General features: G+C 49.4%; 50 protein-coding genes, 9 pseudogenes and 1 riboswitch. Of the genes and pseudogenes, 35 read left to right on the forward strand and 24 right to left on the reverse strand.

The features are described from left to right. Positions 1-351: 351 nt before the first annotated feature. The gene (locus FOV68_RS22380) at positions 352-960 is read right to left on the reverse strand and encodes a DUF2913 family protein (protein WP_143991586.1); all 609 of its coding nucleotides are present in this window, start codon (positions 958-960) and stop codon (positions 352-354) included. Positions 961-1,336: 376 nt separating this feature from the next. Here FOV68_RS22380 and FOV68_RS22385 point away from each other — a divergent pair, with 376 nt between their 5' ends. After that, complete coding sequence (locus FOV68_RS22385; protein ID WP_052118498.1) at positions 1,337-1,708, forward strand: hypothetical protein; 372 nt, start codon at positions 1,337-1,339, stop codon at positions 1,706-1,708. Between the two features lie 56 nt (positions 1,709-1,764). Here FOV68_RS22385 and FOV68_RS22390 read toward each other — a convergent pair whose 3' ends face one another. The 5 genes and pseudogenes from FOV68_RS22390 to FOV68_RS22405 all read right to left on the reverse strand — a co-directional run bounded on the left by FOV68_RS22390 (position 1,765) and on the right by FOV68_RS22405 (position 5,452). Then, on the reverse strand, positions 1,765-1,986 hold the full coding sequence (locus tag FOV68_RS22390) for a hypothetical protein (RefSeq protein ID WP_031590789.1): 222 nt from the start codon (positions 1,984-1,986) through the stop codon (positions 1,765-1,767). A gap of 939 nt (positions 1,987-2,925) precedes the next feature. After that, complete coding sequence (gene repA, locus FOV68_RS22395) at positions 2,926-3,858, reverse strand: plasmid replication initiator RepA (RefSeq protein WP_143991587.1); 933 nt, start codon at positions 3,856-3,858, stop codon at positions 2,926-2,928. A gap of 288 nt (positions 3,859-4,146) precedes the next feature. Further along, the gene (gene repA / locus FOV68_RS22400; RefSeq protein ID WP_143991588.1) at positions 4,147-4,401 is read right to left on the reverse strand and encodes a replication regulatory protein RepA; all 255 of its coding nucleotides are present in this window, start codon (positions 4,399-4,401) and stop codon (positions 4,147-4,149) included. A 134-nt stretch (positions 4,402-4,535) separates the two neighbouring features. Continuing rightward, positions 4,536-4,691: pseudogene (locus FOV68_RS24085) on the reverse strand (phospholipase D family protein); the annotation flags it as partial. A gap of 212 nt (positions 4,692-4,903) precedes the next feature. After that, on the reverse strand, positions 4,904-5,452 hold the full coding sequence (locus FOV68_RS22405; protein ID WP_143991589.1) for a single-stranded DNA-binding protein: 549 nt from the start codon (positions 5,450-5,452) through the stop codon (positions 4,904-4,906). A 1,048-nt stretch (positions 5,453-6,500) separates the two neighbouring features. On the opposite strand from FOV68_RS22405, the gene umuD (FOV68_RS22415) reads away from it, so the two are divergent. From umuD (FOV68_RS22415) to FOV68_RS22445, 6 genes and pseudogenes are all read left to right on the forward strand, one after another. Further along, positions 6,501-6,941: a translesion error-prone DNA polymerase V autoproteolytic subunit gene (gene umuD / locus FOV68_RS22415; RefSeq protein ID WP_071199882.1), complete on the forward strand. Its 441-nt coding sequence runs from the start codon at positions 6,501-6,503 to the stop codon at positions 6,939-6,941. 1 nt (position 6,942) lies between these two features. After that, a pseudogene (locus FOV68_RS22420) lies at positions 6,943-7,167 on the forward strand (DNA polymerase V subunit UmuC); the annotation flags it as partial. A 73-nt stretch (positions 7,168-7,240) separates the two neighbouring features. Beyond that, a pseudogene (locus tag FOV68_RS24620) lies at positions 7,241-8,051 on the forward strand (tyrosine-type recombinase/integrase); the annotation flags it as partial. Positions 8,052-8,263: 212 nt separating this feature from the next. Beyond that, entirely contained in the window at positions 8,264-8,632 is a 369-nt protein-coding gene (locus FOV68_RS24625) for a hypothetical protein (protein ID WP_370513300.1), read from the forward strand. A 34-nt stretch (positions 8,633-8,666) separates the two neighbouring features. Beyond that, entirely contained in the window at positions 8,667-8,951 is a 285-nt protein-coding gene (locus tag FOV68_RS22440; protein WP_143991592.1) for a hypothetical protein, read from the forward strand. A gap of 59 nt (positions 8,952-9,010) precedes the next feature. Beyond that, positions 9,011-10,783, forward strand: coding sequence for a bifunctional diguanylate cyclase/phosphodiesterase (locus FOV68_RS22445; protein ID WP_143991593.1), 1,773 nt, complete (start codon positions 9,011-9,013; stop codon positions 10,781-10,783). Positions 10,784-10,864: 81 nt separating this feature from the next. Here FOV68_RS22445 and FOV68_RS22450 read toward each other — a convergent pair whose 3' ends face one another. Continuing rightward, complete coding sequence (locus FOV68_RS22450) at positions 10,865-11,320, reverse strand: hypothetical protein (protein ID WP_143991594.1); 456 nt, start codon at positions 11,318-11,320, stop codon at positions 10,865-10,867. 831 nt (positions 11,321-12,151) lie between these two features. Here FOV68_RS22450 and FOV68_RS24630 point away from each other — a divergent pair. Together FOV68_RS24630 and umuC (FOV68_RS22465) are read left to right on the forward strand one after the other, a co-directional pair. Beyond that, positions 12,152-12,238, forward strand: a complete 87-nt coding sequence (locus FOV68_RS24630; RefSeq protein WP_370513303.1) for a DUF4113 domain-containing protein — start codon at positions 12,152-12,154, stop codon at positions 12,236-12,238. A 36-nt stretch (positions 12,239-12,274) separates the two neighbouring features. Then, positions 12,275-13,342 (forward strand): annotated as a pseudogene (umuC, locus tag FOV68_RS22465) (translesion error-prone DNA polymerase V subunit UmuC); the annotation flags it as partial. A gap of 606 nt (positions 13,343-13,948) precedes the next feature. Here the strand turns inward: umuC (FOV68_RS22465) and FOV68_RS22475 are convergent. Continuing rightward, the gene (locus FOV68_RS22475; protein ID WP_143991597.1) at positions 13,949-14,290 is read right to left on the reverse strand and encodes a molecular chaperone; all 342 of its coding nucleotides are present in this window, start codon (positions 14,288-14,290) and stop codon (positions 13,949-13,951) included. A 56-nt stretch (positions 14,291-14,346) separates the two neighbouring features. Then, on the reverse strand, positions 14,347-15,030 hold the full coding sequence (locus FOV68_RS22480; RefSeq protein WP_009093278.1) for a ParA family protein: 684 nt from the start codon (positions 15,028-15,030) through the stop codon (positions 14,347-14,349). Between the two features lie 268 nt (positions 15,031-15,298). Here FOV68_RS22480 and FOV68_RS22485 point away from each other — a divergent pair, with 268 nt between their 5' ends. Beyond that, on the forward strand, positions 15,299-15,883 hold the full coding sequence (locus tag FOV68_RS22485; RefSeq protein ID WP_143991598.1) for a DUF2726 domain-containing protein: 585 nt from the start codon (positions 15,299-15,301) through the stop codon (positions 15,881-15,883). Between the two features lie 441 nt (positions 15,884-16,324). Then, positions 16,325-16,864 (forward strand): hypothetical protein, encoded by a 540-nt coding sequence (locus FOV68_RS22490; protein WP_143991599.1) that lies wholly within the window; start codon positions 16,325-16,327, stop codon positions 16,862-16,864. Between the two features lie 103 nt (positions 16,865-16,967). On the opposite strand, the gene FOV68_RS22495 is transcribed toward FOV68_RS22490, so the two are convergent. Together FOV68_RS22495 and FOV68_RS22500 are read right to left on the reverse strand one after the other, a co-directional pair. Beyond that, positions 16,968-18,044: a protein kinase gene (locus FOV68_RS22495; RefSeq protein ID WP_143991600.1), complete on the reverse strand. Its 1,077-nt coding sequence runs from the start codon at positions 18,042-18,044 to the stop codon at positions 16,968-16,970. Continuing rightward, positions 18,045-18,497: a hypothetical protein gene (locus FOV68_RS22500; RefSeq protein WP_143991601.1), complete on the reverse strand. Its 453-nt coding sequence runs from the start codon at positions 18,495-18,497 to the stop codon at positions 18,045-18,047. 229 nt (positions 18,498-18,726) lie between these two features. On the opposite strand from FOV68_RS22500, the gene FOV68_RS22505 reads away from it, so the two are divergent. Both FOV68_RS22505 and FOV68_RS24635 read left to right on the forward strand, forming a co-directional pair. After that, complete coding sequence (locus tag FOV68_RS22505) at positions 18,727-19,320, forward strand: recombinase family protein (RefSeq protein ID WP_143991602.1); 594 nt, start codon at positions 18,727-18,729, stop codon at positions 19,318-19,320. Positions 19,321-19,402: 82 nt separating this feature from the next. Further along, positions 19,403-19,882 (forward strand): annotated as a pseudogene (locus FOV68_RS24635) (DUF1173 family protein); the annotation flags it as partial. Here FOV68_RS24635 and umuC (FOV68_RS22515) read toward each other — a convergent pair. Next, the gene (gene umuC, locus FOV68_RS22515; RefSeq protein WP_186289772.1) at positions 19,823-20,887 is read right to left on the reverse strand and encodes a translesion error-prone DNA polymerase V subunit UmuC; all 1,065 of its coding nucleotides are present in this window, start codon (positions 20,885-20,887) and stop codon (positions 19,823-19,825) included. The pseudogene FOV68_RS24635 and the gene umuC (FOV68_RS22515) sit on opposite strands and share 60 nt — an antisense overlap. A 249-nt stretch (positions 20,888-21,136) precedes the next feature. Here umuC (FOV68_RS22515) and FOV68_RS22520 point away from each other — a divergent pair, with 249 nt between their 5' ends. From FOV68_RS22520 to FOV68_RS22535, 4 genes and pseudogenes are all read left to right on the forward strand, one after another. Further along, entirely contained in the window at positions 21,137-22,135 is a 999-nt protein-coding gene (locus FOV68_RS22520) for a YncE family protein (RefSeq protein ID WP_143991603.1), read from the forward strand. Positions 22,136-22,285: 150 nt separating this feature from the next. Then, complete coding sequence (locus tag FOV68_RS22525; RefSeq protein ID WP_010260819.1) at positions 22,286-23,446, forward strand: TDT family transporter; 1,161 nt, start codon at positions 22,286-22,288, stop codon at positions 23,444-23,446. Continuing rightward, positions 23,443-24,042, forward strand: coding sequence for a uracil-DNA glycosylase family protein (locus FOV68_RS22530; RefSeq protein WP_143991604.1), 600 nt, complete (start codon positions 23,443-23,445; stop codon positions 24,040-24,042). The genes FOV68_RS22525 and FOV68_RS22530 overlap by 4 nt, the downstream gene beginning before the upstream one ends. A 49-nt stretch (positions 24,043-24,091) precedes the next feature. Continuing rightward, positions 24,092-24,161, forward strand: a riboswitch (Fluoride riboswitch). Positions 24,162-24,239: 78 nt separating this feature from the next. Then, a pseudogene (locus FOV68_RS22535) lies at positions 24,240-24,545 on the forward strand (DHH family phosphoesterase); the annotation flags it as partial. Here FOV68_RS22535 and FOV68_RS22540 read toward each other — a convergent pair. Further along, positions 24,536-24,652 (reverse strand): annotated as a pseudogene (locus FOV68_RS22540) (hypothetical protein); the annotation flags it as partial. The pseudogenes FOV68_RS22535 and FOV68_RS22540 overlap by 10 nt on opposite strands. Beyond that, the gene (locus tag FOV68_RS22545; protein ID WP_143991605.1) at positions 24,652-25,032 is read right to left on the reverse strand and encodes a peptidase; all 381 of its coding nucleotides are present in this window, start codon (positions 25,030-25,032) and stop codon (positions 24,652-24,654) included. The pseudogene FOV68_RS22540 and the gene FOV68_RS22545, both read right to left, overlap by 1 nt. Before the next feature lie 137 nt (positions 25,033-25,169). Between FOV68_RS22545 and FOV68_RS22550 the strand changes: the two genes are divergently transcribed. The 3 genes from FOV68_RS22550 (at position 25,170) to umuC (FOV68_RS22560) (ending at position 28,045) form a co-directional block, all read left to right on the forward strand. Next, positions 25,170-25,850: an SOS response-associated peptidase family protein gene (locus tag FOV68_RS22550; protein WP_143991606.1), complete on the forward strand. Its 681-nt coding sequence runs from the start codon at positions 25,170-25,172 to the stop codon at positions 25,848-25,850. A 456-nt stretch (positions 25,851-26,306) separates the two neighbouring features. Beyond that, positions 26,307-26,756, forward strand: a complete 450-nt coding sequence (gene umuD / locus FOV68_RS22555) for a translesion error-prone DNA polymerase V autoproteolytic subunit (RefSeq protein WP_080717709.1) — start codon at positions 26,307-26,309, stop codon at positions 26,754-26,756. A gap of 14 nt (positions 26,757-26,770) precedes the next feature. Then, complete coding sequence (gene umuC / locus FOV68_RS22560; RefSeq protein WP_143991628.1) at positions 26,771-28,045, forward strand: translesion error-prone DNA polymerase V subunit UmuC; 1,275 nt, start codon at positions 26,771-26,773, stop codon at positions 28,043-28,045. 262 nt (positions 28,046-28,307) lie between these two features. Here the strand turns inward: umuC (FOV68_RS22560) and FOV68_RS22565 are convergent, their stop codons facing one another. The 6 genes and pseudogenes from FOV68_RS22565 to FOV68_RS22590 all read right to left on the reverse strand — a co-directional run bounded on the left by FOV68_RS22565 (position 28,308) and on the right by FOV68_RS22590 (position 31,820). Next, positions 28,308-28,616 carry a hypothetical protein gene (locus FOV68_RS22565; RefSeq protein ID WP_370513301.1) on the reverse strand — a complete coding sequence of 103 codons (309 nt, stop codon included), beginning with the start codon at positions 28,614-28,616 and terminating at the stop codon, positions 28,308-28,310. 75 nt (positions 28,617-28,691) lie between these two features. Continuing rightward, on the reverse strand, positions 28,692-28,994 hold the full coding sequence (locus FOV68_RS22570; protein ID WP_143991607.1) for a molecular chaperone GroEL: 303 nt from the start codon (positions 28,992-28,994) through the stop codon (positions 28,692-28,694). Positions 28,995-29,077: 83 nt separating this feature from the next. Continuing rightward, positions 29,078-29,722: a ParA family protein gene (locus tag FOV68_RS22575; protein ID WP_033774174.1), complete on the reverse strand. Its 645-nt coding sequence runs from the start codon at positions 29,720-29,722 to the stop codon at positions 29,078-29,080. Between the two features lie 246 nt (positions 29,723-29,968). Then, positions 29,969-30,737 (reverse strand): annotated as a pseudogene (locus FOV68_RS22580) (tyrosine-type recombinase/integrase). After that, entirely contained in the window at positions 30,734-31,489 is a 756-nt protein-coding gene (locus FOV68_RS22585) for a hypothetical protein (protein WP_050499155.1), read from the reverse strand. The pseudogene FOV68_RS22580 and the gene FOV68_RS22585 overlap by 4 nt, the downstream one beginning before the upstream one ends. 1 nt (position 31,490) lies before the next feature. Then, positions 31,491-31,820 (reverse strand): hypothetical protein, encoded by a 330-nt coding sequence (locus FOV68_RS22590; RefSeq protein ID WP_255473742.1) that lies wholly within the window; start codon positions 31,818-31,820, stop codon positions 31,491-31,493. 517 nt (positions 31,821-32,337) lie between these two features. Here FOV68_RS22590 and FOV68_RS22595 point away from each other — a divergent pair. The 7 genes from FOV68_RS22595 (at position 32,338) to FOV68_RS22625 (ending at position 42,358) form a co-directional block, all read left to right on the forward strand. Beyond that, complete coding sequence (locus FOV68_RS22595; RefSeq protein ID WP_143991609.1) at positions 32,338-33,423, forward strand: hypothetical protein; 1,086 nt, start codon at positions 32,338-32,340, stop codon at positions 33,421-33,423. Positions 33,424-33,505: 82 nt separating this feature from the next. After that, complete coding sequence (locus tag FOV68_RS24465) at positions 33,506-34,633, forward strand: hypothetical protein (protein ID WP_255473743.1); 1,128 nt, start codon at positions 33,506-33,508, stop codon at positions 34,631-34,633. Positions 34,634-35,550: 917 nt separating this feature from the next. After that, positions 35,551-37,032 carry a tetratricopeptide repeat protein gene (locus FOV68_RS22605; protein ID WP_143991610.1) on the forward strand — a complete coding sequence of 494 codons (1,482 nt, stop codon included), beginning with the start codon at positions 35,551-35,553 and terminating at the stop codon, positions 37,030-37,032. Beyond that, positions 37,032-38,213, forward strand: coding sequence for an MFS transporter (locus FOV68_RS22610; protein ID WP_143991611.1), 1,182 nt, complete (start codon positions 37,032-37,034; stop codon positions 38,211-38,213). Before FOV68_RS22605 ends, FOV68_RS22610 begins: the two co-directional genes overlap by 1 nt. Continuing rightward, complete coding sequence (locus FOV68_RS22615; protein ID WP_143991612.1) at positions 38,189-39,802, forward strand: alpha/beta hydrolase; 1,614 nt, start codon at positions 38,189-38,191, stop codon at positions 39,800-39,802. The genes FOV68_RS22610 and FOV68_RS22615 overlap by 25 nt, the downstream gene beginning before the upstream one ends. 731 nt (positions 39,803-40,533) lie before the next feature. Further along, positions 40,534-41,157 carry a hypothetical protein gene (locus FOV68_RS22620; protein ID WP_370513302.1) on the forward strand — a complete coding sequence of 208 codons (624 nt, stop codon included), beginning with the start codon at positions 40,534-40,536 and terminating at the stop codon, positions 41,155-41,157. A 160-nt stretch (positions 41,158-41,317) separates the two neighbouring features. Then, entirely contained in the window at positions 41,318-42,358 is a 1,041-nt protein-coding gene (locus tag FOV68_RS22625) for an Abi family protein (protein ID WP_143991613.1), read from the forward strand. Between the two features lie 27 nt (positions 42,359-42,385). On the opposite strand, the gene FOV68_RS24090 is transcribed toward FOV68_RS22625, so the two are convergent. The 3 genes from FOV68_RS24090 to FOV68_RS22640 all read right to left on the reverse strand — a co-directional run bounded on the left by FOV68_RS24090 (position 42,386) and on the right by FOV68_RS22640 (position 50,452). Continuing rightward, entirely contained in the window at positions 42,386-43,147 is a 762-nt protein-coding gene (locus FOV68_RS24090; protein WP_255473744.1) for a hypothetical protein, read from the reverse strand. A 72-nt stretch (positions 43,148-43,219) separates the two neighbouring features. Beyond that, positions 43,220-46,024, reverse strand: coding sequence for a TrlF family AAA-like ATPase (locus tag FOV68_RS22635; protein WP_143991614.1), 2,805 nt, complete (start codon positions 46,022-46,024; stop codon positions 43,220-43,222). Positions 46,025-46,405: 381 nt separating this feature from the next. Continuing rightward, entirely contained in the window at positions 46,406-50,452 is a 4,047-nt protein-coding gene (locus FOV68_RS22640) for a hypothetical protein (protein WP_143991615.1), read from the reverse strand. A gap of 358 nt (positions 50,453-50,810) precedes the next feature. On the opposite strand from FOV68_RS22640, the pseudogene FOV68_RS22645 reads away from it, so the two are divergent. Further along, positions 50,811-51,362: pseudogene (locus FOV68_RS22645) on the forward strand (tyrosine-type recombinase/integrase). Between the two features lie 24 nt (positions 51,363-51,386). Continuing rightward, entirely contained in the window at positions 51,387-52,022 is a 636-nt protein-coding gene (locus FOV68_RS22650; RefSeq protein WP_143991616.1) for a hypothetical protein, read from the forward strand. A 13-nt stretch (positions 52,023-52,035) separates the two neighbouring features. On the opposite strand, the gene FOV68_RS22655 is transcribed toward FOV68_RS22650, so the two are convergent. Then, positions 52,036-52,725: a DUF6710 family protein gene (locus FOV68_RS22655; RefSeq protein WP_143991617.1), complete on the reverse strand. Its 690-nt coding sequence runs from the start codon at positions 52,723-52,725 to the stop codon at positions 52,036-52,038. A gap of 412 nt (positions 52,726-53,137) precedes the next feature. On the opposite strand from FOV68_RS22655, the gene FOV68_RS22660 reads away from it, so the two are divergent. The 6 genes from FOV68_RS22660 to FOV68_RS22685 all read left to right on the forward strand — a co-directional run bounded on the left by FOV68_RS22660 (position 53,138) and on the right by FOV68_RS22685 (position 57,601). Next, positions 53,138-53,359: a microcin B17 family TOMM gene (locus tag FOV68_RS22660; protein ID WP_143991633.1), complete on the forward strand. Its 222-nt coding sequence runs from the start codon at positions 53,138-53,140 to the stop codon at positions 53,357-53,359. Between the two features lie 58 nt (positions 53,360-53,417). Beyond that, positions 53,418-54,269 (forward strand): McbB family protein, encoded by an 852-nt coding sequence (locus FOV68_RS22665; RefSeq protein WP_143991618.1) that lies wholly within the window; start codon positions 53,418-53,420, stop codon positions 54,267-54,269. Beyond that, positions 54,270-55,076 carry a SagB/ThcOx family dehydrogenase gene (locus FOV68_RS22670; protein ID WP_143991619.1) on the forward strand — a complete coding sequence of 269 codons (807 nt, stop codon included), beginning with the start codon at positions 54,270-54,272 and terminating at the stop codon, positions 55,074-55,076. Further along, positions 55,069-55,821 carry a YcaO-like family protein gene (locus FOV68_RS24470; RefSeq protein WP_255473745.1) on the forward strand — a complete coding sequence of 251 codons (753 nt, stop codon included), beginning with the start codon at positions 55,069-55,071 and terminating at the stop codon, positions 55,819-55,821. The genes FOV68_RS22670 and FOV68_RS24470 overlap by 8 nt, the downstream gene beginning before the upstream one ends. 443 nt (positions 55,822-56,264) lie before the next feature. Further along, positions 56,265-56,990, forward strand: coding sequence for a protein mcbE (locus tag FOV68_RS22680; RefSeq protein WP_143991620.1), 726 nt, complete (start codon positions 56,265-56,267; stop codon positions 56,988-56,990). After that, entirely contained in the window at positions 56,987-57,601 is a 615-nt protein-coding gene (locus FOV68_RS22685; RefSeq protein WP_255473746.1) for an ATP-binding cassette domain-containing protein, read from the forward strand. Before FOV68_RS22680 ends, FOV68_RS22685 begins: the two co-directional genes overlap by 4 nt. The last annotated feature ends 70 nt before the right edge of the window (positions 57,602-57,671 follow it).

Here is a 57,671-nt window from a genome sequence, read left to right on the forward strand (position 1 = left end):
ACAAATCAGCCACTGATGAATTCGGTAGTCTTTCCGGCCGTGCTGCTAAGCCTTTAGGCTCATCCCCATCCCACTGCCCCGTCATTCGGTTATATTCCAGTCCATTTTGTACCTTCAGTAATATCCTGGGCTTCTAAAGTGTTTAATCGCGAATGAGGCCGCCATAATGTCCTTTATCAGCAGCCCCCGTGCACACGGAGCAGCCCTGCACACGCAGTGAAAGGCCGCGATGCACTCTGAGCACAGGCAGAATCGCTTCAAGTTTCGTATTTAGCTTTTGCTTGCGACAGACATCCACTGTAGTTAGTGAACGTTGTTTTTACTGTCAACTTAAGAGAATATTTGCTGCGCTCATTTTTCCTTTGTAACTGTTTCTTCACCTTTTTCTGCAGTCAGCTCATAAAGCCCGGAAGGCCCATCAACGGACATCTGCCATCCACAGCGGTTAAGAAGCGTTTCCAGCCCCTGCACGCGCCCGGTCAGTCGCGCCATCACCGGTGTGACCTGCTGGCCGTCGTTGTCAAACGCAGCATCCAGGCTGGTCCGTGACAGATAAACTCCGTTTACGCCAGCGTTCAGAGCAGCGGAGTGCCTTCCCGACCACTCCCGGTCACTAAGCAGCCGATAAGCCCAGCACATATCTTTCGCCATCTCCAGGGCATATGTCAGCCGGAACAGATCATTCTGCTGGGATAATTTGCCGGTACAGGAGCGCCAGAGATAGTCAAGCTTGCCGGCAAGCTTTGCGGCAACGCCATACTGGCGCCCCTGCTTCAGCAGCCACTCAATATCGGGTGCCACCTCACGCGAAAAGCGGCGTTGCTTCAGGGCGGTTGCCAGCCAGCGTGTTAGAAAGAGATTTTCCTGAGCAGCAGAACTAACGGTACCGTCCTGACGTGCAAGTGCAAGGGCTGCCAGAGCACACCAGGCCAGATGACCGGATTTTTGTGTCAGCGTCACTGCAGTCTATCCTTCTTATGAATCATATTCGCTATTCTAACCGTGATTCTCTAACCAATAAATCGTGTATGGGTAAATCTTCAGTCGCATTAATTCTTGCAGACGTAGCCGTGCTATAAATGCCACTCATGCGGCATAGAGGCGCCAGAAACTAAATAGGCGGCTGTCGGAGGACAGGTGGTCAGATTCATGTTTACAAGCTGGAAAACAGAGGAAACGAGCTTACTGCAAGAGACTCCATGTTTGTAAACAGGATAACGGGCAGCGCAGCGTAAGACAGATAACTATACACTTAACCAGTTTACAAACATGTCCGCCTGAATGTTTCCCATAAACAAACATGGCAGTTACGCGATACAAACAGAGTTAATGTTAAGTGAATACAGCTCACATCTATGTAATAGGCAGCGGTAACCCGCATACCCGAAAAGGTTTCGCACGTGTCCTGATAGAACAGGACAGTCTGAAAACGCCAGTTATCTTTAATTATGAAGACACTACTTATAAGCGCAGCCAGATCCAGGGCATGATCGATGCTGTACTGCAGCTCGATTGCCCTCACCATGTGGTATTCATCAGCGCCTCACCGCTGGCGCTGGAAAAAGCTGAAATTGGTGAAGGACCTAACCGGGATCTGATCTACGAGCTGTATCGCGTTCTGTCTGCTAAGGGCTGTACGTACGCATTCGATTTTCGAGCAGGAAAGGGAAAAGAGATAAACAAACTGCTGGCAGATCACAACGTCTGATTTTGACGCTCCCAGCGTCTTCCAGCTCTATGCCCACTGTAGTGCTTCTTGCCATATTAAGCTGGCGGTTCCATCAGCTGCTCGATAGCAAAGATGAGCGCCGGTTCAGCTTCCTCTGTTCTATTAACTTGGTCCTTAAGCAATAGCACGAGCTCGCGTTTAATCATCTCTCGGCTGACTTCCAGGCCATCCGCAGCTCTGCTCAGACAGATCATGCCGGTGAGTCTGCATGCTCTCCAGTAAGTCGATTCGATTTCGTCATCTTCAGCGTTCTGCATCAGCAACTCTTCCATTCGGATTAAGGGATTATGCGCGAAGAGCATGAAGGCGCAAGTCATCATAAACGGGTAGTTCACTGTATCTTGCGCAAAGCAGATCTGTTGGCCATTCCAGGTTGCCCCAGACATTTAAGGCTGGCGAGCTGTGCAGAGCCTGTCCTTTAAATGCCGCGTCAGAGGCATGGAGGCGCCAGAAACTGTAGAGGACGGCTCAGATGCCATCGGGCGCCGTAAGCCCGGCAGAGCCGGTTACAGGGCTGATAGTGGCGAAAGCCCAACCCCTTCCTGCCAGACGCCGTTTACGCAGCGGCCTGTCAGCAGCTTATCAGCCAGACGGTCGGAGACGAAAGGAAGAATCCGCGGTACCTCTCACAGCTACTCCAGTTTTATAGTTACAACACCCATTAATCAGCCACTGCAGTTCCGGCCCAAAGGGCCGGGCGGCGGCGGCTGTTCAGTGGGGGCAACCGGGTTTCAGGTCCGGCTCAGGTCTGGCCGGAGAGGGGCACGGGTTATACGGTTCTGCTCGGAACGGTGTTAATAGTGTTACTATTGGGTGTTGTAACTAATATGTTTTGCCCGCCGTCTGTCGGCGAGAGCTACCTCAGTCTTTTGATTCTGAGCGGCGCGGTCGCTTGCGGCCGCTGCAAGCGAAGGCATTAAACTTATCCACGCAAAATGCCGGTTTGAAAACCTTATTAGTTATTTTGATTATTTCTTTCTGAACGTAAGTCAGGACTATTTTGCGAGTAGCGCTGATTCTGATTGCCTGTAACCTGCTGATATTAATTGCGTGTAACTGTGGTTAAAAAAAGCGGCACGCTGTTTTGCGGCCACGATTCGTGAATTTCCGAGGAAATGCCGGCGCAGAAAAGGGCGTTCAGTGCCCGGCACAAACGACTTTACCGCCAGTCAAGGCGGTTAAAAAGGTAGGTCGTGTCAGTGGACTATATCGGGTATTTCAGGGAGTACGGGCTCATAGTCGAGCCCCAGCTCCAGCTGTCGCAGACACTTCCAGACCAGGCGGTCAAAGTCTTCAGTCGGAAGATTGCGCCAGACGTGAGCCGGACGCGTGCGCAGCAGCTTGGCCATCGCGTTACGCCTGTCATCGAGCGGCAGTTTACTCAGGCGCTTGCGGCGCTTCTGCTTTGACGCTTTTTCGCGACGGCTTATCAGCGTGGCCATGCGCATATTTTCATACCAGCGGCGGCGGGCGGCGCGTACTGAGGCGTGCGTGCCTGGATCAATGATGCCATCAGCCTCAGCAGCGAGACGCTCATTGCGCTCCGCGAGAAACTTATTCATATCGATGCCGCACAGCTGCCAGAACTGATCGGTCAGCACGATATGTCGCGGCATGCAGTAACCCGTCACCGGGTCCATTTCCAGATCTGGACGCTCTATCAGGCCGTAGCGCTCCCATTCTTCAAACAGGCGGGATATCCGGCTGGGTTCAACGCGAGTTTCCGGAATGACGTCGCCATTTTCATCTTTCGGGCTCAGCTCATCAGCCAGTTTGCTGCCGTTAAAGGTGACCACTGACGTGGCCAAATCTGCGCGCTGCACGCAGAGCGGCCACATTGCGTCATACAGCGCCTGCTTTTCCGGCCGGAAATCACGTTTCCGGCCTGCAGCATCACGAAGGTGGACAAAATAGGGATGCCGGGACATGCGCTGGCGCAGCGTCATTTTGCCTGTGCGCTTGTCTTTGGCTACAAGCCGGCTCATGGCGTGCCCCATCTGACCGGGAAGACGTCTGTAATTTTTCGGTGCAAACCACTCCGGATTAGAGCATTTGCAGGCAGTGGAATGATCGCCACGGTGGCGTTTGTCAGGTCGTGATGATGTAGTGAAGGGTATCTGCTTATACATGCCTGCCACCACCTGTAATACGCAGGCGGAGTAAGCATAGATCGCGTTGTCTTTTTCCGGACATGAAACTATACTCCCCGCATGGGATGGTTATTCCCGTGCAGTTTTGTAGTGGAACCCCGCTAATCTTCATCCGGTCGCCAAACTGAAGAGATTAGCGGGGTTTTTTCTTTTCTGATTTGGTCTTACCGCCTCAGCTCCCTGCCACCTTACGGCGTGGCCAGCCATAAATTCTTAACTGTCCGTAATCTATCACCACGCACTGCGCTGGGCAATAACGTAATCCCCTTACGAAAAACCTTTCCGCTTTGTTTCTGTTTCAATCAGATACTCAAGCATTTCTGCCTGAGTTTTACCTGTTTCATCGCATAACCTGATTAGAGCCTGCTTATGCTCAGCACTAATGAACACTTTGATTTCTTTATGTGTCTCACGCTTGCGAGCCTGATAAGCGCGTACGCGTTCTTTATCAGGAATTGGCTGATCTCTGTTGCGGGTGCGTTTTTTTTCGGGAGCTGATGTTACTGAATCACGGGGGCTCATGCTCGTACCCTGCTGCAAAATAAGACTTTCCGCAGAATACCATAAGCCAAATCAGTAATGCCCTTTCTTTGTGATACCTGAGCAGCAGCTGGCGAACTGACTGCTCCGGCGTTACGGACGATAAGCTGCGGCTGTCAGTACGGCAGTCGGTAGTCTGTTCCGGCGTCCCAGCGGGATTGCCAGTGCTGAAGATAACGATCGGCAAGTTCCGGCATACCTTCGATGACCAGCGCGTTTTCGCTGTTGTACCGGGCGGCCGCGCGGGTGTAGTTGACGCTGGCCACCACGACGGCGACCGTAATATGTGGAAGACTTGCTGTTACAGATTTTTTCTTTAGACTGATTCGCTGACATATCGGATTCCTCATAATTTGATTGTCATGCCCTGCGCGGAGTTACAGCTCCGCCAGGGCAACCATTCCGGCCGTTCCGGCCGCCTCCCTGCTTTGTTACCTTCTGTTTTCACCTCTGTGACAGCCTTGCATGAGCAAAGCCGCGTCATTCAGAATGGGATGTCGTCGTCAAAATCTGTCGGCGGATAATTACCCTGCTGCTGCGCGTGGGGTTCCGGCTGCGGCTGAGCCGCGCTGCGACCGCCCTTGCCGCCATTGCCACTGTTACCTGACGCTGCAGGCGTCTGCTGAGGCTGACTGCTCTGCTGGCCGCTGAACTGCTGACCGGTCTGGTCGCCACTGTTGCCCCCACGTCCGCCCAGCATCTGCATGGTGCCGCCGACGTTGACCACCACTTCTGTGGTATAGCGATCCTGACCGCCCTGGTCCTGCCACTTGCGCGTGCGCAGCTGGCCCTCGATGTAGACCTGCGAACCTTTCCGCAGGTACTCACCCGCTACCTCGGCAAGTTTTCCGAACAGCACAACCCGGTGCCACTCCGTGTTCTCTTTGTTTTCGCCCGTCTGCTTGTCCCGCCACGTTTCTGACGTGGCCAGCGTGATGTTTGCGACCGCACCACCGTTTGGCATGTAGCGCACCTCGGGGTCCTGCCCCAGATTGCCGACTAGGATGACCTTGTTGACGCCTCGTGAAGCCATATTCGTTCTCCTCATGCAGTTGAGTTTTAACCACGTCACCCGTTGAGTTTCTGGAGCCGCGGTGTTGACGTTTTGTGGAAATCGGCTGGTTTTTTCCTCCGGTATTCACTTCACCCGTTTGAGATCCTTCGCCGCGAGGGCGTAAACCAGCGCGGGTGACGGCAGGCGTCCGGGGCGACGGGGACATTTATTTCCGGTCTAACGCAGTGGCCGGAAAAAAATTTTCCCGGCGTTCACTTCACCCTGGACGACCACGGCGCCTGTGCTTGTCTCAGCCCCGGCGAAAGGACTTAAACCGGTGAAGCCCGGCGGAAAAGCACAGCACGGTGCAGCAGCAACGGCGGCTGAGCGGCAGCGAAACGGCGTTGCGCCTCAGAGCGGCGGCGATTTCTGGCCGTCGCGGTTCGCGCCAGCCACGGGCTGGCTGCAGGTCCTTTAAGGTCCCGCTGTCTGATTCTGTTTTAGGGTGTTTGTCTGCGGCAGAATGCCGCTATCTGAATGCGTCAGTGCAGGCCCGTGCGCCGCAAGCGGCAGGCAGTACCGGGCTGGTGTGAGGAAATAATGGTTTTCATAACAAGCTCCCTGTTTATGTAGTCCCTTAAGTGAGCGCTAATCATACACATCAGGTCCATGATAAAAAGACTGCTGACAGGTTTTCAGATGAGCGCCAGCACGCAATGCGCTGTTTTTGCAGACATCAGACCCTAGCCGTCAGGCCCGGGACGCCTGCGGTCCGGCGAAGCTTTCCGGCTTTGCCGGGTAGCTGAGTAGGGCTGACGACCCCGCCAGGGGAAGCCAAAGGTGGCCCTTATCCACATCTTTTCTGCACATCCGGCGCATAAAGCTGTTGATAAACTTCGGCAGGCCGCGTCAGCAGAAGCCTGAAGGGAACAGGCTAAATATTGCACTATCGCTTCGCTGTAACTCTATATAAATCAATGGTCCCGAATAGCCAGTACGACAGTGCTGCATCTGCCATCTTGCACCTTGCGGTAAGCCAGCCAATACCACTGTAAATACATACAGCATTTTGACAGGGACTTTTGCTATGTTTAACGCCTTTGAGTTGATGCACCCGGCGGACAATCCGCCGCCCAGCTTCAGGCCTCTTTTCCTGGAACGTGTGCCCTGCGGGTTTCCCTCACCCTGTCAGGACTATGCGGAGCAGGAGCTCGATCTCAACGAATATCTTATAGCCCACAGGGCAAGCACCTTTTTCCTGCGCGCGCAGGGCAACAGCATGCAGGACATTGGCCTGTATGACGGCGACCTGCTTATTGTCGATCGCTCCCTGACGCCGGAGCACAACGACGTGGTTATCGCCGAGCTTTACGGCGAATTTACGGTAAAGCGCCTTTTGCTTACACCGAAGGGACCCGTTCTGCAGCCCATGAATCCCGCCTATCCCGTTATTATTCCGGACCCGGACACGCTTGAGATCTTCGGCGTAGTGGTGCACTTCGTGCATACCCCTCGCAAAAGGAACTGACATGTTTGGCCTGATTGACGTGAACAGCTTTTACGCCAGCGCGGAGAAGGTATTCCGGCCCGACCTGAAAAATGCGCCGGTGGCCATCCTGTCGAACAACGACGGCTGCATTATCGCGCGCAGCAAGGAAGCCAAAAAATACGTGAAAATGGGCGATCCGTGGTTCAAGATAAAGAATCAGCAGTTTCCTGAGAAAATACACATATTTTCAAGCAACTATGCGCTTTAGTAAGTTAAGTGGAATGCAACATTGACGGCGTAAAATTTGAACAGCAAAGCTGTTGTCAGAGGAGAATGCAATGCTGATTCCACCGAATGAACACGTTCTATTGCTGGCAGAGCGCTGGCTGAAAATTTTATCCGATCTGGGGCGGGCGCAGGCCACACTCACCGCCTACCGCAATGCCCTCCGCCATTATTTTGCGTTCTGCAGCCAGCACAATATTGAACCTGAAAAAGCCCGGTTTGAAGACCTGGCTGCCTATATCAGTCCTCAGTTACCCGGCATGCCCTTTCCCGCGGCCAGCGCCACGCTCCAGCTTCGCCTGTCGGCGATCCGCCTCTGGTATGACTTTCTCATGCACCTGGATCTTTGCACGGTCAATCCGCTGCCCCGATCCGGCACGCCCGGCATGCTGAGTTCCGGCCGGGGACTGGTTCCCCGCGTTGTAAAGCTGCCACGCATTCCTGACGATGCGCAGTGGCAGTGTTTTCTATATCATGCCGCCGCTTCCCCACTGCGTGACCGCCTGATGCTGGCATTAACCTATTACGGCGCGCTGCGGCGGTCTGAAATTACCTCGCTCAGTATTGACTGACTTCGATTTTGCACACCGGCTCATCCGCATCCGGGCAGAAACCACCAAGAGCCGGCGTGAACGCATTGTCTGTTACAGCCCGGCAGTAGTGCCCGTGCTGGCCGCCCACCTTATGCAGATGAAGCGGACCGGAATCGTAAGAGGTGCCCTGTTCCGTTCTGAGTCCGATCGTAATCAGGGCGCGCCGCTTTCATTCTGGACCTGGAGCAAAACGGTGCGGAAATGGACGCTTGAGTCCGGGATGCCTGACATCTCAACCCATACCTTCCGGCACCTGCGGCTGCCGCCACTACCGCATCCGGCTTTACCACCAGTACCGAATTGAAAAAACCGGACTGCAGGCGCAGGCGATCTGCCTCCTGACGTAGCTGCTGCACGTTGCTGAAGTCTTTGATAAGGCCGGCGCTGAAAGCCAGCTCGCGCTGCGCGGTGAAAAGGTAGCGATCGGTGGTGTCAGAAAGCTTGCGGGCATATGCGATGTTACTGTCCAGCAGGCGGTCTTCGATGTTGGCTTTCTGGAAGAACCACAGGCTGCCCAGGAGAAGGACGGACGTCATGAGGATCCCCCCCAGCGACAGGATAACAAGCAGCGTGCGCAGGGTTATCGTATTTTTGTTCATCAGTGGCGTCCGTGATTCTGGTCAGTCCGGGCAGAATGCCCCCCCTGAACGGCGTGAGAAGGCTCCGGAAGAAGCGCTCAGGAATGGCGTGCTTACAAGGAAAGGCAGGGAAATAATTTTACCGGTCGGGTGTCTGAGCGCTGCGGGTTATCTTCCTGTCACCAGCATGGTATACAGGAACGGGTATACCGTCCTGATTTTTTATAAGCTTATTATGATTTTCATTGTAATGAAGTCAGCTTCAGGGAAATGACTCATATACCCATGTGGGTGATGAAGAGGTAAGTATGGAAAAGTATGTAGCGATGCACCGTACGCTGGCAGCACGCTTTGAGAGCATCATGCCGATGCTGACGCAGGTGATGAGTGCGGAGTACCATGACCCGGACGTATTCGTGAATAATTACGGCCTGTTGTTCGCCCTGCAGCAGGAGGGAGCCCGCAGCCTGAAAGACGACGAGTTTGACGCCTGGCTGCGTATTAACGATCCTGACCTGCGTATGAATATTGTGGCCACAGGCATTGGCATCCGTATTTTTGAAAACCTGCTGAACAACTATGCCCGAAAGTAAGCGGGCCTGACTGTACCCGGCCAACCGGACCCTGACTCCCGTATTGCCAGGAGGAAAAAATGCTTGTGAACCTGAGCGGCGACGAAGCGCGACGGCTTGATGCCATTGCGGCGCTGCGCACGCCGGACGAAAATCGTGATGAAGTCCTCGGTAAGTTCGTCATGCTGGCCGCCCAAGCCCTGGGCATGTCGGGAAGTTTCATTTCAGTGCTGGATGAACGTTATCAGTACATTACAGCATCCCGGAATATCCCCGTGCGCCGGGTACCCAGAAAAGATGCGTTCTGTCGCTTTGTCATGGAACGCGGAGAAACCGTGGTTATTCCTGACATGCTGACCGATGCGCGTTCTTCAGGACATCCGCTTGTGCAGGGCGAGCCTTACGCCCGTTTTTATGCCGGTGCCCCGCTGCGTAACGCCGGAGGGGTGCTGCTGGGCACATTCTGCGTCACGGATACGCGTCCACACGCTTTCTCACCCGCTCAGCGAGACATTCTTGAGCAGATGGCCGGGCTGGTGATGGCGTTTCTGGAAACCTGGCACTCTGCAGCCTTCACCGACCCGACAACGGGGCTGCCTAACCACCAGGGGCTGATGCGGGAGTTGCAGCACAGGGCCACGACAGCGGACAGCCTGCGGCTGACCGTCATAGAGTGTATTGACGTGCCCAAAGCTTATGACCTGGCACGTTCGCTGGGTATGCCGCCGGTGGAAGCTCTGCTGAAGGAAACAGGGGACCTGCTTCGCCTGCGGCTCGCGCTGCAGCCGGAGGAACGGCTGTACGCAATTGCTCCGGGACGTTATGCCATTCTGACAGGGGAACAGAGCCCGTTAACCCTGTCCTCCTTGTGCACCCGACTGCAGAACGTCACGGCGCTTATTGAAGAGGGTATTGCTGTTGACCTGACGATAAATGTCGGACAGGTAAGTTTCAGTCCTGCCGAAGTCTCCGGGCAGGAAGGCCTGCGCCGGGCCGTCAGCGCGCTGCACGAAGCCATTTCCTCCGGCAACCGGGCTGAGCGTTTTGACCCATGCACTGACGAACGCCGTAACAACGAGTTCAGGCTGATGCATGACCTTGCGTCAGCACTGCACGGTGGTACGGGCCTTTATCTGGTTTATCAGCCCAAAATATCCCTTGCGACGCGCAGTCTGACCGGCCTTGAGGCCCTGATCCGCTGGCGGCACCCGACAAGAGGCAACCTCGCGCCAGACGCGTTCCTGCCAGCCGCCGCACGTACCCGGCTTCACGCTGAACTGGCAGACTGGGTCATCCGGAGCGTCACGGCACAGCTCGTACGCTGGCAGGACGCCGGCCGTGCCGTACCGGTATCCGTTAACCTCAGTGAAAGCGATTTATCGCGACGTGACTTTGCCGAAACGCTTTATGAGCGTCTGATGCAGGCGGATCTGGCTCCTGAAATGCTGGAAATTGAATGTCTTGAGACAGAAAAAATTGTGGAAAAAGAAGGCGCGGTTGAAGCACTTTCGGCACTGCGCGCGCGTGGATTCCGGATCGCACTTGATGACTTTGGCGCGGGCTACAGTAACGTCAGCTACCTGCACCGGATGCCACTGGACGTTATCAAACTTGACCGCGTGCTGGTCAGGGATATCGTCACGGACGGCCGCAGCCGCATTATCGCCACGAATATTATCCGTATGCTGAAGGAACTCAGTTATACGGTGGTGGCGGAAGGTGTTGAGGACCGGGCAACGGCAGAGGCGCTGACAGTGGCCGGGTGTGACCAGGCTCAGGGGTATTATTTTTCACGGCCGCTTGCGGTTGCAGACATCACGCGTCTGCTGACGCGGACATTCCCCCGTGACTGAAGGGTTCAGGTGTTTTGTACAGAAGTTATCCACCATTTTTGTGGGTAACTTAAGCATGTCTGGATATTTCAGCCGTACTGGTCACCTGCACGCCGCCGGCACGCTATCATACCAGGCTGCCAGTGCACGGGCATCAAAATCAGTTCCTTCGCGGCTGAACGTCAGTTTCCCCGTGTGATCTGCCAGCATGCGTCTCAGCAGCGCACGCGGCGCGGCGGCATAAGCAATATTAACCGCCTGCCCCGCCGGCCCGCCGGTTATCCAGCGCGTACCGGCAGCACCTGATACGGTCAGGATGTCAGGACTGATGCTCCCGGCCGGTACGGCAAGAGAAATGAACAGCGAATTCCCGTCCATGCAGTTTATTCTCAACAAGGCCCGTGCGTCTGAAGAAACAAGCGCGATCCCTGCAGGCTGCGGGTCCTGCACGTCTGCCCTGACCTGGTACAACAGGGTAAACAGTATCATCCCGCTGAGTGCGGGGGAGTATCTGATTACCCGGGATAATGCCCGGCGCGCGTTAACATGAAGTTTCATAAGCCGCACACCTCACGAGCCTGCATCATCAGTGCCTTAACAGTGGCCCGGGCGGGGGCGGGGAACGTTCTCCCTGAGGACTGACGGCGCAGGCAACCACGCCATCAAACCGTATGCCAAGCACCGGTCCCCCTGACGCTCCAAGCAAAACGAAATCAACGCGGCCAAGCCGGGTTACCTGCTGACGAAAGCACGTGCTGAGCCGGACGCTGCCCCCCGTAACGCGAGTAAATGCATGCATGACGCGGTTGTTATTCAGTATCCGGTGCAGTTCTGATGAGTCCGTATTTACCGGTCTGACCGGCTCGTTCTCAGCGTCAAGAAAGGCTTCAAGCAGACAGTACAGGTCATCATTGTCGTGGCCGGTATCAAACGCCTCGTTAAGCAGCAGGGTATAGGAACGTAGATTGAACATGTGGCTCCGTACTGAATGGGTGGCCCGTAAGTAACCTGTGGACTTACAAGCCCGGCAATAAGTCTGAAACATTATTCAGTCAGGCCGGTTAAAGCGCTCAGCCAGAGCCGCAGTATGTCACATATGAGGAACAGGAGTGAGATGGACGTACCATTTCAGTGCCGTTCTTTATCACAAAGGCTAAGCGTCTTCAGGCGGGGCCCCCGTATACCAGACCAGAATGTCAGAGAACCCTGATTGAAGATAGCTTTGTTACAGAGGTGTGGTTGGTAATTTTGAATTTTTTTGCCACATGATGCCGCTGCAAAAGGAGGAATGTGATGTCCTGGTACTCATAAAAGGAAAAAGTTCGATTTATTAGCAATAACTCTTTTTATCTTGAGAACGACTACAAATCCAAAAAAAACAGAAAAATAATTGATACCAAATGGAAAATGAAGCAGCAAATGCTCAGCACTGCATGGATCACATGCTGGTCAGACATTCCTGTTGCTCGCGTATAATAACCGACAGGGTAAGCGCAATGGATGTCTCCAGGGTTTGAATTTGTATTCCACATAAATCACTCGATGAGCACGCGGGTAATGTCCTGCATCGAGGAGATGGTGCCTCGGCTGGAGGTGTATTCGGTTGACGAAGGGTTCTGTGACTGCACGGGTATGGAAATGGCTATGCCATATGAGGACTTTGGCCGCATGATCCGGGCGCACGTCAGGACCTGCACAGGCCTGACGGTCGGCGTCGGGCTTTGACCAACGAAGACCTTGGCGAAGTCAGCACAGTGGGCCGGTAAGGAATGGCCCCAGTTTGGCGGGGTGTTAGCGCTCACGCCAGGCAATCCGGGGCGGACCGAAAAGCTGCTATCTCGTCAGCCCGTGGGTGAACTCTGGGGCGTGGGTTCCAGGCTTGAAAAACGCCTGCAGCTGCTCGGCGTGACAACGGCGCTCGATCTGGCACGCGCCTCACCTTCCTTCATCCGCAAGAATTTCGGTGTGGTACTGGAGCGCACGGTACGCGAGCTTAACGGCGAATCCTGCATCCCGATGGAGGATGCGCCCCCGCCTAAACAGCAGATAGTCGTAAGCCGCAGCTTCGGCGAACGCATCACGGAATATGACGCAATGCGACAATCCGTCTGCGCGTATGCAGAACGCGTGGCGGAAAAGCTTCGCGAAGACAGGCAGTTCTGCCACCACATCTCTGTGTTTATCCGCACCTCCCCTTTCGACACCTGGCAGCCTGGATACGGCAACACGGCATTCGTTAAGCTTCGCGTGGGCACACAGGACACGCGGAACATCATCGAGGCAGCAGTGAAATCGCTGGATACCATCTGGCGCCCGGGCTATCGCTATGCAAAAGCCGGCATCATGCTGAGCGAGCTGCGACCGAACGGCGTGGCGCAGCTCAACCTGTTTGATGACGAGACGCCGCGTGCCGGCAGTGAAGCACTAATGAGCCTGATGGATTCGATGAACCGCTCCGGGCGTTTTAGCATAGGTTTTGCGGGTAAAGGTTTCGACCCTAACTGGAAGATGAAACGGGAAATGCTGAGTAAAGCATGGACGACGAACTGGAAAGAGCTACCAGTTGCAAAGGTATGTTAAAAGCACACATTAGGTATTTAAAAATGTACATATTAAATACATAATAGACATTTATTATGTCTGACTAATAAAACTAATAGTGCTTAGTTTGGCACACTCAGCGCCTGTGCCCGTCCTCTTGGCCGAACTCAACTGCAGGCCGGGAGTTTTACCACGCATCCGTTTCACAGGTGTGAGTTTGCCTGGTGAAACTCATCAAGTAGGCGAATAAAAGGTCCTAGTTTTTTCCCGACGAAATAGCGGCTACACGGCAATTTGTCACCATAGTTAAGACGCTGCTGGCACTTATCGAACGCGGGCCGTTTTCTGCGGACATGACATATGAACATATCCGCGCGCTGGGTAATCAAAATTTCCGAGGCGCCGCTCCAGGATAACCTGTACATCTCGATTAACAGCTGATTAATACATCCTCTTTATCCGGCGTTCGCAGGGCCCTGAGCGTCTCTGTAAGCGTTCAGACTGATGCCAGCCACGAGCTTAAGTGCAAGCACCAACACAATACATTTAAAGCACACAAAGAGTATTCTAAATGTACATTTTAAGTATGTAAAAAACATTCAATTAAACAGGAAGCCTCTCAGTAAGTGGCTTCCTTATTAAGCCTTATTTACTATCGAAAGCGCCATCGCGTGCAAGCTTCTCGCGAAAAGCCTCAAGTATATAAGGCGTCATCAGCAGGGATGTGACGTTACGTTCTTTGAGTGAGTCGTACGCGTCCCACAAGTCCTCCGGGATCTGAACGTTTTTAGCCCTACGCACAGCTTTTGCTTTCCGGCGTGGACCAGAGGATTCGTTTTCAACCTGCTTCTCTGGTTCTGCAGGCCTGACGGCCTCGGCCGCGACAGGCTGTTGTTCAGCTGGTGCAGAACTCCCTGCTTCATGCAAAGGTGCGTTTTTTGAGAGCTGTGAAATTCGTTCGAACATTGCTGATTTAGGATTAGCCATCAGATACACCATTCATATTTAAATAGTACATTTTCAATACTCATTGAATATCTTAATCATACCTTTTCAATTGCATTGCGCATATCTAAAAAGAGCGAGCGCATAGCGTTACCAACATTGCTGTAGCGTGTTGTCATATGCTCAACAACCCCCATGCCCTGACCAAACTGCTGCGGAGCAGCTTTATCCATTGGAATAGCCGTCTCCATCCGAACCAGATTGTCGAACTGGGCAATGTAGTTATCGATGTCGCTGTAATTGCGTCGATTTGGCGGGACCTTATTCATTACGACATGAGCGATTTTTTTCTCGCCCAGCTCAGCTGAGATTTCATCCAGTACCTTACTGAATTCGTGAAGACCCAGAATATCGGACGGGTCATCCTTCAGCGGAGAAATAATGAGATCAGCAAGCGCTACTGCAGCACGCGTGATCGAGGAGTCAAAACCACCACAGTCAACCAGTACGGTTTGCCCCTTCTCTTTAGCTTCCAGAACATCGGCGATAAAGCGGTCCACAACATTCTCCATGTCGTCGGTGAGGCGGACTACATTCCACCGAATATTCTCATCGCGGAAGCCATTGAACGTTGTCACGGCCGGAGTAGGGTCAGTGTCATAAAAAGTATCAGGCTTAAGCTCGGGCGCTATGTTCAGACTGATAAGCGATTTGCCCGTGCCGCCCTTTTTGATTGCTACCGCTACAACTTTTCCCGCGTATGGATTTGATGCGTTATTCATACCTTACCCATCCCTAAAATGTACATTTTCAGTATCTTTTTAGCACCTTATCAGTACATTCACTGAAGCGCAATAAAGAATACCTTACGAATATCAAAAATGTACATTTTAAGTATTTAAAAGGTGTGCTAGATATACACAAAAATAACAAGCATATTCATTAGCATTACTCTTCGAACCGGGGCAGAGGAGGGGTACAATCGAGTTTTACAGGCGGGGGCTATCTCAGCAAGATACCAGCGCTCCTTTCAGTTTTTGGAGAAGTTATATGGATATGTTTTTCTGGTTTTTGATCGCTATCGCGGTGGTCGCTTACCTGATTTCGGGTGGAAAACGTAAAAGGAAGGGGGATGTATACAGACGCAAAACAGATTATCAGCCACCGAAGCATGAAAGTTATGACCGTGCACCGGAGGTTGTCAGGGAGCAGTCTGTAGCAGAACGACAGCTGGTTACGGTCAGGAGCAATGAATTTTATAAACGCCCGCTGATGAATAAAAGTGAGTACGGCGTATTCTGCAGGCTTGAAAAGTTGCTTTCAGCATCACATCGTGGGTATCGCGTATTCTCCCAGGTATCACTCGGTGAGATTCTTGGCTCAAATGACCAGCAGGCTTACCTGGCAATTAACAGCAAGCGGGCAGACTTCGTGATCATAGACTGGTCAGGGCAGCCGATAGCCGTCGTTGAGTATCATGGCAGTGGCCACTTTAAGGACGACGCCATAGTACGTGACGCGGTCAAACGCGAGGCATGCCGCAGTGCGTGTATAGCCTTTATAGAATTATCTTCAAGCTACACAGATGCTGATATTCAAGCCATAAGCGACCATTTACATGAAAGAGCCGCCTAACGTCAGTCACACCACCAGTAAAGTCGTCTCTTCTTTTCCTCAAGTACGCGCCGCAGCTCCCTGCGGTGCCGTCTCAGTTCCTGATGCAGCATACGCTGCTTAATCCGCTGGTAAATTTTATTTTCCACAACCTCAAGTGAATAGTTATCAGCTTCTGATTCACAACGGCTCATTTCTTCTAATAGCCAGTCCATATATAAGTTAAGATTTTCATCTAAAATGTCTGTAAGCTGTGATTTAAAAAACGTATGTGAATCACTCAGTTAGATATATTTCACAAAAAATTCAAAAAGTAGGATAAGCTTTATCGGCAATCTTTAGGTTTTTTTTAGCTTTATACACTTGTGCTAGGCTAAAGCTCGGCCGGTTATGGTTTTTTTAAGCCCATAATTCTGAGCACTCTGGAAACGCCAAATTACCATCGATTTTTAAGGAAGAAAAATGACTGCTGCTTTTCATTGTACAGATGCTTATAGTGCCATTGCTATTTTTGAAAAAGGGTTGTACAAAACTGAAATGATGATGGGGGATAGATGCCTCAATCTATATGACCCAGCCAAACCTAAAAACTTATCTTTACTCGCTCAACGTCATGGATGCTTTATAGATTTCGAGTGGAAATCTAAGGCGATAGCCAGCGGAGCAAATGATATTACAAAATGCGCTTTTAATGAATTGTATCAAGAACAAACAAACTCTTATTCTCCTGTAAACATTTGGCGTTGGCGCATAAGGGCCCCATACACAGGTAATGATCTATTAATGACTGCAATAACTTTCTCTCCTAATGACATTAGAAATACGATTATTAATTCAGAGGACCATAACGAATCTGGAATACTTCCTAGAATATTAAAAATATTAAAAATCAAAGGTAAGTCAGAACGGGAGGCTGACCGAGTCATAGCAAGGCTTTCACAAATCAATAATGAGCTAAAAAAATCCGGAGGAAAACGCATCAGGATTGAGATTGGGGATTAATTTTCAGGCCCATTAACATTCAGTATTAGATTGCCAAATAAAAACTAACTACTTAATTTTCATGCAAAGTAGTTAGTTAAACTAGTAGGTTTCTAGTAACGCATTAGTAGTCATGCCTTGCCTCAAGATCAAAACCATCGTCTCTAATAATCCTTTGCGCATACCCATTCTTATTATCACAAAAATCATCGTCATCAAGAATACAATTAAACAGTCTCACAATTGCATCTGTCCCGGGCCTTTTGTTACCATCTGAATTGAGAAGGCTTTGGAAAACAAGTCTTATCCCGGGCTTAAGCGTGAGGAGGTTGTTCATAACATCTGTTTTAATAAATGGAAGCTCCTTAATGTTGTAAACGTCCTTTATACTATTTATGAGGAATGGTTTTACTCCAAAGATAAGCTCATAGCTATATATCCCTATTGCCCACGCATCATAATTTCTAGTATTCTCACCGTGTGTTAAAAAATCGGGAGGCATAGATGTGAATGATGAAAGGAGTCTTTTGTTATTATCATTAAAAACAGCTTCTTCATCTAAATCTCTATCTAATCTATAAGGCAATTTCTCATAGTGATGTTCAGTGTTCCTCTGGCAATTCCCTAAATCCAAAATCATAACTCTCGGCTGAACGAGGTCGTCGAACATTCTAGGATTATCCATGAGAAGAATATTTCCCGGGTGTAAATCTCGATGGATATATCCGCACATATTGAAGTAATTCAAAGCAGATGCTATTCTTGTAATTAATAAAAGCTTCTCATCCAATGATAAATGTGTGGTGTCATAATCAGAAAGCAAAACACCCTCTTCATATTTATACCCAAAATAGTTTATATGATTATCATGCGAATGGAATATTGGTACTTTAATCTTAGGTAATGGATCTGTTATGTTGTCATCATCATTTTCATAATCCCAAAGCTCACTTTTATGTACATATCCGTTATGCGTCCAGAACGAATTAATATAGTTGCATTTTAAAACAGAATACTCAAGCTTAAACCTTTCAAGTTCAACCTTATTTCTTGGGTTTATCAAAAATTTGATAACTATTTTTTCCTCTCCGTTTGAGTATATTGCACTCAGAGCACTCCCATTGTTAAGTCCTTTAACAAAAGCATGACCATTAATGCTTAGTAAATCTAACTTCTTTAAAAAATAGTAAGTAGAATTCATTTAAACCTCATAAGCATAAAAATCTTTTATATACAGCATAATTTCACCTATAAATTCCGAAGAAATAGTTTTTATATCATCAGTAATTTCATATTTCATGCTCTTGAGAAGCTCATCTACCTCATCTTTACAAAATGGTTCTTTTAAGTGTCTTGTTTCATTATATAAGTCATTGACCATATAGCTAAAGATTAATTTGTATGGTACGTCGGGAGGTAAATTTATGTTTATAATTTTCCCACCCGTTATTAAATGGTTCGCTGCCTCTTTTCTGGACTGAGTACAAAAAACAGTCTGCGATCTGGCTCTCACTCTAAACTCGGCGAAGAACCAGTCATCAAGCATTTTATGTAAGTCGGGTTCGATATTTTTAGGATTGCGCGGCTCTTCAAGATAATGATTTCGTTGGTGCTCAAGACCATCGAAGTTTGAAACGGCTCTGTACAAAGTCAAATTTATTCCTAGTCATTTTGTAGTGCATACAAATTTTTATTTTACATATTCCTTTTGAGAAAACTAGAGCGCCCCTTAAATGTAACTCATGTAACTATAAGCACCTTTATTATAGGTACTAATACGGTGTACTAATTATAACGTATGTACTAAACCAAAAACACTTACTTTCGTACAGTCGTCGCAGCATGTGTCCGAAACCGACCCTTTTAGTACATGTAGTAACGCCATGTCACGAGTTTTTGCCTACTGCAGGGTTTCAACCCTGGAACAGAATACAGAAAACCAGCGCCGCGAAATCGAGGATGCCGGTTTTGCTATTCAGCCACGGCGGCTGATTGAGGAATACATCAGCGGTTCGGTTGCAGCTGCAGAACGTCCCGGGTTTATGCGACTTCTCGACAGGATGGAAAATGGTGACGTCCTGATTGTCACAAAGCTCGATCGTCTCGGCCGTAACGCAATGGATATAAGGCAAACAGTCGAGCTACTTGCAGCATCGGAAATACGCGTACATTGCCTCGCACTTGGCGGTGTGGACCTGACCAGCCCGGCTGGCAAAATGACGATGCAGGTGATCTCAGCTGTCGCAGAGTTTGAACGTGATCTGCTGATTGAGCGCACTCATGCCGGTATTGCCAGGGCAAAAGCCTCCGGCAAACGTTTTGGCCGTCCTCCTGCGCTTAATGAGGAACAAAAGCAGGCTGTGCTCTTACGAATTGATGAAGGAACCAGCATCAGTGCAATTGCTCGTGAGTTTGAGACGACCCGTCAGACCATACTCAGGGTTAAAGCAGGGCGCTCAGGCGAAGAAGGGACATAAAACAGGATTCAATACAGAAATGGCAGGCACACAGACTCTTGGAACACTATTAGCCGCGCCATGATTGAAAGAGGACGCGACGATGTCAGAAATTAAAACATATCCTGTCTGCTTTACTGGTCAGGTCAAAACTGTGGAGTGTGATACTGCATTTCAGAAGGATCATGCCGACACGTTCAAACACTACATCCGTTTTGCCCGACAAAATAAGGCAACCACTCTTATTACCTGTCAGTGCATGAAGAACGATGAAGGTGAAAACCGACGCCGTCTTAAAGCCTGCTATTCATCAACGCACGACAACTACTGGCTTGCCCGCTGGTCTTACAGCGGTTCAGAGCACGCACCTGACTGCCGTTTTTATTCGGTATGGGCAGACGAAAAGCAGGGTGCTATTTACACCTCTGACGTGGTTAAGGCACTCTCTCCGGGCTATTTCCGTATCAAGCTACCTACCGGGTTACAAAAAAAAGAGCTTACGGAGCGCGATGCGGTTGAGCCATCAGGCCCTAAAAGCGGAGGAAAACGCAGGCGTCAGCCCGCCATGCGACTCCTCGGACTCCTTCATTTCTTGTGGGAAAAGGCAGAAATCAATCACTGGCATCCTAATTTTGACAAGCGTGTCTGTTCCCTGTCCGGCAAACCACACCTTACCAAGCCCCGAACGGTTTATCTGATCAACAGCCGACATCAGAGCATCCGCGTTTGCGCGCGGCAGCTGCTGACTGAACATGTCCAGCTGTGCAACACCCGACTGATAAAAATCCCCCAACGTAACACCCGCTTTCGCATACCGGTAACCGTCGCGCCATATTGCGTCGAGAGCTCGCAATGCCAGACCGATAATGTCCCGTGTGTCGCTGGTTGGATATTCGCATGTCATAGCGGCAGAGTTGGCATACTGTGGTTCGTTCCCGTATCGTCCTGTATTGACTGACACACTGACGTGCTGACACTTTGAGCCCTGTTCCCTGAGCTTTTCACTGGCACGCGTGGCATACGTTACGACAGCCTGCTGCAGGTCTTCGATACTCGTGACACGTTGTCCGAAACTGCGGCTCACAACAATCTGCTGCTTTGGCGGCGGGGCATCTTCCAGAGCCAAACAGGATTCACCGTTGAGCTCGCGAACCGTACGCTCAACTATCACATCGAAGCTTTTCCGGATCATGCTGATGTTACTATCGGCCAGCTGGAGCGCTGTACTAATACCCATTGCATGCAGTCGCTTACTCAGTTTGCCACCAATTCCCCAGATGTCATCAACGCTTACCAGTGCGAGTAATTTTCTCTGGCGCTCCGGGCTGGTTAGATTGACGATACCGCCTGTTTGCGTCCATTTTTTAGCAGCAAAATTAGCAAGCTTAGCCAGTGTCTTTGAGGGGCCAAAACCAACACCGATCGTCAGTCCTATTTCTTTCTTCACTCGATTCCGTATCAGTAAGCCAAAGTCTTCCAGAGGCATATACGACGAAATGCCGCTGACATCCAGAAAGCTTTCATCTATCGAGTAAATTTCCTGGCCTGGTGCCATTTCACCCAAGATAGCCATCATTCTGGCAGACATGTCGCCATTTATGTGGAATGCAATTTAAACAAAAAAATCAGTTACCATTCCTCTGAAGTTTATTTTCTGAACAGGAATTATTCAGCCTTGAACCACTTCGGTATGCTTACTGGCAGGGAGGAAAGTTGACGGGTGGTAAGACATAGCCGGAAAATCGATTTCCCCGCCGGGATTTAATCTGCCACGCTTATTCTGAAGCCCTCAATCGGGCAATGCGCTTTTATCTTTCACTTTATGCAGGAAGAAATAATGATAAAAAATTACAGAATCCCGGGACTGACCGCGGTGGCATTTCTCCTCATAAGTACCATTGCAGGTGCTGAAGAAACGCGCTGGACGTTTGACGGCGATATCCACAACAATTCCCTTGCTGTCAGTCCCGATGAAAAAACGGCGGTGGCGTCCTACAGTGAGCGCTCAGACGTGGTGGTCTATGATCTGGCTGCCGGGAAAGTCAGAAAGGTAATGAAGGGCTACGTCACCCCCCGTAATGCACTTTTCTCTCCGGACGGTAAGGCCATATTTCTTTCTGACAGCAGTCTCGGCGTAGTCAAAAAAATCAGTACCGGGACGCTTGACGTGGCGGCCACGCTGCCGCTGGGGCCCGGGGCATTCGGCACGGCCATAAGTCGTGACGGTCAGCGACTGTATGTGAATAACGAGGCCGCCAGCACGCTCTCGGTGTATGACCTTACACATGACCGGCCCATTGCAGTTGTGACGGGTTTTGCCCAGCCCCGTCAGGGCATTAAAATCAGCCCGGACGGCAAAACCGTCTACGTCACCAACTTTAAGGGCGATAAAATTACCCTGGTTGATGCCGTGACGGGCGACATTCGCGGCGAGATAACCGGCTTCAGCAAGCTGCGCGCCATTTCTGTCAGCGCAGACGGCCGCACACTGTACGCGGCTAACAGCGGCAGCAACACAATCGCCGTGGTTGACACGCAAAAGCACGTCATTACGGCAACCATTCCCGTGGGTCAGGACCCTTACGGTGCCGCGCTGACGCCGGATAACCGCTATGTTTACAGCGGCAACCTTGGCGACAACAGCCTCTCCGTTATTGATACCGCCGCCGGTAAGGTGGTGTCCACCGTCACCGGACTGGATGCGCCCCGTCAGGCGATTGTCTTCAACAAGGACGGTACCCGCGCGTGGGTGCTGAATAAAGACCTCAGCATTGCGGTGGTTGACCTGAAAAAGAACCGTGTCATTGACACGATTAAAAGCCCGCCGCAGACCTGACGCGAAACCTCCCTCACTCCAGCGCAGTGACGATCCTTCGCAAAGTGGGGTGGTTAATCACTTTTATAGATTTATTTTAGCTGAATAACCTGTTTTAAAGATTTGCTCTGACATGCCTATAATCTTTCTGTCTACTCAGGAGATTCCGGCATGAACGATAAAATATTCACCCTGCATAACGGTGCGCGTCCGCTGAGTGCGCTGAGCAGCCCGAAAGAGGCCATACGACAGTTCACGCCTAACTGGTTCGCCGCGACCATGGGGACCGGCATCCTGTCGCTGTCTCTGGCGCAGTTCCCCTGGCAGGTTCCGGGATTGCGCCTTGTCGCCGAGGGGCTCTGGATGTTTAACATCCTCCTGTTCAGCGTCTTTGCCGTGATGTATCTGGCCCGCTGGGTGATGTACTTCGGAGAGGCAAAGCGCATCTTCGGCCATTCAACCGTGTCCATGTTCTTCGGCACCATCCCGATGGGCATGGCGACCATCATCAATGGCCTGCTGGCGTTCGGTCTTCCGCGCTGGGGCGCAGACGTTATTCAGGTGGCACACGCCCTGTGGTGGCTGGACGTGGCGATGTCGCTGCTGTGCGGCGTGTGCATTCCCTACATGATGTTTACCCGGCAGCAGCACAGTATTGACCAGATGACTGCCGTCTGGTTACTGCCGGTCGTGGCAGCCGAGGTCGCGGCGGTCAGCGGCGGCCTGCTGGCGCCGCACATTGCTGCCCCACACGCGCAGCTCGGCATCATTATTACCAGCTACGTGCTGTGGGCGTACTCCGTGCCGGTGGCGCTGAGCATCCTCGCCATTCTGCTGCTGCGTATGGCGCTGCACAAGCTACCGCACGAAAGCATGGCGGCCTCAAGCTGGCTGGCGCTGGGGCCGATTGGCACCGGCTCGCTCGGCATGCTGGTCATCGGCGGAGATGCGCCCGGGGTGTTTGCCGCGGCGGGCATGCCGGAAATCGGTCACATCGCGCAGGGCGTGGGGTTCGTTGCCGGCATTCTCTTCTGGGGCTGCGGCCTGTGGTGGATGCTGCTGGCCACGCTGATAACCGTGCGATACTTCCGTGAAGGCATCCCGTTCAACCTTGGATGGTGGGGCTTTACCTTCCCGCTGGGCGTGTACACCGTGGCCACGCTCAAGCTGTCTACCCTGATTGACCTCGCATTCTTTAAAGGCTTCGGTGCGCTTCTTGTCGTCATACTGGCGGCCATGTGGCTGCTTGTCGCGGTGAAAACAGTGCGTGGGGCATGGAGCGGTAAACTGTTTGTTTCTCCCTGTCTGGCAGGCCTGGATCGGAAGCCGTGAGTGAAACCAGCACATCGATGCAGGACTCGTTTTTACGCGAGGAACGCCTCGCGGCAGTCACCGCGCCGCATGTGGCCGCGCTGAATCGCTGGGTCAGCGGGCAGCGTCAGGCCGGTGCAGAACTGCCGTGGTTTGATCCGGCTGACGGCGGGGTTAGGGCCGGACTGCTCGTCCTGCTGCAGTCGCCGGCGCGCAGCAGCCCGTCACCGCGGTTTGTGTCGCGTGATAACCCGGGGCCGGCCCAGCAGAACCTTGGGCGGTTTCTGGCGGAAGCCGGTATTTCGCGTCAGGACAGCGTGCTGTGGAATACGGTGCCCTGGGTCAGTCACGGGCTGCAGAAACGGCCGTCAGCGGCGGACATCCGCAGAGGCTGCGCCTTGCTTGAGGACGTGCTGGCGTATCTGCCCGCGCTGCGCGTGGTGGTGCTGGCCGGTGCCGTAGCGGCTCAGGCCCGCGGGACGGTCAATCATCTGTACCCCGGCGTCCCCGTGTTGACGATGCCGCACCCCAGTCCGCTTTCGCTCTGCACGAGTCCGGCGGTGACGGAAAACATTCGCCGGGTACTCTGCGAGGCACGGGCTGCGCTGGCAGGCTGAGGGCGCCAGCAGAATAATACTGACAGGTTTTGCAACCAGCTCTATACTCATATGACAAGGTGATGGCGTTCCACCTTTCCCAACCGCTCCGTTCCGGAGCTGATGACGCCTGATGCGACTCTTGATTTTCACGAGGTGCGTCAGGCCGTCCTTACTTTCTTCCTGGCCTGCGTACTTCCCTCTTCGGGGAGAGACCTGTGATACACGTTTTTGGCCACATTAATCCTGACAGCGACGCCATCTGCACGGCCTTCGTCACCGCGCACTGGCTGACCGGGCGCGGCATGGACGCCCGCGCATGGCGTCTTGGCGAAGCTAACCGCGAAACCCATTTTATCTTTGACACCGCCGGACTCACGCTGCCGCCACGGCTTGATATTCCGCTACAGGATGAACGGGTCTGGCTGGTCGATTTCACCGAGCCGGCGCAGGGACCTGACGACCTGCTCCGGAGCAACATCGTGGGGATCACTGACCACCACCGGCTGGGCGGACTGATAACGCATCCGTCGTTGTTCGACACGACGACAATCGGTTTACCACGCAGATCGGGCCTGAATACGGTTTCGCATGAGGCGTAAAAATTGTTGGCATCGGCCAGCGCAAACATTACTCATCTCCTGCCGGTCCGTTAAATCCCACTCCGGCCACATCGGTGAGGGCATAGGCAACCACACCCCACACTGGCAGCACATGGCTTACATCAAGCAGCGTAACAGTTTCGTCCGCGTCCAGCGCCTGCAGGGCGGGAACCGGATTGAGCAGCCGCCGCCTCAGTGTCAGTTCTCCCTCGAGCTCGGCAACGATTAACTGACCGTGTGCCGGTGTCAGCGCGCGATCGATGGCCAGCACGGACCCTTTAATAATACCTGCATCAGGACAGTCGCTTTCGCTGCGCATCAGATAGGTAGAGTAAGGGGAAAGATGTACCAGATCGCCCAGACTCAGGCGCGTTTCGGTGTAGTTCTGGGCCGGACTCTGAAAGGCCATGAATTGCTCCATTCTTTACAGCTTTTCAGCCTTTTAAGGTGAACCTGATAACAACCGGGTGTCCGTCATGCAGGCGCATTTAATACTCCTGTTATCAGTATACGTCGCTATCCTTACATCAACAGCAGGAGGTAACCATGTGTGGACGATTTGCGCAGTACAGCAGTCGCGACGACTATTTTGATTCACTCGGCCTGAAACCGGACGAAATAACCTTCGATCCGGAACCTCTCGGTCGCTTTAACGTAGCACCAGGGACTAAAGTACTACTGCTAAACGAGCAGGAAGATTCGCTCCGCCTCGATCCCGTATTCTGGGGCTATGGACCGGAATGGTGGGATAAGCAGCCACTTATCAACGCCCGCGGTGAGACGGCTGCCAGCGGCCGCATGTTTAAGCCTCTCTGGAATCATGGCCGCGCTATCGTGCCTGCTGACGGCTGGTTCGAATGGCAGAAAGAAGGTGGTAAGAAGCAGCCATTCTTCATTTTTCATAAAAAAAAGGAGCCTCTTTTTTTTGCCGCCATCGGCAGGCAGCCGTACGGGCAGGATCACGGCAAAGAGGGCTTCGTGATTGTCACGTCAGCCAGCAATCAGGGCATGGTCGATATACATGACAGGCGGCCGCTGGTGATTACGCCTGATGCTGTTCGTGAATGGCTCAATGACGAAACGTCTCCAGCGCGTGCAGAAGAAATTGCCCGCGACGCAGCCGTTCCGGAAAAAGCATTTACCTGGCATCCTGTCAGCAAAAAAGTAGGCAATATTCATAACCAGGGCCATGAGCTTATCGAGGCCTTACCGGCAGATAAGGATTAACGCTTTTATAGTTCGCATCTCTCAGCTGGGTATTGTTGCCGGAATAGGTAAGCCGGAAGAGTAACAGGGCTGCATATTTCTTTCCCTGAATGTGCAATTGTAACGCTCGCCGCAGGCCCGGCTGAGGCGTACCGCAGCGCAGCGAGGAACGAACAGCCGTGACGAGGAAGCGTCATTTCACCGATGCCGGTATGGACTGCTTACACACCATACATACATTCCGCATTACTGTTAAAGCAGTCGGGCCACTTAGTGCCGGGCTGACCTTTATAAAATTCCCCATCCTGTCAGACAGATGGCTTCGCTTTTATACATGGCCGCTTCGCTCCCTCTTGCCAGATTAATTCACCTCAATAATACTGTACATATAAACAGTAAAATAAGAGGAGGAATTTTTATGCGTAATTTCAACAAAGTTTCCGCAGTACTGCTGCAGTATGGCCTGGGCATCAGGTCATGAATCCGGGTAACTATACTCCCGGGCTGACGTTGCTCTGGCCACCCATATTTACGCCCCGTGTCCGGGTGCCGCTATATGCCGATCCGTGCGCCGCAGGCTTCCCCTCCCCCGCTCAGGATTATGTTGAGAAAGAACTCGATCTGAATGAGCTCTGCATCCGCCGGCGCGCCTCAACCTTTTTCGTGCGCGCCAGTGGAAACAGTATGCGGGACCTCGGTCTCTGCGATGGTGATGTCATGGTGGTTGACCGGGCAGAAGAGGCGACTCACGGCGACATCGTAATCGCCGAGGTTAACGGCGAATTTACGGTCAAGCGTCTGCAGCTGCAACCCAGGCTCGCCCTGCTGCCGATGAACCCGGCCTACTCCGTCATTTATCCGGAGGAGCTGCAGCTGCTCGGTGTGGTTACCTGGTTCTTCAATAGTACAAAAGCGCGTCGGAGGTAGCTATGGCACTGCCTATGTTCGGACTGGCGGACGTCAACTCCTTTTATGCGAGCTGCGAGTCGCTGTTCCGGCCCGACCTGCGTGGTAAACCGGTGGTGGTGCTCAGCAATAATGACGGCTGCGTCATCGCCCGCTCTGCGGGCGCCAAAGCGCTGGGCATCAAAATGGGTGCACCGTGGTTTCAGATAAAGAATGAAGGATATCCTGATAAGATTCATGTGTTTATCTCGAATTATGGGCTCTACCATAGTCTCAGCCAGCGTGTGATGACGGCACTGGAGGAGGTAACGCCCCGGGTCGAGCAGTACTCGATTGACGAGATGTTTCTCGATCTGACCGGCATTGACGGGTGTGAGGATTTTGAGCATTTCGGCCGGCGCCTGCGGGCGCACGTGCTGGCCACAACCGGCCTGACCGTCGGGGTTGGCATGGGGCCGACAAAGACGCTGGCAAAGAGTGCCCAGTGGGCCGGTAAGGAGTGGAAACAGTTCCGCGGGGTGCTCGCCCTGACGCCCGGTAATCCGAAGCGCACGGCAACCCTGCTTCAGAATCAGCCGGTGGAGGAGGTCTGGGGCGTCGGCCGGCGCATCGCAAAAAGACTCAACCTGATGGGCATCGAAAACGCCCTGCAGCTGTCGCGCGCGCATCCCACGCTCATCCGCAAAAACTTCAGCGTGGTGCTGGAGCGGACCGTGCGTGAGCTCAACGGGGAGACCTGTATTCCGCTTGAGGAGCTCCCGCCGGCCAAACAGCAGATTTGCTGTTCGCGATCCTTTGGCGAACGCATCACCTCTAAGGCGGCCATGCAGCAGGCCCTCTGCCAGTACGCGACGCGCACCGCAGAGAAGCTACGGGGAGAGCGGCAGTTCTGCCGGCGCATCAGTGTGTTTATCCGGACGTCACCGCATGCAGAAAACGAGGTGTTTTACGGCAACAGCGCCGGCGAGAAGCTCAGCCTGCCGACTCAGGACACGCGCGATATCATCGGGGCAGCCATGCGCTCGCTAGATCGCATCTGGCTGGATAACCGCAGATACATGAAGGCCGGCGTGATGCTCGATGACTTCACGCCGCATGGTGTCAGTCAGCTGGACCTCTTTGACAATGCGCAGCCTCGGGCCAACAGCGCGCAGCTGATGAAGGTGTTGGACGGCATCAATCAGTCCGGGCTGGGTTGCGTTTGGTTTGCCGGTCAGGGTGTAAATACGGAATGGAAAATGAGGCGGGACATGCTCTCACCGGCATGGACAACGCGCTGGAGTGATACCCCGGTGGCGCGCGTGATGTAACCTGGGCCACAGGGTACAGTAAACGAGATGCGTACCTGATGCCCTGCGCTCTCAGGAAAACTGCTGCCAGAACTCATCCACAATGATCAGAGGTCTGCCAGGGCGCTTTCCGCGGAAGTAACGTCCGCGCGGAAGCCTGTCATTATGTGAAAGCTGATGAAGCCAGTCGTCAAAGGCCGGGCGGCGCCTGCGGACAGAACCTTTAAACATACCGGCAGACTGGGTAAACTTTTGAGGATCACCCCCTGACCGCGCATCTGAGTCAGCATTTCCTGAATTTCCATCGAAGCCTCTGCGTTAAGTATCTATTGATCGCTGTTTTTTTCTTCCAGCCGCCGTTGGCCAGAAAGGCTGCGCGCGAAACGCAGGCTCCCCACAGCAGCTGCATGCCGATTTTGACCAGCTCACTGGCATCGTGCAGGAAAAAAAGCGGCACGATAAACAGAGTACTGAGAAGAAAACCCCACTCTGCAGCATTCTTCCTGGATTTCTCTGTTAACTTTGAAAGCCCTAAGAATCCAGTTATATATCCTAAAAAAGACATAAACCCTCGCACATCAATAATGCGCACAATGAGTACACTTAAGATACACTCTGCATATTCATTAGATGCGCTATGACCCCACATAAGATACTTACTCTGTCACTACTTATGCTGTTCTAAAGCACCATCGCTCTCTAACTTTGCACGTATTGCTTCAAGTATGTACGAGCTAAAATCAAGGGAAGTCTTGTTTGCTGCTTTTAGTGAAGCATGTGCCTCAAAATAGGTTTCTGGCACCGCTCGTAAATTCTTACTTCGGGACTTATTTTTGTGTGGCGTTTTGATTTCTGATGAAGCTTCTTTACCAGGTACAGCATCAGGAACCGCAGTGGTCTTCAGCTTTGCAGAATTCATTAAACCACTGAGTTTTTCCTGCTGCGCCGCCAGATCAAACTTCTTATTCATAAATACACCTTAAATACATAACGGATGCGTGATAGATATGCAAAGAATACACCATAAGAATCTATAAGGCATCCTATAGATATCTATGTCTCTTTGACAATTTTTAGTATCTCCTCAACCATTGATCTCACCTCTTTACCTCCAGGGGTAGTTCGGCCATGTAATGATTCAGTGATACCAAATCCTGATTCAAGAGACTCTTCAAAATCCGCAGTACGATAGGATAAGCGACTGCTCATTAATTTTATGTGCTTAAAAGTTGGGAGTAGTGCGTCAAGTTTTGGGTAATGTTTTTTGTTAGGGTTTGTCTTACAGAGAAACAAGTGGGCCTCAATATGCCTGCCTACGATCTCACTAATCTCACCCAATACACTATCAAAACTCATCAGACCAATACGTTCTGGCAGAGAGTCTTTAGCAGGTACAATCACCAGATCAGCAAATGCTACCGCAGTACGCGTCATATCGGAGTCGAAGCCGCCGCAGTCGATATAAAGCAGTTCATCAGTGCTCTTAAACGCACTAATTTCTTTAATTAATTCTTCCTGAGTTTCAGGGATCGATATAGGGATTTGCTTATCTTCTGGTCTAAGACCATGAATTATCGATAACCCTCTGTGAGTATCAAGATCTAAAGCTTTTGCAGGTTTTAGCTCTCCGACAACGTGCACTGAAGAGGTAGTTTTACCGGCACCACCTTTATTGTGAGCCATAACGATAACAGTCATAAAATCCGCCTGTAGGAATATCAAATGAGCATTCAAAAAGACCACATCGTATACACTATAGATATGCGAAAGAACCACATAAAATATACAAAAGATATCTGATGCGAGATTTATATCATTGTTGATCTGCGAGAGCAAGAATTAGTTTATTATATGTGTATCTTTGATGGATTTAACGTATATACGATAGATACTCAAAAGGCACTCTTTAAGCATCTAAAGCATTCTCGAAGAGTATGCAATCATTCAAATATTTTGGTCAATTCCTTTGAGCAATGCTACCGCCTCATTTCCCGGCATATGAAACTGCACCCGGTGCCGGGCCGCCACGTCCAGCGCAAACACCTTCGTGTAAACCTCGGTGGACTTCATGCTTTTGTGCCCCATCAGGCTCTGCAGCGCCTTCAGCGGAATGCCCGCATAGAGCATGTGCATGGCGTAACTGTGCCGGAAGGTGTGTGGCGTCACCGGCGGCTGCGGTGACGGCTTCGTTCAGCCAGGTGCGCACCGTTCTGTCAGTCACCGTCCAGAGCCTGACCTTTTCGGTCCGGCCGGTCTTCGGATTGCGCCGCTCCAGCGGAATTTTCAGCGTGGCGACCATCATCTCCAGCTGGGCCACATACTGCGGATCGGACAGCGGAACCAGCCGGTGAGGAACGATGCCTGATGGCGCACGTCCGGGCCCACGGGCAGCTTTTTCACCGCGCTGCTTAAGCGTGGCCAGCTGTACGTAAGGGTAGGGCGGTGCCAGACTGAAATCCCCCCGGGTTAGCGCTAGCGCCTCGTTAATGCGCGCACCGGTATTCCAGAGGGTGGTGAACAGTATCTTGCGGTGCAGATCCGGCACGTAGTGGAGAAGGGCGCTGACCTCGGGTGCCAGCAGGTACTGCGGATACTCGTTATGCTGCGCGGCCATCTGCCGCAGCGCCAGCGCGGCGGGATAATCGATGGCGACCGGTAACTGCAATGCTTGAAGCTGACTAACGGCCATCGACGGCAGGAATGTGTGGGTCATGCGTTCTCTCCTGTGCCGGCAGTGTCGTCTGACGCTTTATTTCTCATGTCGCTCTTTATTTCAAATGTCGCCAGCGATCGTGCAAACAGAATTGCCTGTACGGACCGCTTTTTTCTCTCCAGTCGCCAGACATTCCAGAGTACCCGCTGCGCTGACCTGGGCATGCCGCTCAGACGTGATTCCGGAAAGCCGGCCAACCTGCGCAGACGGTGCGCCAAAATAATTGCCTTGAGGCCAAGCCGGGTATATTCGTATTGGCGCGCTTCAAAGAGCTCGTCGAAGTCCGGGGGAATAAATTCCGCTGCATCGATTGTGCGGTCCGATTCAGTTTTGAGAACGGGTAGTTCCCTGAGCTTATACATAAGCCTGACAGGCAGCGCGCGCCAGTCACCGGTAACGGCTGAATAGCTGAGTTCAGGCTGTGGCACTGAAGGAGCAGTGACATGCTTATTGTTTTCGTAGCCACTGTCTGTAGCGACGCTGGCACAGGCTTCCGCAAACTGCTCCAGCATAAAGACCAGTTCGGTAGCAATGAAATGCTTTTCCTTTTGTAGTTTGTCTTCCGCCGCCAATCTTTCTCTACGTAACGTGAAGTGATGGGTTAACAAAATGCCCGCAATCGCCGCGCCGGCAGTGATAAGCCCCGTGGCCACGTTCCCCCAGATCCCGGGCCCCTGATTTATAACCTGAACCGTAACAGGATGGGTGATGGCATCCGCCACCACGCTGGCTGATGAACTCAGGCTGCCCATATCAGACTCGCTCTGCTTCGATAATAGCGCTGACCGCCTTATTCACGGAAAAAGGCCGCACCTCATGATTGGTAAATTTCACCTTATAGCAGAGGTGCTGCACGTAGCCCCCGTTATCCCGCAGCTCGTAATCCACCTCAAAGCCCGTTATGTGACGCCCATTGAGCGCGTAGCCAGGTGTAACGTTGCAGTAGCGCGTAAAGAGGTCGGCCAGCTGGTCAAAAAGCGCTCCTTCGGTAACCAGACCGGAGGCCCTGACTTGTTCACGCTGATCCATGAAGTAATCGACTGCGGCTTTTTTTGAGGAGAACGTCAGGTCTCCTATTGTCACACTCTTCCCACGAGCCATAGATACCCTTTATGTCATCAAAGTAACCATTGATAAATTAATTATCACGCCCTGAGCTTTATTTAGTTGCTCATGTAATTGTCATGACCATGATAATTACGAGATTATCCATAAGTCTGCTCATTTTCTCTAAGCGCAATTACCGTATCACCCTGTCTGCATGATCCGACTTTTTCACGATACGGCATTAACCGGAAGCGTAGCACGCCGGCGGGGCGGGGCAGTGCCCGCGTTGTCAGAGGTCCCTGGCAGCCAGAACCCTACATCTCGTAGCATGAGCAGCTGACAAAACCACTACATGTAGTGCCCTGCGCAGAAAACCGCCATCCACGCCGGAAGATCCGGTTCTTCCTTTTTCCGGATCCGAGGCCGGAAAATCCCATAGCGGTAACGTGGCCGCACATTTATGACATCATGTCTCAAATACATATAGAGTGTTTTTTTAAAGAGATTGGTGCATTCTGATATCTGATTTTATAACGGTACAGGAAAAAGCCTCATGCTGAGTCAGCTGACATTACGGTTCCCGAAAAAACTCATTGAAAGCCTTAAGTCCCGTGCGTCGGTCGAGGACACCTCGGTCAACGCCCTGACCGAACGGCTGCTCGACGGCGCGCTGAAGTCCACCTCCCCGGATGATGCCTTTTTTGCCCTGCAGGCCAATCCCGCCGGCACCCGGGAGGCGCTTTACCGCAAGCTGGTCCGCGGGGAAACGTTCGGACGCCAGACGGTAAAGCCCGCCGAGCTGCGCTGGCTGTTTGCGCAGGCGCACGCGGCCTGCCAGACCGGGAGCGGCTTCATGAGCAGGCCTGTGATGGAGGCGCTGCTGGGCATCACCTTTGATGCACTGGTTTACGCCGCCGAAAACGGCATCCCGGTTGACACCTACTACATAAACCGGGCCTTTGATCTGACGGGCGAAGACTACCGCGCCGAAACGGACGCGTTCATGGCGGCCCTGCCGCACGGCGTGGACACCACCTGGGCCGAGTTCCTGCTGCGGCCGCTTTACTCCGGTGCCCTGAACCTGAAGGCCTTTCCCGACGAGGCGATCGCACGCATCTGTACGCCGGCACGCCTGAAGGCTGTTTTTCCGCTGGTCATCCGGGCTCAGCAGCCGGATCCTGAGAGCAGGGAGGCCTGGGCGGCGGTGACCGGGCTGGTCACGGACGACGTCTGCCTGACCGCTGAGGTGGCTGACGTCATCCTGCGTGCGGAGGTGCGCGGAAACCGGCAGCCGCAGCTGCCCGGGCAGGCCTGGCGGGCGCCGCAGTTCAGCCTGTTCGTGACCGCCGGGCGGGTGTCGCTGGCGCAGGGATGGGACGTGTTCAGCGCGCTGGTCCGCTACATGCAGGCCCGGGCCGGGTCCGGGGCCACCTACGACTGGAACGCGCGGGACAGTCTGGTGTCGCTGTATATCCCCCGCGGTGAAGGAGAGAAGGTGATCCTGGGACTGGACAGCATCCACATCGCCATGACGACGGAAGAGTATCTGGCGCTGGAGGCGGGATTGCTGGCGGCGGTGGCGGCGCCGGACGTGGCACCTGTACTGGCGGAACTTCGCGCCCTGTATGGAGATCTGTAGTTACGCCGCATCCTGTTCTGCGTAACTGCCTTACCGGGACAGGATAATTTACCCTAACGGATTTCCTTACTCAGGAGCCTCAATGAATAAACCAGCCTGGCTCATCAGTCTGATGCCGCCATTAATGTCTGTTGTCATTATCAGAACCTACCTTGGCGCTTTTGATAATGCCGCTCTGTTTACTGAAAACCTCTCGGTTTCAGGCCTTTTTAATTTCGTGTTCATCTTTATGATGCTGACCCTGGCTGCTTTTGCCGCTATATTTCTTGTACCTTCGTTTATTTTCAGCCTTTCTGTGCCCAGAAGTGCGTTAAGTCTTCCTAACTACACGGATATAAAAGGCAGAATAGCGCTGTCCGCATTGTTTTCGGTTCCAGTTGCGGTTTTCTGCTTTTTTGGCTGGGCCATTGTTTCGGACAGGTATCCGGATCACGAAACGCTCACAGACCGGACATGCCTGCTGGGGGGGATCACGTCTGTATTTATGATCAACTATCTGTTTCTCAGAAAGGCCGTGAGAATTGCCCAGCAATATCAGCCTGCCAGAGTCCGTATCAGGACGGCCCTCATGCTGTACGCCGGCAGCCCCGCACTGCAGCTTCTGGTTATCACCCTCTTTTTCACCTTCGGTCTCCCCACTGTTGTCGGCTGGATAGACCAGAAAGCGGCCGGGGAAAGTATCGCAATGATGCTGAAAGTGTCCGTGCTGGTATCAGGTCTGGGAATGCTGATGCTGTTTCCGGGTACGGTGTATGTGATGACCGATCCGGCCGTCAGAAACAGTGGCTGGATGATTAAGTTCGGGATCATTACCGTTATACTCTGGTCCCTTCTGACCAGTATGTACGTACCGTCCTTTTTCCCGGTGCTGGTTGATAAAACAATGGCGCTGGCAGGTATTTCGGACTGGAAAACCCGGCGTTTTCAGATTGATAATGCCAATATACCGGCCTGGAATTTCAGTAATGATGAATGGCACAGACTCAGGATCGCGGGGGAAAAAACCTTCAGCGTGAAGGGGATTATGGTTTATTCACTCAACAACGTTAAGCTTCTGTGTCCCGAGTCGGTAAGGGAACCTTACCGAAATATGCTCCGCTTTGTGCCCTGGGACAGGGATTATGATAAAGAAAAAGCGGCCGAACTGAAAAAGGCTTCAGCCCGGTGTCAGCCCTTTACTCAGGGACGGGTCATCCGGCTGTCCGAGTAACAGGCAGATTTGCTGAGAGGGATTACCGGTCATCCGCCGCAGCCCTGTAATGCCTTCCTCTCAGCCAGTTTTAACAATAATGATACAACCAGCCAACGCATCCGCAAAATCTTCCGCATGCCCGCCCGGATAATGTCATACGGCAAACGATTCGTAGCAGGACAGGGAGAAAAGCACAGGAACCAGGACATAAGCCGTTCTTTGATTACCGGTCTTCTCAGACATTGTTGAACTTCTTCACCGCTCAGCTTTCCGGAGGCACGAACGCGCTTAAGGGAGTGCAGATGCGCAAGTGTGATATTGGCATGGTTTTACCCATCGTCGCATTTCAAAAGGTTTCACCTTAAGGCTAATTAATAAGAATTACTGCATAATTTGTTTCTGAATGTTAAAACACTCATTCCTTCAAATAAGCGCATCAAAAATTTAAGATACTGAAATTAAACACGTAATTATTTTAATCGCGTTAAAAATCCATAAAGACATCAGCTTTACAGCCAATTAATTTAATAATACTTATAGTTAACATAAGAAACTATTAAAATTAATTAGTTATTCACAGAACAAAACAGGTTTTTTTAAATTAAAGTTAGGTAAAGATATGTCAACGAGAGTGTTTTTAGATTTTTATATACCCTATATATAAAATTAACATTAAAAACAATAACTTAAAAAAATAGTTAAGAAATTGACTTCGTGACGGCACTTAATTAGGTTTGTGCTCAACAGATAAATTAATATCTGTTTAACAAACCATTATCATTGAATTAACTGAGGAAATACTCATGAAAATGATCAAACGTAAACCATCTGCTAAGCGCGTTGATTTTTCAGTAATGTACGGCGGCACTAACTAATCTCTGTACCAGTGATATGGATTAGGGGGACGAAAGTCTCCCTTTTCTTTGGAGAAGAAAATGTACTTAAATAAATTAGCGGAAAATTTTTCTTTTGATTACTACATATTGAGAATGTATGCATATCTTTATATCGATGATAAGAAAATTACGCCGCATGATATGAAGTTCTTTTACCCATTTGAAGATATCAAGTCTGAGGGTTTATCACTGACTGATGGAATTTCCCCCGACGATCAGATAAGATTTTTCCTCAAGGACAGGGTTATCAGAAAAATAAATGAAGTGGCTAAAAGAATTTCAATATTTCATATCGATCCTGTCGTAATTGATATCCGGCATGTCAGTTCGCCAATGATTCAGTACCTTATTGAAGCATTAAACAGAATGAAATGTGCGGTGGTGTTAAAAAATAACCTGACATTAAGTCAGGGCGTCGAGTTGACCGTTAATGAAAAAAAATTAATTAAAGAATTAGCTAAAAATAAAAACGGCAGCGTCAGATTTATAGAGCAGCAGGTCAGAAAACTCGTTAACGGAGGCGACATATTTACAGCAGAGCGGATCCTCGAGCATGGTATCAGGGTTTTTAGCGATTTTGAAACTGAAAATGCGTATCTGATAGGTATTGTAAAAAACTGTCTTGAAAAGCCTATTGAGGCAGAGTATTACTACAATCTCAATAAGCAAGACGGAAATCCTCAGCATATTGTTACCTCAAATTACACCTTGTCTATGCTCTACCTGCGGCATCATAAGCCCAATAAGCTGAACTTTGATAAAGGTAAGGCATTGTTGAATGAAGCCTATGATACGATAAAGTCTGGCGGAATTACGCATCTTGATAAAGATGAACAGAATTTTTATGAGGTCTTTAACCGTAACGGATACGGACTGGTTCTTTTCAGGGAAGGCCTGGTTTATGAAGCTATCGATTTACTGAAATGGGGTATAAATACTCTGTCTGCAGATTCCGCCAAGCACCATATGCATAAATCCGTAATTCTGTATAACATCAGTCAGTGTTATAAGCGCACCGGAGACTTTAAATGTGCTATTGAATGCTATGATGAGCTAATCAGGCTTGACCCGGAGTTCCCGGAATACCATCTTGAATTAGGACTTTGCATGTCAGAGCAGGGCAAAACTGAGGAGTGGAAAAGATGTATATTAAAATCGCTTGAAGTGAGTCCGTATCACAGCGATAGTCATTATTTTTACAGTCTCTATAACTATGAGCAGGATAATATTGAATTGGCAGAGCATCATGCCAGACTGGCATGGGAATTATCTGGTAGTGATCTGACTGCTTATAATCTGGCATTTATAGAATCACTCAAAAATGACTACACTGATCTGACTGAACTGATGCCACAGCACCATAGCTCCAGTCTGGCTGACTGGTATATACTTCTTGCTGAAAAAAATTCGTATACATCAAAGTCTGCAGCGGAAGACACATTAAAGGTCGCCTCTGAACTTTTTGCAGACCATGACGCTATCAAAGAAAACTTAGCATATCTAGAAGATGAGAAGGTGTAATGCAAAAGAGGATATATTTACTTAATGCTTTATTTCTGTTCCCTATGTGGATCTCGAAAACTCTCCAGCCTTTATTCTGGGCTGGAGAAGGTAAGCTGAGTTTATTTTCGCTATCATATGTTGCAATGGCGGTAGCAGGTTCACTGTCAATTTTTTATTCATCGCTTATCGTAAAAACAGGCATCCGTAGTGCCCTGCTTATCGGCTATGCCTTGTACGGAACCGGTCTCGTAATGAGAGCTTATCCGCACAATGCTTTTTTAGCCATTCTCACCGGTCTGACTGCCGGAATAGGAGCCAGCGTAACAGGCATTACGCTAAGGGCACTTATCCTTGAAATTGATGATGTTAACAGAAAGAAAGCTGTTCTTCATACTGATAACATCAGCACTTTATCGCAAAGTTTCGGTGCCATGCTGTCAGGCTTGCTTGTTTCATTTGTATCTTTTTATTTTCATGATGGATACCAGATATCGTTATGGATCACCGGATTACTGGCTATGTCGAGTATGCTCTTTGTGCCGAAAACAGGCTACAAAGATAATTTTTCTGTGCATAAAAAAGGAGAGAACTCCCTACCTCTAAAGAAAAAGCCTGACACAATAACCACTTTTATTTTTATAGCCTGCTTTGCACAAGGTTTGTGCTGGGCTGTTCTCATCCCTCTGGTGCCTATATATTTAAAAGATATGGGGTATTCAATTAATTATGTCGGGGTGATTTTATCTTCCGGTGTTGCTTTAGGTTTTATTTTAAAAAACACTTACGTCTCGCTTACGAAAAAGTATAACATTAACAACTCGCTTATGCTTTTCACGTTCCTTTCATCAATTTCTGTCTTCTTGTCTATGTGGCTTCTTTCAGAGAGGATGAAGCTATATTTCGCCATCGCTATCATCGCATTTTATACATTTAAGGCGACGATGTCGCTAATCCTCAATTTCATTGAGATGAACATTGCTGAAAAAGGCCGGGCACATTCTGTATTTGGCATCAGACAGACCGCGTTCCTCACAGGAGACATTGCAGGAGGGATATTAATGCCCTTTGTCTACAATCATAATATCCTGACACGCTTTTCCTTAATTGTTCCTGTTTTACTACTGATCGCGTCAGCGCTTATTAAAAAATGTGATAAACTAGCCGAGAGGAAAGAATGGAGCCAAGTCTTGACACGCTGAGTAAATACAGGCCATGTGAGATTAACAACGGCAGCCTTTTTTTCTCGGGAGATGAAAGTGATCTCTACTCCCTCGATTATCAAAACTTAATTTTCACAAAATGCAATTTTATAGCTTATTATTCCTGCCAGTTTTTTTCGCTGACACAGCTTGAAAGCCTTGAGGTTTTTATTATATTTAAAACCCCTGAATATGATGTGGAAGCATTCTGCAAATTTGACTCTTATATCGAATCTTTATCTATTGATATCAGCAGCGACTCCTTTAATGTGTTTATCTATCCTGAATCCCCTGAGGAAGAAGCAGTTGTCTTCAGTCTAGATAATGAGTATAACCTGAGTAAACAGGAAGTAATTAACGATCCGGTAAACTATTTTATCAAAATAAACTCGTCTCTGGCTGTAATTGAAGATGAGAAAAAACTGTTTACCCTGAATGGTGATAGAATAACACGCTATGATGAAATATTATGTATTTCACACCTCGGCGTGCTACTGAGGCATGAATCACTCTGCGGTGACAAAATAACATGGGCTTCATCTAGTGGTGCTGTAATTACCGCAGAGATCGGATGTGCGGCACTATGTGCTGCAATTGATGCAGTCAGTCAGCAGATTTATTTATCAGAAGAACGTGAATGTCTACAATGCATTTCTGTCTACTGCATAAAAGATCTCAGGAATACCAAATGTTTCAGCAAATTATATGGGACGGCCACGCCGTTTTTTTATTCGGGAAAAATAATTATCTATGGCACAGGAAGCATTGACGGAATCGGATTGTATACGCCTGATGGTATCAAATTTCAGGCCATACGAAATGGCTTGCCTGACTATTATTATATTAATAGTTCCGCAGAAAATCTGAAAGTACTTTCTCTGTTGCCTGGAGACGAGCCCTCTGTACATTTTTTATTTTTCCACGGCGGCCCGGAGTCATGTGAGTGGGATAACCCGAGAATGCCGGGAGTCATCAATGAGATGTCAAAACACAATGCCGCTTATCACATTATGAATTATGCAGGATCTACGAGGTTTGGATCTGTATACAGGAACAGCGTGAACGGTGATGTTATGGACCGCATCGTTACACCCGTTATTGCCTGGCTTAATGAAAAACTCTGCACAGACAGGATTATTGTTTTTGGTGCAAGTTTCGGCGGAACCATTGCTTTAGAACTGCTTTGCAGACGTAGCGAAATCACCAGTATGCTCAGTGGAATACTCCTGGTTAACCCTCTCTTAGATTTAAGGGAGCACATTGAGCGTGTAAAGGATCTGGGCGGGGATGTGACTTTTTTTGATTCCAAGTTCGGAAAGAATGATATGAGTTATGTTGATAAAAACAGATATCTTGAGAACGTAAACAGTACTGATATACCGGTCAGTTTACAGATAGGCCGCAGAGATGAGGTGCTTGATTTCAGAGTGGCTTATGACTTTGCAAAACTGATGAAAAAAAACACTGACAATCTTCTTCACATCGACGATGGCGGTCATGCCCCGTTGTCACACTTTGCGAGCCGGCAGCAGTCTCTCCTCAGCTTTCTAATTAAGCAAAAAATCTGGTTCTGCAAAAAAAAGCTTTAATTGATTGATTTATGCTTTCCGCTTTAACAGCGTTCAGAGTCGTCAACAGATGCAGTAAGCATAACTGCACTTGCCGTTTTACTCGATTACAATGCTTTCAGGATGTGATCAGTTCACCTTTATCATCGGACCGATGCCTGGTTACGTTTTCCTGCCGCGAATGGGAGGGGCCTGAATCGCTCCGGGCTCGGACGGCACCACGTCACCATGATGACGAAGAAGTACCGGCAGCATGAGACATCGTTCTTTAACGCGATGGCTGATGCTGAATAGACCCCGGTACTGATCGAACGCATTTGCTCAGGAAATCTTTAAGATAAAACCGGACTTTTATTTCAGTAAGAGTGGCCCGATTAACTGAGTCGAAGATGCCGGCTTAGCCTTCCTTAACGGATACTGCGAGTTTTATCTCTGCCACGAAGACGGCGGCCGCGTTGACGCGCCCGTACCAATCAATGGGCGGGCTACTGAGATGCAGGTGATAACCACCCCCTTTCTCAGTTAATTTTCACAGTTAATCGTTTCGTAAGCTTTCAATTTGATGATCCGCTTCTGCCTTTTTCCGGATCTGTCCGGATGCAAGGACAGAGCAGGAGGCAGGGCGGCACCGCGTTTGGCGTATCTTAGTTTTTTTGGCGTGCTTTGCATCAATCATCATCAAACATTAAAAAATGATGCATAATTAAATATATGATTATTATTTATTACTTTGATTCTTTCTTGATGGGATTATGAGTTCATTACTTACTGAGAATGAGATTATGCCTGACAGCATCAGAAATAAAAAACCGCTGCCCATCCTGTTTCCGCCATCAACGCTGACGGTCTGCAACGTCCCACATGAGGTTGACGCGGCCATTACGGAGCAGGCGAAGCTGGCGGGCAAATCCAAGAGTGATTACGTGCAGGAATTTCTGACGGCGCACTTCGGCGACCTGATCGGTAACTTTATCCGTACCAGTGAGCTGGTCGCGCTGATGGACCGGGAGGTGGCCGGTATGCTGGGTGCCTCGCTGAGTGATTACTGGTTTGATGCCGCGCAGACCCTTGCAGAGAACCGCGCTTGGTGCCGCATTCTTGGATTAAGCAGCGATGAACAGCTTCAGACAATCATGCGTAAGGGCACGGCACATCTTGAAGTCAGGGTGCGACAGTGGCGTGACGTGAACGCCGTGCCGTACGGTGTTTCACTGCTGTTCTGCCTGTTTGCCGAGGCTGCCAGGCGGGAGCTGCGGGAGCTGCAGAATCTTCATCAGGCGCTGTTCTTCGCCATCAGTGAGGACGAATTCCTGGATCAGATTGATGAGATGCGCGCTGACATGCGGCTGGATCCTGTGGAAAGACCGCTTATCTGAGGGCAGAAACGAGAAAAGCCACCCCTTGGGTGGCTTTTCCGAACTGCTATTGTCGCGTGAGACCTCCGAAGAGGCGACTCCGCCTTGATGAATTCATTACGCCACAGACTGACGCTGACGTCAATTATTTTAACCCCCTACCGGCAAGAGAACGTAAAGCATGAGCCTGGAAAATTACATATCAGCTGAGCGACTGGACATCTATGAAAAGCATCTCAAGGTAGAATCTGGACAGATCATGGCCGCCTATTACTGGAATAAAGCTCTTGCCGGCGCCATGCTGCCCGCGCTCCAGTGTCTGGAAGTTACCCTCCGTAACGCCATAGATAAGGCTGTCCAGTCCGGACCCGTTCCGGGTGCAGCAGGGTTGTGGCTAACAGATCACAACTGGATTTTCAGCCTGCCGCGTTATATGGGTAAAAAAGCATATCCCAAGCTCTGGAAGCGTTACAAGATGGCAAAAAAGCCCGCCGACCGGCAGGATGCGCAGGGAGTCATGCTGGATCAGTACGGACACCGGATCATTGCACGTAAGGTTCGAGAAGAAACACTGGTAGATCAGGCTCGCGATATCATCGTGGCAGAGGGTAAGACCATCACCCCCGCGCGGGTAATTTCCGGGCTCAGCTTCGGCTTCTGGACAACGCTACTTGGCACCAAATATGAGGATGTGAACAGTAAATCCCTGCTGTGGCCAAACCTGGAAGCTGCCGTTTTCCCGCATGTCCCACCAGGTTATGGAATGCCTGAAGTCAGGGAAGCTTTTCACCGCGTTCGAGCATTACGTAACCGCCTTTCGCATCATGAAGCCCTATGGAAATTCCATTATGACGATCCGGCTACTGGACAGCCGGACTACTCCAATCCGGTATATGGCGCACAGGCCAGCTGCGGTCTTCTGCGAAAACACTATGATGACATCATAGAAATGATTGGCTGGATGAGTCCGGTTCGCGCCACTAACTTTCTCAGTCACGGCGTAGACAGGCGGTTTCGCGCGCTGTGTTCGGTGGACGGGCTGCATGCCTTTACGGATCCCGGCAAGCTAAGCCGGACGCTCAGTCTGTCTGATGACACGCCTGCTGACGCGCTTTTAAAGGGGCTGGCAGGACCCGAATACACCCGGATCATAAGGCCAGACGGCAGCTTTGTGGTCGTGACGGGCGCAGACATCCCGGCCACCGGATATCCTGAACTCTAAACCGTATATCAGAATGGATCTCCGGCATCACGGAAGATCTTCAACCTGAACGATGTCTTCCGGTGGAACTGCAATGCCTTTTCTGTCAATTCCCCAGTTTGCACAGCTGTCTGGCGGGAGATCACGTACTGACGTATAAGCGTAAGCGAGTGCTGCTTCGATGCATCGCTGGCGGTCGGGCGGCGGAGCGATAAACCATATTATGCGCGGTTTTAATACAGCCAGATAGTGCTGCTTAAGATCTGCTCCGTACTCTTCCCGATAGGCATTGCAGACGTCCTCAACCAGCTCCGGCATCGTTGAATAATTATGATGTTTTGTCTCCTCATTGTTCAGCTGAACCTCCCTGACGAGAGAGCCATAAGGCCCCCAGTGAGTGGCATTTCCGTGGCGAAGCTGGAACATGTCGTCAGGCACGCTGCTTACCGCCCAGGCGCTGATTCGCGTACGAGCTGTGCTGTCAGGCGCGCACTCAGCCAGCATCCGGATTACGGCCTCAGCCGAGCGATTCAGGGGAAGAATGCCTTCGTTAAACTGGTTAGCCGCTGCGGTGCGGGTTCCGTGAAACCAGTACGCTGAAACCACTTCATCTGGCTGACCGAGCCTGCTGCAGATATGTTTATAAAGAAACTGGTTTGCTGAAACCATGATATCCGGGTCAGAGGCAAAGGCCGCCTCAACATCAATACCAAGCAGCTCATTCTGAAGCTCCGAAACCGGGCAGCGGAAGCCTTCACAGAGAGAATGCAGAACCATGCCCCTACCTGAACAATTCAGTACAAAACTCATAATGATTTCCTTGTCTGAGGCTTAAGCTTGTCAGCTCGTGCCAAAACTGATTTCAGTTGAACTTCAGTACCGTTAAAGGCCGTACTTACGCTCCCTTTCTTTAAAAGCCTGAATCCCACCTTCTAGGATTTCACAGACGTGCTCCCTTATCCCCTGGGCATTCAGGCGGCCGGAATTTTCCTGAGAAGTAAAGGAGCATTCTAGGGAGCCGGTGAAGTATTCGAACCGGTATTCATTATTCTCAATACCGGAGCGCTGCCCGCTCTGGTTGGAGACAATAACGCATTCCGCATCCGTCCCTACGACAAGATTGGCATTATGCGTCACCATGATGATCTGACGGTCGGCCTTTCGCAGCCTTACGAAGTCATTCAGCTGAGAATAGATGGTCCGGTTGTCGAGGTTATCTTCAGGCTGATCTATAAGGATTGGGTGCTGAGAATTGCTCAGGTGGAGGATCAGGTTAAGCAGAACCAGCCCCCGCTTGCCCGGTGACATCTGTATGATGTCGTCGTTCCGGTAATGGACAGAAAAATCAATAAAGAAACAATCATCGAAAAGATAACCCAGAATATCTGAATCTTCGATTCCCTTTCGCACCGAAGGTGTAACGGCGCTGCTTTTGAACCGATCATGAACTCTTGCAATTGTCTTTGCATGGCCGGTTACGTCAAATACGTATTCTCCTTTTGCATTGACCAGCTCGCCAAGCAGAGCGTTCATATTTCCCCGTCGGTCAAAGCAGCCCGTAAACCGCTCAAACTTTTCTGTGTTAAGCGATATGCTGGCAGAAATACTGATTTCGCCTGCAGGATGATATTCCGGTTTGCTGAGTTCCGCCGTATAAGTCTGGTACAGGCCAGCCAAAGCTGCATATTCAGCATGCAGCTGACTTTTTGTGTCATTTCCTTCCTGAGTAATGGACCGGCGACGCTCGGAAAGCTGCTGCAGGTTTCTGAGCTTTTCTTTCTCTTTTTCCAGCGCGCCCAGAGCTGCTTTTAACGTCTCCTGGTCGGTAATTTTAACGGACAGGGGAAGCAGCCTCTGTTGTTTTGCGGCGCCTTCTTTATCAATTCTTTCCAGCAGCGACGGACTGTTACCGAAACGGCTTTCCTGATCAGCGATAAAATTAACTACTGCCGACGTCAGGCTGGCTTCAAGCTGACGGAGGCTTTTTTCCAGGAAAGTAGAGTTCTCAGGCAATGGGAAATCGATCCTGAGCTGATCTGAAAGGCTCTGGAATGTGCTCCGGCCATACCGGTTGAGGCTCTCTGTAAGACTGTCGCTGGCCCGGGCAAGATCCGTTAACGTACTCCTGCGGGACTGAAGGGAGTCAGCACGCGTCCTAAGCGCCATGTATTGCGCTTCTTCTTTTGGTGAAAAGGACGCCTGTTTTCTCAGTTGAGCTATTTTCTGTTCTTGGCGCTGGATCTCTTCACTTACTGCCTTTTCCGTGCCGTACTGTTCCATTTCCTTGCTGCATTCGCTGTATTTTTTCCTCAGCTCGGAAAGGTAATCAATTCTGGCAGTTATGGTCCGTAAAGACGCCTCACGCTGCGCCGCATTCTCCGTAGCAAAAGCTCTGAAGGTGTCATTCTGAAAAAGAATATCCTCGACCAGCTGATTAAGCTGATGCCGGCCGCTGCTTTCAGCAAGGTGGTTAATATAAAGCTGCGGAATGTACGTGACGGGGCGGCTGTCTTCGCCATGCAATGAGCTGACTTCGCCATTTCCCCATGTCACCTCCACGTCAAGGTTATTGAGCTCATCATAGACCGCCTGTTTAGTCAGTCGTATCTTTTCACTGACCTCACTGCTGTTAATGGCGCGTGCCATGTGGTATAGCAGCAGGGATTTACCGGATGATTTTCCACCGATGATCGCATTTAAATCAGGGCTGAAATGCACCGGCTGACCTGAGAAAAGTAGTTCACCGCTGCGATCGGTAAAGCGGACATGCTCAATATATTGATAAGGCGTTTTGATATTGGGGGATGTTTTCTGAATTTTGACGCGGCTGTGATCGTACAATATCTGTTTTAATCCAGCGAAGGTCGGATCGGCCTTAACCCAGCAGAACCGGTCGTGGTCGGGACGAAAAATTTTCGTCAGTTCGTGAGCATCCGAACCGTGCAAACAGGGAAGCAGTTTGCCGTATCTGGCGATAACGTCAGCCTTGCTGTCGTTGCCCAGCCCCTGAAAATAGTCGCGATCTTGCGGGTTACCGGAAAAAATCGCATCCACTAGGCGATACATATTCTGCCGCACCGCGAGCAGGCCGCTGTCGCGAACTCCGGAAATCCCATCCCCCGAGCTGTTTGACGCAATAATTACAACGTTTTCCCGCAGCCAAGTTTCATTGCGCAGCCACGATTCGAACCGCTCAAAAGAGGGCTTAAACTGATTGATGCCTTCACGCAGATTCCTCTCCGCAGAGGACGGACCCGCTACAGCAATGCCCAGTTCGGTCAGCTGCTGGTCACTACAGGAATAATTCTGGTCTCCGTAACGGAACGTAAGCCGGGCCAGCGCATGTTTGATCCTGGATACGTGGTCGGCAACTGCAGGGTTGATGATAAGGTGGATATTGACGCCTTTATCTTTCTGCGTCTCTGGGGTGATACGAAATTCGATATTGGGAAAAATTGCCTCAATATTAGAAATCCTGCCCTTCTCACGGTATGCAAGTAACTTTTCATAACCGCTAATAGTACAGTAATCGGTGACTCCGATGACAGCAACCTCGTCACCGAAGGCTTCAATTGCCGAAAGATAGGCCTCCCAGTCACCCCCATACAGATTTTGCAGCGAAGACTGGGGGGTATGTACGTGTAAATCCCATTTGCGCCAGTCTGAACCTTTCGGGAAAACCTTCACAGTCACCTCCATTTAACATATGGCAGGAATGCGCAGCCGGCCATTGATAACCGGAACGCCAGAAAATAATTCATAACGTATTCTTAAGGTCATGCATTTACAAGCTGCTAAAAATGGCTGCTTTGGTCTAGAATGACAGCGGACAAACGATGCGTGCCTTTTTAAATAAATGATCGTTTATATGCATTCATGTTCTGCCGGCATTCAAGCGGCTGTCATCAAAGCCAGGTACAGGTTAACTCTGATCAGGGCGGTCAATACGCGAGCCATGAGTGACAGACGTTCCTGAAATCATCTTCTTGAAGATATTAAGAGTGGTCACGGAGACTGCCACTTCAATGCTGTAGCCAATCCCTGCCATTTGAGTATACATAATTGTCACTAATTACTGACCTCTGACACGTCCAGAACAAAACACTTTATCCTGGGCCGCACTTCAGGCGCGATAGCGTCGTTGAGCCACCTCTCCATTTCGAAGGCAGTACCTGGCCGGATGCGCTTGAGTGGATGCAGTGGCATCGGCGTTTTGCATTTCTCGCCAAACCAGAACACAAGAAGAATACCGTATCCGTCTGACTGTGGATCCGGAGCGTATAGCTTCTGAAGCTGATTTTCCGCTGCAGTCCAGACCTCAGAATGATAGTGACGCTTTACTTCAATGAGGATTTTCAAGTGGTCAGCGAAGCTCGCGCCGATATCAGCGCGCTTGTCACGGGCCATATGCATCTCCGGCTCTAGTCGGACATTGAGAGCTTGAAGACGGGGAGTGAGCAGGGTTATCAGTGTGTCAGTGCCGCTGTTTTCACTCCTAGGAGTATCAACAGCACCGTAACTGCCTTCATTCCAGAAAAACTTCCAAATATCCGTGTTAGCATGCCGGATTTCCATGGCAGCATGGGAAATGTGCTCACAAAGTAAGGCATGGAGATCGGCCGCATTGGCTGGCTGTTGGTTTTGAAGTGTTGCCTTTACATCCCGCCAGGAGGGCTGCGTGTATTCAGCGTCCCGGCGACGTTTTATCTGGCTCTGACAGGCCTGACGTAAATCATCCCTGTAAGAGCTTTTACAATGCGCCTCAGCCAGGCGGGCCAGACACTGGGAAGCATTTGCAGAGGGGTCGGCCGCCAGAACTGAAATCAGGCGTGAGATAAGCTGAACACCGTCGTCTTTGCGCGAGCGCTCGGTTATCACAACATCATAAACAATTTTCTCCCGCTCCGGAAACGACGGGATCAGGGCCGATATTAATTTTTCACTTTGTTCAGGTAACAGGCTGACTGTCTGTTGTTCGCCATATTTTCCCAGCCCGGCCATGTCACGCAAATAGAAGGCTGGTTCGGTTTTATATGAAAGTGACCGAAGTAAGGCCTCCCCGTCCTCGATATTACCGATAAGAAAAGAAATAGCATTCCACATATCGATTATTTCATCTGGCAAAGAAACCCCTCCATCTATAACTTCACACTTCAATTTTTTTAAAGCTGCATGGTTATCAGGGTTTTTCAATGCGGCACATACAATATCAATACTGTTTTCAACGTCTTTCTTGAGTATTTTTAATGCCTGAATCCATACAGCAGAATATTCCTGAGAAATTAACCGCCTGACTACTGACTGCTTCAAGTGATATGATGGGTTATTAAGCTCGATGCAGGAAAGAAAGCTGATTAGAGTATCTGCGATAAGGGTTATTTTATGGTCTTTTATCCACCTTAGCCAAGGGAATGCGTAACCTCTCCATTCCTTACCATTTTTGGCTGAGCTCATCACTTGTTCGGACAGCTCCAGAACCAGCAGCACACGAATGACATTGTCACTTAAATGATGAAATGTCCTTTTTCCATGGAAGTAAATTTCAGCCGCAGTTAGTAAGCACAGGCCATTCGGATAACTGAGTTTATTCAACAACACTTCAGCTACCTCTTTAAAATCGGGGTATTGCTCGCTACTAAGCAGTCGCTCCCATTCTTTTTTAATATACGCAATATTCTGTGGTGAAAATATAAGACTGAGTCTTTCTGAAGGGCAGTCCAGATTACGTACATATAGACTCTGCCCCCAGTAAATTCTTGATGCTGTATGTAAGAGATCACTCCTCATTTCTTCATTATTTAATAATGCTGTTTCTTTGCATATGTCATTTAAATGATCAATGTGATTTTGTTTTTCTTCTGACTGTTTTTTTCTTTGCTTTGCCACTTCAAAATTAAGGTTACCTATAGGAGTAAATAAAGTCGTCTCCTGCAGTTTTAATAGCCCCTTATCATTATCCGCTATTTGCATTAATATTCCCAATTCCTTTTCATACACATTATCACCTCTAACAGCGAGTGATAGGGCAGCAATGTAAGCATTTTCTCTGACTGTCCCCGCTACGGAGCCTGAATCGACAACATTAGCTAAGAGAGAGATAATTTCCCTATAAGATACCAGCCCTCTGCTTTTATGATGAAGTCCATTCGCGAAGGTAATAAAGTTAGTTTTATGATCACTATTAATACTAACTTCCTTGCATGCCCAATCTAATATTCTGAGCTTGTATGGTTTAATCATATTTAATAATCTTTCTTTGTCATCATCAAAATAGCTGTTAGAATGTGAAAACCATTCAATCACATCAAGACAGAGAATCAAATCACCCTCATTACTGGAACCATCATCTCTCAGTAAAATACAAACCATAGATATCACGCTATAAGAAATTTGAGTAGCATTCCTCCAACTAGAATGTTTATTAGGGAGCGATGCTGCAATAAGCTTTAGTATTTCTAACGCATGTTTGTTATTTAATCTATTTTCAAGATTATAAAATGTACCTAAGGGTATTAGCTCTGAGAAAGTAAGACTGTTTATTAGTAAGTTTGCCATATCATGAGGATTGAAGTCTTCTTCAGGCATGAGAGAAATGATCCGGGACTTTAGCCTGAGTCTTCCTGACGTTTTTCCTTCCTGTTGTATGAAATCAATCATCCACTGACGGTTATTCTGCCAGTCGGTACACAACACATTAAGTGCTTCTTCTGCCTCCTGATAATTAACGTCAACATTCAGAAAAAGCGCACGGCACAGCTTTCTGATATCTTCATCCCGTGCAAGATCAGTTGATATCATACGCAGCAGTGCCATGCGCATATCATCACTAACTTTTTCGCTTTCTAGCAAAGCCAGGATATCCACTTTCAACTCTGGAATACCCAGTGCTTTTAACTGTTCTGCAGGCTCGCCCCATGTATCGAACCAGGGGGTGCGGTCTGCATAGTCAGAAAGACTCTTCAGCAGAGTTCGCTTACTGGTGACAGACAATGAAAAGACGTCACCGTTAGTCAGCACCCCCAGAGGATCGGCCCGGAGATAGCGGTCACTATGGTTACGGCTGAATACCGGCAACCAGGCATACAGTCCACGCAGTGCGGTTACAGGAAAGCCTTCGCGTCCGATCAACGCATCAAGTCGTGCAGGCGACAAATCCGTGTCGATTCGGTAAGCCAGCCACTGGCCAGCCATGAATTCAGCAATGGTGCGATGGACGGTGTCCAGGCACTCTTTTTCATCCGAACCCCGGAACACCGGTCGTTGCAGGGCTACTCTTATCAGCTCCTGCCTTTCTGATCTGATTTCCCGGTAGAACAGGCCGTCATATTCAGTGCTCCCGTGATCATGCAGGCGGTAGCCCGGCAAATCGGCAATGAGCCTGAGCGCACAGAGTTCACCAGCAGTATCACGCAGCTCTTCTGCCGTAAAGTTAGCATCACAGGAAATGGCTTTATCGGTGTTGTGTTCACTGAGGAGAGATTGTGTCGCCTTGGTAAATATGTCCCGACGGGTAGAAGGCCAGTCACCACCGCTAACGGCCCGGGCAAGCATGATTACGTTCTGAGGATTCTGTAGCAGACCATCCAGTTTCTTTGCTTTTGCCTGCTTAATAAACTCTTCCGGGAATTCAATATTTTTAGTCCTGAGGACAGAAATCAATTCTTCCTCAGCCAGGGGGAGAAGGGTGACAACGATGTATCCGCCATTTTCATCGAAATAATCACGGAATACTTCCAAATCGGCGTCGCCGAGCCAGTCCTGTTTACGACTGGACAGCCGAAATTTATCCGGCCGAACATCAAATAATTTCCTTGTTATATCATCCGTCATCGCACGTTTATTTGTACTAGTTCTTCTTTCATCCAGCGCATCAATATAATAATTTTCATTTTCGCATTTATATGGACGATTCAAAAAATTCGCAGCTTTAGCGAATATTCCCCCATGAATTTCCTTCCGGCTTTTCAGTAATTCAGTTTTACCCGCCCCCGGATCGCCCAAGATAATAATATTCCGCACCATTTCAAATGCTGAAAATGGTGCGGCGTCACCTTCTTTTATATTACTGATTATACCTGAAACTTTTTCAACCATGACGCGACGATCAAGAAGCATGTTTCTATTCCCCGGCAGGCAATGTCTGATTTTATCTTTCCATCGTAGGGCAGACCTCAGAAGTGCACCAGTTAAACCTTATACACAGAGGATGATTTGTGACTACAACACTGCTCTTTGGGTTTACACGGATTATACCAAATGCGCGGATCGGGGGCGGAAGCCTTGCACCATGCGGATCGGGCCGCTTTTGCAGTGAAAAAACATCCTTTACGGACTTTGGATAAGGGACTAATCTGCGGGTAAAACCAAATTATGGATCCAAATTGCGCGATTTATTGCGCTGGCTTCCGCCGTCCCGCTGCGGGAAAATAGCCGGATAAACACACAGATCGCGCTAGGTGAAAATTAGATGATAATGAACCCTCCGGTACTGCAGAATTCATCAGAACGCGTCACCGCGCTCGCCTTTGCCCCCGGTGCCGATTTTGCCACCGCCGTGGCGCTGCGGCGGATGGCCACGGCCAACGGTGTCACCTCTTTTTATTTACTTGCGCCCGCCGAAAGATGCGGTGCGTCTGGTGCCGCTCACCGACGCCGGCTACGTGCATCAAGTCAGGAGCTGGCTGGCCACGGAACGACCGAAGCGCCGTGAGCCACTCTGGTCGGCCACCGACGAGACGATGCGCAACTGGCTTAAGGCCGCCGTGAAGCGGGCAAATGACGACGGTGTGCATTTCTCCATCCCGGTGACACCGCATACTTTCCGGCATTCTTACATCATGCATATGCTCTACCACCGGCAGCCGCCCAAGGTGATTCAGGCGCTTGCCGGGCACAAGGATGCGCGATCAATAGAGGTGTATACGCGGGTGTTGCGCTGGATGTGGCGGCGACGCTGGCGGTGCCGTTCAGCGGGGAGGGTGCGGAAGCGGCCGCCGTGCTGCGATCATTGCCGCCCGGACGTTAAAATTAATTAGAGGGAGATTAATCAGTGACAGGGGCTAAGGATTTTATCGAGCTGTTCCTACAGCAAGGTTGGCCGGTAGTGGTTGCTTTTGTTCTGTACCGTATCATCAATCTGGTTTTTGACTGGCTGAGCCGGTATGAAGCCGCCGGCCTCTTCAGGGCATTTTTCAACAGAAGACGCCAGCACCTGGAAAAGATGCTCTCTCAGCCTTATCTTTCGCGTGAAACTCGTAATCTGGCCCGGGCGGAGCTCAATCAGATGTCGCGAAGAAAGCTGACCGGCTTTTCGGATCCGCACCTTCAGGAAAAACTAACCCGCATCTGCCTTCGCCATAATCTTCCGTCCCGCTACTTTACCCGCTGGCGTACCTATCTGTCGGAAAAAAATGGCGTCATTGTTTTTGCAGGCCGGTTGTACCGGTATGTTTGGCGCTTTTTTTTATTCATCAATCTGCCGTTCAGCACGCTATATCTCGGATTTATGTGCCACGTATTCATACAGATTTATGGTTTTGACAAGCTGGTAATCATATTGTCTCTCAATATGCTCGTATGGTATCTGCCATGGCTTGTCATGACGTCTCCGATGGCTCCGCCACCTACTAAGGAGATGGAAACCTATATCAGCGCATATAATGCGTCATCAGCAGAGACAAACTGACACATCAGGCTGGTCAGTTGATCAGCCTTCCCAGCTCAAATAATGCAGCTGTACGCCAGTCACGCACTTTCTCAAGATGACTCTCATCGGCATACCACCACACACCATCCGTGGATACGCGACGAAGCAGCTCCTGCATGTCAAAAACCCGGTCGGGCAACAGTGTCCCTTCACCTGCCAGGATGCCTGCGGCCAGCGAGTGATTTCCTCCCTTTACGAAGCCAATACGCCAGGGAAGCCACAGCACAACAACGTGATTTGAATCGTCAAAATGCCAGGGATTTCCCTGCCGACTCCCTATACTCAGGCACCCCTTATAGCTGTTCATGCTCCACGGCCACGGCAGAACCATGTCGGTAGCCAGCGACAGTGGGTATTCTTCAGGCATCAGTTTCTGATGGCTCAGCTGCTCAAAACTGATGTAATCAAACAAACTCTGAAAAAAGAACTGCCTCTCATCTAGGGTCGGACGCGCATCCTGACCATCCGCCGCTACCGCCAGAAGGTAATCAGACTGTATGGGCCTCACCAGGGCATGAAGAAGATTGTGGCGCGCAGCTGAGGGCAGGGATGCCGCGAGTGAAAGCACATGATCAAACCTGATCTTGTCCGGGTTAAGGCTGGCTTCGCTGTCCGAACCTTTGACACTGTCACCCGGTACATTGGGCTGACAGAGTTTCAGTTTTTCTCGGAACCATTTCATTCGAAATCAATGTCATGCAGGTGTATTACATATCCTCATGTTGCTTATGAAGGCGTTACTAACATCGCGGTGTGTTAATCAACAAGGTGCAGGTCACCGCAATTTAGCAACTCCTGTGACCTCGCTCTTGTTTTTACCCAGCCAAACTAATAAATAACATAGCTGAAAAGTGTCTGAAAAAAAATCATTTAAGGCAAAAAAACAATTCAAATTAAAGCTATTTGTAACTATTGAATACAAACAAAACCTACAAAATACAAATAACCTATTGATAATAAAGATATATAAAATAATCAACATTCAAGATTACAAAATCTTAACATTGATAAATTTAATTACTTACGGCAAAAAAATACTGTTGGCCAACGCAGTTGTTATGACCCAATCATTAATTTTCATTACAGGAGTTGTTATGGAATTAAAAGCTAATGAGTTTGGTGTAGTGCTGTCCGTTGACACTCTTAAAATGTCGCGTCAGTCCCCATTAGGTGTGGGTATTGGCGGCGGAAGTGGAGGCGGTGGTGGCGGTGGCGGTGGCAGTTCAGGTGGGCAGGGCGGAGGCTGTGGCGGTTCAGGTGGTAATGGCTGCAGTGGTGGAAACGGTGGCAGCGGCGGAAGCGGATCGCATATCTAATGAGCTGAAGTAACCGTGCAGGGGGCCAGTGGCTCCCTGTTTTAAAAAAGGGATGATTATGCTGAACGTTCTGCCTTTTGAAATAATTTCCAGAAAGAATAAAAGTCTGTTGATAACTTACCTATCATCCGTCGATGTTGCACATGAAGGAATGAAACGGATATTAAAACCAAGCGTAAACAGGGGTATAATTTCAGAATCTTATTTACTTAATCTGTTGGCAAGTGAAAACATTGAAGAAGAAAAGGGTAAAGATTTTCTTGTTACTACCGGAGTAGTAAACCAGACAAAAAATTCAGCCCTCTGGGAAAGTGCTTTAATTGTAAGTGATGCAGCACATGTTTTTGACGGCGTAAAGGAACAGTGGATAGCTGACGGCATTAACATTCACGACGTAAGGGAGTCTGACCAGCTTGAATTTGAGTTACCTGCTAATACGTTGCTCTGGATGCATTTTGAAAACTATCAACCTGAAATAATAAAATCTTTATATTCCAAATTTGAAAAAAAGACAGGAGCAGGGTTTATACAAAGCTATTATCTAAAAGAATCTTTCCGAATAGATGGTGTGTACTCACCCGTGCTGGGTACGCCCTGCCATTTCTGCCACATCGAAAGATGGCTGAACAGGGAAGAAAAAAGCTTCCGTCGAAACGAAATGTCCTGGGCTAATCTGCTTCAGCTACTCCGAAGTCATCAGATAGCTCTGCCTGCTTTGGCTCTGAGCAATTCAGAAAGAGGGTTCAGCCAGCATTTGATTAAACGCCGCCTACAAGAGCTGATTGGGATCCCGCTCATCACCAGCCATGTGGACACTTTTATGTCATCTGTAAGCACAGACCTCATTACTTGTGTTTTGAATAAAGAGCCTGTAATTCACTGGCAAGCATGTGGATGCGTGGAGAGATAAATGTCTAAGCACGAACTTTCTCTACTTGAAGTCACACATTATGTAGATCCCGAGGTTCTGGACGATGTAAAAAGCTTCCACGTTAAAGGAAATTTTGCATCATTGCCTGAATTGGCAGAACGGACTTTTGTATCCGCAGTTCCTGTTTCCCGGCTTGATAAATTTGAAAATAAAGAGATTCTTTTTAGGCCAGGTTTTAATTCATCTGAAAAAATTTCAGAGAAAGCTCATTTTGGTTACGAGAGGCAGCCATCAGGAATTTCTTTCTGCGACGATAAAAAACTTGAGCTTAACTCTATCGAGAAACTCCTCGTCAATGCATTCAGCTCTCCTGATCCTGCTTCGGTAAGGCGGCCCTATCCCTCTGGGGGTGCCCAGTATCCTGTTGAGATTTTCTTATGCCGTCTGTCAGAAAATACTGAGAACTGGCGATCTGGTAATAACGTTTATCACTATCTTCCTCTAAGCAGGGCTGTAGAGCCAGTTGCAATCGGTGATATCGAAGAGCTGTATCGGTGCCTTTCAGGAGGAGATGCTGAGCGCCTAGGGCGACCACATTTTGCCTTAGTGTACTGCATCATTTTTGAAAAATCGTTGTTCAAATACAGGTACAGAGGTTATCGCATGGCATTAATGGAGGCAGGGTCTATGTATCAAAATGCCGGATTGATCGCCGACCAAATTGGTCTCAGAAACCGCGTCTGGGCTGGCTTCACTGATTCTTATGTGGCGAAGACCATGAACATAGACTCAAGGACAGCAGCGCCAGTCATTATTCAGTTTTTCGGAGACGTCGGTAATGATTAATATTTACAGTAATCTTATGTCCGCCTGGCCTGCCTCGATGGTGATAAGCCCTAAGCTGAATCGACATATGCCCGCTTTTTCACAAGTCTGGGATTATGAGCGTATCACTCCAGCCAGTGCTGCTGGTGAGACCCTGAAATCTATACAGGGAGCTATAGGAGAATACTTTGAGCGGCGCCACTTCTTTAATGAAATTGTCGCGGGTCCAGAAAAATCACTTAGTGAAATGATGCCGGCTAAAGCCGCTGAAGCGTTTACAAAAGCTTTAATGCAGACATCTTCACACAGTGAAGCCATGGTAAAAACTCACCAATTCAAAACTGTCCGCGCCTATAACCTGTTCAATCTGGAGAAGGTAGAGATACCTGCGGTTCTGGTCGCTCTGGATAATATAACGGCCGCACCGGACTTGAAATTCTATCCAGACAGGGATACCTGTGGCTGTAGTTTTCACGGTAACCTGGAGAGTGCGATAGAAGGTGCACTTTATGAGTTTATGGAGAGACAGTCACTACTACTTTACTGGCTTAAAGGAGCAGCAAACTTTGAGATTTCTCAGGATTTAGTTACTGGAGTAGGCTTTGTTGATGAAGTTTTATTTTCCCTCAGATCTGAGGGCGAAATAAGGATTTTCGACATAACCCTTCCGGGAGCCCCCGGACACGCAGTATTGACTTTGTATGGTACCAAAAATGAAAAAATAAGATTAAATACAGCACCGGATTATCTTATTCAGAAAGCCTGAATAAAGCCATATGTAAATCTGTTACTGAGTTATGGCAATCATATATATGCCTTCACAATTTTTTAACTGGAGGCTATACTGATGCCGATATTATCGACAGCTATCAACGCCATTTTGTATCATGCAACACATATGAAACTTATATGGACCTTTGTGAAAAAACTGCACTACATAGTTCAGAAATAGTGTCAAATATCGATTCCTGCACTATAAATGAAAACATTTACTCTTATCTTGAAAATATTTCTAATAATGTTTTTGTATACTACGCAAGAGAGAGAGTCAGTGAGGGGCTCGTCTGGTATACAAAAATCCTAAGCCCTGATTTTTTTCTTCATATGAATGGTTCAGGCTCACTTAACCTCAGCAATGAAATATATCGCTCGGGAAGCGGATTTGTGCAAAGAGAATCCGTAATGGTTCCATTTCCTTAAGGACATCTAGTGGCAACTTTTAAAATGTCAGCAATATTCTTTATGGAGCAGATCCGAACACCGTTCAGCCTAGTCTGGACGATTATGTCACCAACTGTTCTTTTCTTCTTCCTTCATTTTAATGAACTTGAGATGCACACCGGAGATACCTCTTGGCTCCGAAGTCAGATATCGTGGTTTTTAGGCTATATTTCTTTTTCTGTTGTTCTTTTCAATTACTGCCTGTATTTAACGGGTAGAAGAGAAAGTGGTTTTATAGCAACTTTTGTACACGATATGTCAGGTCGTTTATTATTTATTCGTTCTCAGCTGATAGCCTCTCTCATCATGTCCATTGTATATGTGTGTTTTTTTGTGGGAGTGGTTTTTGCAGGTTTTCACGCACAACCAGACCATCTTACAGTACTTCTCGTCATTAAGACTCTATGCATCAATGCCTTTATGATGGTATGTATGACGTTTCTATCATCACTCCGTATTACATTCCAGACAGCAAGTACTATTTACTCTGTGCTCATAACTGTATGTATGGTTTTTGGTATTATTTCTTTGAAATATGACCATGGCTTTATTGGATTATTTAACCAGATAAATCCAATCATTGTATATTCAATAATTTTAAGTGAAGAGAAAAGCTTGTCTTTTTTGACCATTTCCATCTACGCTATAATGTTTTTCCTAAGCCTGCTATCAGCTATAACATTCCGGACAGAGCCAGTATGGAGTTCACAATGAAAGATCCTCTTATTGAAATCAGAGACCTTGATTTTTCATACAAAGGTCAGAAACCAGTGTTTCGGAACCTGTCTCTTGAGATTGAACAGGGCACGCTGATAGGACTGCTGGGAGAAAATGGTGCAGGAAAAACAACGCTTTTCAACATCATCAGGGGAGGGATAAAAAACTATCAAGGCTCAATCAAGCGTCATTTCTCTGGCGAAGAAATGGTATGCCTGCCACAGATTATTAACCTCTCCGGTACTCTTAATAATGAGGAAGTCTTTGATCTTGTTTGCTGTTTTAACAAATTGAAAAAAAAGCAGGCTTGGGCTGAGCTGAATAACAAATGGAACGATGAGTTTTTTATCAGATATGAGAAAATAAAACATAAAAGAACTTATACAGTAAGTTATGGTGAAAAACGGTGGCTTATTATATCTTTGATGCTTACTCTTTGTAAGAAAGCACGTTTTTTCCTGCTGGATGAGCCTACCGTTGGTATTGACATACAATACAGAATGATGCTCTGGGATCTGGTGCACACAATTACAAATGAGGGTAAAACTGTTTTTTTTCTACTCATATGTTTGACGAACTTACCAGGGACGAAATTCCGTTTTATATGATGTCTAGATCTGGAGTTAATCGCTATTCTGATATGAGTAATTTTATGCAAGCCCACGATGAAAACACGCC

This window comes from Pantoea sp. paga, assembly GCF_007558755.1.
GTDB classification, from domain to species: Bacteria; Pseudomonadota; Gammaproteobacteria; order Enterobacterales; family Enterobacteriaceae; genus Pantoea; species Pantoea agglomerans.

What these genes read in the sequence shown, in the direction of transcription:
- FOV68_RS22390 (WP_031590789.1), bottom strand. Translation starts at nt 1,986, where the DNA reads ATGCAGAACGCTGAAGATGACGAAATCGAATCGACTTACTGGAGAGCA.
- repA (WP_143991587.1), bottom strand. Translation starts at nt 3,858, where the DNA reads ATGTATAAGCAGATACCCTTCACTACATCATCACGACCTGACAAACGC.
- repA (WP_143991588.1), bottom strand. Translation starts at nt 4,401, where the DNA reads ATGAGCCCCCGTGATTCAGTAACATCAGCTCCCGAAAAAAAACGCACC.
- FOV68_RS22405 (WP_143991589.1), bottom strand. Translation starts at nt 5,452, where the DNA reads ATGGCTTCACGAGGCGTCAACAAGGTCATCCTAGTCGGCAATCTGGGG.
- umuD (WP_071199882.1), top strand. Translation starts at nt 6,501, where the DNA reads ATGTTTAACGCCTTTGAGTTGATGCACCCGGCGGACAATCCGCCGCCC.
- FOV68_RS24625 (WP_370513300.1), top strand. Translation starts at nt 8,264, where the DNA reads ATGTTGGCTTTCTGGAAGAACCACAGGCTGCCCAGGAGAAGGACGGAC.
- FOV68_RS22440 (WP_143991592.1), top strand. Translation starts at nt 8,667, where the DNA reads ATGGAAAAGTATGTAGCGATGCACCGTACGCTGGCAGCACGCTTTGAG.
- FOV68_RS22445 (WP_143991593.1), top strand. Translation starts at nt 9,011, where the DNA reads ATGCTTGTGAACCTGAGCGGCGACGAAGCGCGACGGCTTGATGCCATT.
- FOV68_RS22450 (WP_143991594.1), bottom strand. Translation starts at nt 11,320, where the DNA reads ATGAAACTTCATGTTAACGCGCGCCGGGCATTATCCCGGGTAATCAGA.
- FOV68_RS22475 (WP_143991597.1), bottom strand. Translation starts at nt 14,290, where the DNA reads ATGGCTAATCCTAAATCAGCAATGTTCGAACGAATTTCACAGCTCTCA.
- FOV68_RS22480 (WP_009093278.1), bottom strand. Translation starts at nt 15,030, where the DNA reads ATGAATAACGCATCAAATCCATACGCGGGAAAAGTTGTAGCGGTAGCA.
- FOV68_RS22485 (WP_143991598.1), top strand. Translation starts at nt 15,299, where the DNA reads ATGGATATGTTTTTCTGGTTTTTGATCGCTATCGCGGTGGTCGCTTAC.
- FOV68_RS22490 (WP_143991599.1), top strand. Translation starts at nt 16,325, where the DNA reads ATGACTGCTGCTTTTCATTGTACAGATGCTTATAGTGCCATTGCTATT.
- FOV68_RS22495 (WP_143991600.1), bottom strand. Translation starts at nt 18,044, where the DNA reads ATGAATTCTACTTACTATTTTTTAAAGAAGTTAGATTTACTAAGCATT.
- FOV68_RS22505 (WP_143991602.1), top strand. Translation starts at nt 18,727, where the DNA reads ATGTCACGAGTTTTTGCCTACTGCAGGGTTTCAACCCTGGAACAGAAT.
- umuC (WP_186289772.1), bottom strand. Translation starts at nt 20,887, where the DNA reads ATGTCTGCCAGAATGATGGCTATCTTGGGTGAAATGGCACCAGGCCAG.
- FOV68_RS22520 (WP_143991603.1), top strand. Translation starts at nt 21,137, where the DNA reads ATGATAAAAAATTACAGAATCCCGGGACTGACCGCGGTGGCATTTCTC.
- FOV68_RS22525 (WP_010260819.1), top strand. Translation starts at nt 22,286, where the DNA reads ATGAACGATAAAATATTCACCCTGCATAACGGTGCGCGTCCGCTGAGT.
- FOV68_RS22545 (WP_143991605.1), bottom strand. Translation starts at nt 25,032, where the DNA reads ATGGCCTTTCAGAGTCCGGCCCAGAACTACACCGAAACGCGCCTGAGT.
- FOV68_RS22550 (WP_143991606.1), top strand. Translation starts at nt 25,170, where the DNA reads ATGTGTGGACGATTTGCGCAGTACAGCAGTCGCGACGACTATTTTGAT.
- umuD (WP_080717709.1), top strand. Translation starts at nt 26,307, where the DNA reads ATGAATCCGGGTAACTATACTCCCGGGCTGACGTTGCTCTGGCCACCC.
- umuC (WP_143991628.1), top strand. Translation starts at nt 26,771, where the DNA reads ATGTTCGGACTGGCGGACGTCAACTCCTTTTATGCGAGCTGCGAGTCG.
- FOV68_RS22570 (WP_143991607.1), bottom strand. Translation starts at nt 28,994, where the DNA reads ATGAATAAGAAGTTTGATCTGGCGGCGCAGCAGGAAAAACTCAGTGGT.
- FOV68_RS22575 (WP_033774174.1), bottom strand. Translation starts at nt 29,722, where the DNA reads ATGACTGTTATCGTTATGGCTCACAATAAAGGTGGTGCCGGTAAAACT.
- FOV68_RS22585 (WP_050499155.1), bottom strand. Translation starts at nt 31,489, where the DNA reads ATGGGCAGCCTGAGTTCATCAGCCAGCGTGGTGGCGGATGCCATCACC.
- FOV68_RS22595 (WP_143991609.1), top strand. Translation starts at nt 32,338, where the DNA reads ATGCTGAGTCAGCTGACATTACGGTTCCCGAAAAAACTCATTGAAAGC.
- FOV68_RS24465 (WP_255473743.1), top strand. Translation starts at nt 33,506, where the DNA reads ATGAATAAACCAGCCTGGCTCATCAGTCTGATGCCGCCATTAATGTCT.
- FOV68_RS22605 (WP_143991610.1), top strand. Translation starts at nt 35,551, where the DNA reads ATGTACTTAAATAAATTAGCGGAAAATTTTTCTTTTGATTACTACATA.
- FOV68_RS22610 (WP_143991611.1), top strand. Translation starts at nt 37,032, where the DNA reads ATGCAAAAGAGGATATATTTACTTAATGCTTTATTTCTGTTCCCTATG.
- FOV68_RS22615 (WP_143991612.1), top strand. Translation starts at nt 38,189, where the DNA reads ATGGAGCCAAGTCTTGACACGCTGAGTAAATACAGGCCATGTGAGATT.
- FOV68_RS22620 (WP_370513302.1), top strand. Translation starts at nt 40,534, where the DNA reads ATGAGTTCATTACTTACTGAGAATGAGATTATGCCTGACAGCATCAGA.
- FOV68_RS22625 (WP_143991613.1), top strand. Translation starts at nt 41,318, where the DNA reads ATGAGCCTGGAAAATTACATATCAGCTGAGCGACTGGACATCTATGAA.
- FOV68_RS24090 (WP_255473744.1), bottom strand. Translation starts at nt 43,147, where the DNA reads ATGAGTTTTGTACTGAATTGTTCAGGTAGGGGCATGGTTCTGCATTCT.
- FOV68_RS22640 (WP_143991615.1), bottom strand. Translation starts at nt 50,452, where the DNA reads ATGCTTCTTGATCGTCGCGTCATGGTTGAAAAAGTTTCAGGTATAATC.
- FOV68_RS22655 (WP_143991617.1), bottom strand. Translation starts at nt 52,725, where the DNA reads ATGAAATGGTTCCGAGAAAAACTGAAACTCTGTCAGCCCAATGTACCG.
- FOV68_RS22660 (WP_143991633.1), top strand. Translation starts at nt 53,138, where the DNA reads ATGGAATTAAAAGCTAATGAGTTTGGTGTAGTGCTGTCCGTTGACACT.
- FOV68_RS22665 (WP_143991618.1), top strand. Translation starts at nt 53,418, where the DNA reads ATGCTGAACGTTCTGCCTTTTGAAATAATTTCCAGAAAGAATAAAAGT.
- FOV68_RS22670 (WP_143991619.1), top strand. Translation starts at nt 54,270, where the DNA reads ATGTCTAAGCACGAACTTTCTCTACTTGAAGTCACACATTATGTAGAT.
- FOV68_RS24470 (WP_255473745.1), top strand. Translation starts at nt 55,069, where the DNA reads ATGATTAATATTTACAGTAATCTTATGTCCGCCTGGCCTGCCTCGATG.
- FOV68_RS22685 (WP_255473746.1), top strand. Translation starts at nt 56,987, where the DNA reads ATGAAAGATCCTCTTATTGAAATCAGAGACCTTGATTTTTCATACAAA.